Below are 57671 nucleotides of genomic sequence, written 5' to 3' on the forward strand. Positions count from 1 at the left end.
TTGGCAAGAATATTAAGAAATTCTCTGAACAGCTAATGGAGTTTAATTTAACGCATTTTATTGCATCTGATGCACATAACCTTACAGAGAGAACGTTTAGAATGACCGAGGCACTGAATGAGGCTGAGAAGCTATTTGGCTATGAATATGTGATGCAATTAAAAGAGAACGCTGAGCTACTTATTGAAGGTCAGTTTGTTTATGCGGAGCCACCAGAGAGAATTCGTACACGTAAGAAATGGTTAGGGATATTCTAGTGTGCGATAAGCATAATGATACTTTGGCAATGTCTCCTTGCCGATATCGATGGGGATACTCGATCATGCTGTGGGTGAGAGCCTTAGACACAAACGTTGTCAGTGGTTTGATGTGAGGGTGGGTTAGATGCCCATTTTTATTTAATATGTTAGGATGCATAACATTCACAGCAATCACGGTTGGTGGCTGCTGCTATCGTTACATGCATGTCTGAAAGAGCAACCTTTCAAAGGAATCTTAAGCACCTGTAACGGCTACACGACACAACTAAGAAAGCCTTAAGTGAGTCCTCTTTGCTTTGGAAAAGAATATTGACTTAAGGCTTTATGATGTATAAGACAACTCTTTTAATGATAATGGCTTTAGTGGGATACAATCTAATTTTGGAAAGAAAGGTGAAAGGAATGACATATCGAAAACGGGTGGCATTTCTCATGTTCGTCGACTCGATCATCGTCATAACGGCGATTTTTATTAGTAACTTTATTTTGGCACCGACGGGAAATCCATTTACGTCGTTCTTGTTTGTGAGCTCGATCACGTTGTTAGTCGGTCATCATCTATTTGCCTATTACTTCAAGCTATATAAGAAGGTTTGGCAATACGCTAGTGTTTCAGAGCTGCTAGGTATTGCGAAGGCTGTGACGATTACAATTGCTCTAACAGGTGTCGTGCAGCTCGTCTTCTTTCAAGCGATCTCCTTACGTACACTCGCCATTACATGGATGATGCATATCCTCCTTATCGGTGGCTCGCGCTTCTCGTGGCGCTTATTTCGAGATCAATATATTAAGCCGAACATTGATAAGAAGAAGACGCTTATCATTGGTGCGGGTGCAGGTGGAACGATGGTCGCAAGGCAGCTCCAGCAAAGCCAAGAGTCAGATCTACGTCCGGTAGCGTTCATTGATGATGATTTAGCGAAACAAAATCTAGAAATTCTCGACTTGCCTGTCGTCGGCGGAATTTCTGAAATCGAGCGTGTTGTCAATCGTGAGCGAATTGAACAAATTATTATCGCCATTCCCTCTCTTTCACGAGAAAAGATTAACAATATCTTCAATGAGTGCTCGAAGACAAAGGCGAAGACGCAAATTCTTCCGCGCATTGAGGATATTATGTCCGGTAAGGTATCTGTTAGTCAGTTCAGAGACGTCGAGGTTGAGGATTTACTCGGTCGTGAGCCTGTCGATTTAGATATCGACGGAATTGAGAAATATATTAAGGGCAATACCATTCTCGTGACTGGTGCCGGTGGTTCGATTGGTTCAGAGGTTTGTCGCCAAATTGCCAAATTCTCACCAAAAGAGCTAGTGCTACTCGGACACGGTGAAAATAGCATCTATGCCATTGAAATGGAACTGAAGAGAAATGTTCCTCATCTGAATGTTTCAACAGAAATCGCCGACATTCAAGACCGTGAGAAAATCTTCTCGATCATGAAGACGAGAAAGCCCAGAGTTGTCTTCCATGCCGCTGCTCATAAGCATGTTCCATTAATGGAACGAAACCCAGAGGAAGCGGTGAAGAACAACGTCATCGGGACTCGCAATGTTGCAGAAGCCGCAAGTGTAGCGAAGGTTAACACATTCGTGATGATTTCTACAGACAAAGCGGTCAATCCAACGAGCGTGATGGGCGCAACGAAACGAATTGCCGAAATGATCATTCAGCATATGGATATGGTCAGTAACACACGCTTTGTTGCGGTCCGATTCGGAAATGTATTAGGAAGCCGTGGAAGTGTCATCCCACTCTTCAAGGAGCAAATCCAAGCAGGTGGGCCTGTCACCGTTACTGATCCGAAAATGGTGCGTTATTTCATGACGATCCCAGAAGCGTCTCGTCTCGTCTTACAGGCAGGCGCATTAGCAGAGGGTGGAGAGGTGTTTGTCCTTGATATGGGTGAGCCAGTCAAAATCGTCGACCTCGCCCGAAACTTAATTAAGCTATCAGGCTACACGGAGGATGAGATTCCAATCGTCTTCACAGGTATGAGACCTGGGGAGAAGATGTTTGAGGAGCTATTAAGTGACGATGAGGTTCATAGTGAGCAGGTGTATCCGAAGATTTATCGCGGAAAGACGCCACCTGTGAATATTAATGTGACGTTTGATTTGGTGGAACGATTCCAAGACGAAGAGCGCGAATGCTTACGGAAAGAGCTGTTGGATATTGCGAATTTCAGAGTGAGTGAGTTAAAGGAATTAGTCTAGGACATTATGAGGATTTAAGTCAGCTTAACGTGTTGTTACAATCAATCCGTAGCTGACTTATTTTATTGAAATCAGAGATTGGTTGATCAGTAGTTATTTGATAATAGAATGAAATAAGTACTAATTAACTAAGAAGTAGGAGCGTGTTGTTTTCCCATGTATATGAAATGTAAGAGGCTAGTAGATATCGTCTTGTCACTGATCGGAATGATTCTCCTTTCACCGATCTTTCTTATTCTCATTATCGCAATCAAAGCCGAATCAAAAGGGCCAGTTCTCTTTAAACAAAAGCGTGTAGGCATACACAAAGTATACTTTCACATTTTGAAATTCCGCACGATGAGAATAGATACGCCAAAGGATACCCCAACCCATATGCTGGACAATCCAGATCAATACATTACGAAGGTCGGGAAATTCCTGCGAAAAACGTCGCTAGACGAGCTTCCGCAAATTTGGAACATCTTTGTCGGGCATATGAGCATTATTGGCCCACGTCCTGCTCTTTGGAATCAATATGACCTCATTGCAGAACGAGACAAGTACGGTGCTAATGATGTACCTCCTGGATTAACAGGCTGGGCACAAATTAACGGTCGAGATGAGCTTCTGATTGATGTGAAAGCCCAGCTTGATGGGGAGTATGTAGGGAAAATTGGGATAAAAATGGATGTGAAATGCTTCTTCGGTACAATTGTGAGTGTCTTCAAAAGCGATGGAGTCGTCGAAGGTGGAACAGGCGCACGACCAAACAATGAAGCTCATAGGCAAAAGGAGAGAGCTTCAGAATGAAAAAGGTGCTAATCACAGGCTCCAGTAGTTATGTAGGCAAGAGCTTTCAGGAATGGATTGAACAGGGTGACTATGATTATTCCATAGACACTATTAGTGTAAGAGACGACTCATGGCAAGAGACGGACTTCTCACGATACGATACGGTTTTGCATTTAGCAGGAATCGCTCATGTTTCTTCTGATCCAAAGCAAGAGGAGCTATACTACCGAGTTAATCGAGACTTAACGATTGAAGTAGCGAAAAAAGCGAAAAACGATGGGGTCAAGCAATTTATATTCATGAGCAGTATTATTGTCTACGGTGACAGTAGCCGTGAAGCGAGAGTCATTGATGAACATACGATTCCAACACCGAGCAATTTCTACGGGAATAGTAAGCTACAAGCAGAAGAAGGGATCAAGCCACTTTCGAGTGAGGATTTCAAAGTCGTAATTATTCGACCGCCGATGATTTATGGAAAAGGATCGAAGGGCAACTATCCGAAGCTAGCGAAAGCAGCACGTCTGCTGCCGATCTTCCCGAATATTGATAACCAGCGCAGCATGCTTCATGTGGACAATCTTTCTGAGTTCATTCGCTTAATGATTGAGAATGAAGAGGAAGGGTTGTTTTTTCCGCAAAATGAGGAATATGTGAAAACGAGTGAAATGGTTCGGTTGATTGGGGACGTGCATGGGAAGAAAGTGCGATTAGTTTCTATATTTAACTTTATACTGAAGCTTTTTATTAATAGAGTAGGGATATTGAATAAGGTGTTTGGGAATTTGGTGTATAGTGAAGAATTGAGTCTTTATGATAAAAGTGACTATCAAATAAATCATTTAAGAAAATCAATAGAAGAAACAGAAGTAAATGGAGCATCCGAGATGAACATAGACGTATTGATTATGAGTGATAATTCTCTTGAGACTGTTGGTGGCGAACAGGAATCCACAAAAATCATTATTAACGGAGTAAAAGATTCATTCCATATAAGTGTGATACAACCAGGGCAAATAAGTAAGCCAGTTTATGGAGTAGACTATCATATTATTACGAAAAAAACGAGAATTAAACATTTGATCAAAAACCCAATAGCGTTTTTGCTCTATATAGCAAAAGTAAGAAATTATATTAATAAAAAAAGACCTGCTGTCATTCATACACAAGCACAGGTTAGTTTTTTCATTGTAGCTCTCTTAAAAAAGCTAAAGTTAATTCCTAAAAGGATTCGAATTGTGCATACGGAACGAGGGTTATTTACAAAATATAATAATTTTTTTAAGCGAATATTTTATTCTTTTATAAAAGAACTTGATGTTTTAGTAACAACTACGACATTTAATATGAAGCATTGGAAAGAAGCCATTCAAAATAAAGGTATACAGGTTGAATTTAAAGTGATAGAGAATACAGCCGGAGAATTATTTGAAATATATGATCCTAAATTAGTAAAAGAAAGTAATGACACGATAGTAATTGGATTTGCTGGACGTTATTGCGATTGGAAGAATTGGCCATTAGCAGTAGAAATTTCGAAAGAATTAAATGAAAAATTAGGAGAAAAGCTACAAGTTAAGATGGCTGTAGGTTGCTTAGATGAGGCATCAAGGTTAGATACTGAAAAAATGTTTGAAGCGATGAAAGAAATGATTGGAGAAAGGTTTGAAGGGAAGATCAATATTGACCTAAAAGAAATGGACAAGTTCTACTACGATATTGATTTCTTTGTTTTAACCTCGAACTATAACACAGAGTCGTTCGGACGAACATTAGTTGAAGCGATGAGTAGAGGAACGGTTGTTTTGACTACTGATTCGGGTGGTTCAGTAGAGGTTGTGGGTGATGATGATTATGTTTGTAAGGGTGTAAATGATTTTGTTGAAAGAATTTATACGATCTTTTTAGATCAAAATTTAATGAAAGATCAAAAGATTAGCAATTTAAAGTATGTAAATGAAAAATATTCTTTAAATAATAACGTTAATAAACATAATACACTTTACTCAAATTTAGCTGAGTAATTTAGAATAAAATGAAGTTTGGAGCGAGCGGAATATGAAAGTAGTATTTGCGCATGACCATATATTTAAAAAAGATAGTGAAGGGAATTTATTTACTACTGGCAGTTTTAATAATGTCGTCTGGAAAAGATATATTCAGCATTTTGATAGTATTGTTGTTACTGCAAGGTTGGATAATAGAGTTATAGATACTCAAAAAAAATATAATAATTTCGATTTACAATCAGCATCGTTTGTTGAAATACCAACCTTAAGTGGACCAATAGCTCAATTTAGAAATAGAATTAGTGCAAAAGATAAATTAAGCAAGGCTATAAAAGAATCAGATGCAGTAATAGCAAGGCTGCCAAGTGAAATAGGAAACCTAGCTATCACTATTGCTAAAGAAATGAATAAACCGTATGCTGTTGAAATTGTTGCTTGTGTCTGGGACGCACTATGGAATTATGGTAAATTGCAAGCAAAAATTTATGCTCCAATTGCTATGTATAAAATGAAAAAAAATGTAAAGAACGCTCCTAGAGCGATATATGTTACTAATACATTTTTACAGAGTAGATACCCGTGCAATGGTTTAACTGAAAATATATCTAATGTTGAAATTAAGGAAATAAAAGAAGAAAACTTGTCAGCTCGTATAAAAAAAATAGATCAAAATAACAAGAAAATTAAAATAGGCATGATCGGCAATTTGAACAATAGGATCAAGGGTTGGGATATAGCCCTAAAAGCTTTAAGTTTGATAAAACAAAATGGTTTAGATTTTGAATTTAAAATATTAGGTGATGGTGAAACAGAGCAATGGAGAAGGTTTGCTGAGGAATTGAACATTGAGGAGGACATCCATTTTTGTGGTGTACTTCCAGGAGGTGAGCCTGTCTTAAGTTGGTTAGATGAAATTGATATATATATTCAGCCAAGTTTTCAAGAAGGGTTACCAAGAGCTGTAATTGAAGCTATGAGCAGAGCTTGCCCCGTTGTAGGCTCAAGTGCTGGAGGTATTAGAGAGTTAATTGATAATTCTTGTATTCATAAGGCTGGGGATTATACAGGACTATCTAAGAAGATATTAAGTATTATTGGTGATCCAAATCAATTAAAAGCGATTGCTCTAAGAAACTTTGAAGAAGCAAAATACTATAAGAAAGATACTCTTGACTATAGACGAAATATCTTTTGGAAAGAATTTATTAAATCTATATAAGGTAATGAAATATGATTAATATGGAAGTGGATAGATGTTATTTTATATACTGTTAGTAATAGTAGTAAGTATTTGTACAGAACTTTCTGTTAAAGTACGAAGCAGGTTTCTTACAGTGACTTATGCTTTGTTAGCTATTTTTATACCCTCTTTTTTCTTTGCAGTTAGATATGGAATAGGAACAGATTATTACAGTTATATTAGAAACTATGAACTGATAAGAAGTGGTAATGAAACTCGCATGGAATGGGGATATGAATATCTAAATAAAATAGTAGCAAGTTTAGGTGGAGACATAGAAATAGTATTTTTTATAATAGGTTTACTTATGATGCTATTCATATACCTCACTTTAAAAAATTACTGTCATGTGATAAGTCCGGGAATTGGAATGTTTGTTTTTATGCTACTATATTACCAAATGTCATTTAATACTGTGAGGCAAGCGGTCACAATGGCAATTGTTTTGTATAGCATTAGGTTTATTAAGGATAGAAAATTAATCAAGTTTACCTTGTTAATCGTTTTAGCATCAGGGTTCCATAATTCTGCATTATTGTTTCTCCCCATATATTTTATATACGCTTTAATTGGGAAAAAAAATAGAACATTATCTAGAATTCTGATATATACTGTTACTGCTATTATTGTTTTAAGTTTAGATAGAATATTGATTCCGATACTTGGGGCAGTGCCAGAATTAGATTATTATATAAAATATTTAGAGGAAGAATCTACGACTGAAGGTATAGGTTTTTTAGTAAGGAGTCTTCCGTTCTTATTTATAGGTTTCTATGTGTATAAGTATATAGGAGAAAGAGATAGGAGTTTTATTTTATACTTTTCAATCTTTATTATAGGAATGCTATTGAATTTTTCAAGGTTTGTAGGTGCAGATTTTATTAGTAGAATATCTCTAAATTTTGAAGTAGCACAAGTTTTATTAATTCCTTATTTCTTTAGGTGCTTAAACAATAGAGGGGAATTCCTTCTGAGTTGGGCTTTGTTTTGTTATTTAATTTTCCATTGGTGGTATGTATTTTTCTATATTGGTAGTCATGGAACGTATCCATATGAATGGATATTTAATAAATAGTTTAAGAGGTGTGAAAAATGGGAGATACCCCTTTTTTTAGTGTTGTTATTCCCACATATAATCGTGAGAGCCTATTGAAAGAAGCGATTAAAAGTGTTTTAAATCAGACTTTTCAAAATTTTGAGGTGTTAGTAGTTGACGATGGATCAACTGATAAAACATTAGAAATTATCGATGATTTTCATGATGATAGAATAAAAAAATTAAGGAATAATAGAGTAAAAGGAGGGGGAGGAGCGAGGAATACAGGTATTTATAAGGCAACTGGTAAATGGGTTGCTTTTCTAGATGATGATGACGTATGGCTTGAAGAAAAACTAGAACTTCAATATAAACAAATCATGTGTTTAAGTGAAAAATATGTCATTGTTTATACTGGATATGAAAAATATGATTTTGATAATAATAAAGTCGAAAGAAAAATATTGCCGCAAAAAAAAGGTGATATATATTATGATTTATTATATAAAAATTACATTGGTACCTTTAGTACAGTAGCTATAAAAAGAGAGCCACTATTAAGCATAGGGGGATTAGATGAATCGTTAGAAGCAAGGCAGGATTTAGACCTATATGTTAGATTGGCAGATAAATACTCTGTTGATTATATTAATAAATCATTAGTTAGATATAGATACTCTAATACAGATAGAATTACACTAAATACTAAAAAAAGATTACAAGGGAACAAAAAGTTCCATGAGAAGTACATTGAACCAGATAATAATATCTCTTTTAAACTAAAGCTTTGTTCTAATGGAAGAATATTTGCCTTTGCGGTATTAGAGAAGCAATGGAGGTTGGCCATAAGACAATTGCTTCCTGCTATGTTGCTATTATTTGTGGATTTTCGTTATTTCTTGTCTATAAATAAGATTATTTTAACCACAAACAAAAAAGTAAAACGTTAAATTAAAACTAAGTCAGGTGAAAGGAATTTAAAATGGATAAATATGTGTTAATAACAGGTGGAGAGCTTTTTAACAAAGGTGCGCAATCGATGACTTTTGTGACAGTTAATGAAATTAGCAAAAGGTTTCCTGATGCTAAGATTGTCTTATTATCTAGTAAAGACTATCTCAGAGAAAAGGATGAAAAAGAAAAATATAAATTTGAAATTTTACCTATAAATTCGGGGTTAGCGTTTCAGTTAATGGGTGGCGTTTACAAGCAATTATGGAATGTAAATTCTATAGTACGTAAAAAAGACGACTATAGTGAGTACATACCTAAACTAAAAATGATATTAAAAAATTCAATTGCTATGGTTGATATTAGTGGGTATGCTTTATCCTCACAATTTGGTAACGGTAGTTCAATTGGATATTTATCAAGAATTTTACTTGCGAAGAAATACAATATAGATGTATATCTTATGCCACAATCTTTTGGTCCTTTTAAATATAAAGGAATTGAACGATTTTTTATTAATCATTTGATGAATAAAACAATGAATTATCCAAAGGTGATATATGCCAGAGAATCTGAGGGGTATGACTTGTTAAAAAATGATTTAAACTTATCAAAGGTTAAGAAAACTTATGATTTAGTACTAATGAATAAAGGTATTAACTTAAATAATATTTATAGAGAAGTACCTGTAGTATCTAATTATGATGGTATTGATGGAGTTGCAATTGTTCCTAATATGAAAAATTTTAGACATGGTAATAAATTGAAAGTTTTATCAATGTATGATGCTATTATAAAAAAATTAACCGATGCGGGGAAAAAAATTTATTTAGTAAGACATTCGTATGAGGATATTGAAGCTTGTGAAATGATTAAGGAGAGATGTAAAGGTAACGACCAAGTCATACTGCTAACGGATGATATGAGTTGTTTAGAGTTTGATAGTCTTGTAAAGCGTTTTGAATTTATTATTGGGTCAAGGTTTCATTCGATTGTGCATGCTTACAAAAATGCTATACCTTGTATAGCATTAGGTTGGGCCACAAAATATCATGAATTATTAAAAATATTTAAACAAGATAGGTTTATATTTGATGTAAGAAATGACCTTAATGAACATGTAATTGTAGAAGCTGTGGAAGTACTTTTAAAACAGCATAACAATGAAGTAACAATTATCAATCAATCATTAAAATCAGTACAAAGGGAAGATATTTACAATTCTCTTGAAGGTTCTAAACTTGAGAAATAAATGATAATAAGTACAGTAAAAAAATATTTTTAAGAAGTGATAATCGTTGAATAACTCATTAAAAAGTAAAGCTGTAAAAGGTATAAAATGGACAAGCATAAATACTGTTTTTAACTCGTTTAGTTATCCGGTATATCAGGTTATACTTGCATTGTTATTAATCCCACATGAATTTGCTTATATAGCAATTATAAGTCTATTTGTTACTCTCTCTGTAATGATAAATAACTTAGGTGTTGGAGAAGCTGTTATACAAAAAGATAATGTGACTTCTAACCAATTGTCATCCCTATTCTATTTTAGCGTCATTGCTTCTTTGATCCTTGCTAGTCTAATGTATTTGTTGACCCCTTTTATTGAAAGTTATTACTCTCTTGATAATTTAGAAACAATTTTAAAATTTGTAATTATAACTATTGTTTTGAATGGCTCTACAAGTTTATTTAGAGTATGTCTGCAAAAAAACCTTTTATTTAAAGAGTATTCATTAATACAAATTTCGAAGTTAGCAACAGATATGGTGGTTACTGTAATATTTATATTGTTAGGTCATGGTGTTTTTGGATATGTGTATGGTACGGTTATATCTACTGCTCTAAATGCTATTTTATTAACAATTTTTGCTTTAAAGAGAACAGAAATGAAAATTTTACTACATTTTAGTCTTAAAGATGTAATGCCATTTTTAAACTTTGGAATTTCTATTTCTTTGAAAAAGATTTTAACTGAAGTTAGTCATCGTATTGATGAAGTATTAATTGGTGGTATGTTAACTCCAGAAATTCTAGGTGTTTACTTCTTTGGGAAGAATCTAATTATGCATTTGCGTATATTGATTACTAATACATTTGGACAAGTGCTGTTTCCAGTATTCTCGAAAATTAAATCGGATATAGTAAAGATGAAAGAAGTATATAATAAAGTTTCATATTTTGTTGCAATGATTGCATTTCCAATTTTTGTAGGAGTCGCTTTAACAGCCCATCTATTTATACCAATTATTTTTGGAGATGAATGGATTGGAAGTGTTAGTGTAATAAGAGTTTTGTCATTAGCCATGATCTTCCTTGTATTAACAGCGAATATAGCTACCTCATTGCTGTATTCAGTTAATAAACCAGGATTAGTGCTTATTCTCGATATAATAACCACTGTAATATATATTGTTAGCCTAGTACTATGGGGTGAGAATGGACTTTTAGTGATATTATCACTATATTCACTATATATAATTATGAAGACAATTTTGTTACAATATTTTGTAAGTAAAGAATTGAGTTATAGTATTTTCCATTACGTATTTCAAATGAATAAACTAGTAGTATCGACTATTATTATGTCTATAGTTATCCTTGGAATACAAACGTTATTGACCTCAAATAGTCAATTACTACAATTAATAATTTCTGTAATATCTGGTGTGATAACCTATATTATAATTCAACTAATTATTGACAGGCGAAATAGCAAGTTGTTACTTAATATGCTTTTAAAGAAGGTATAAAGATGGTATTTAAATGTTAGTGTAAGGGTGTGTGAAGTGTGAATGTTCTTATCACAGGTGCAATCGGTTTTATAGGAATGCATGTTATAAAAAAAATTATAAAAGAGCAGTACAAAGTTATAGGTATTGACAACCTAAACGACTACTACGATGTCCAACTAAAAAAAGACCGTCTAAAAGAACTAAACACATATGGAAATTTCACATTTTACGAAGAAGACTTAGCTGATCGTGAAGCTCTAAATCATTGTTTCGAAAAAGAAAACATCGACATCGTCATCAACCTCGCCGCTCAAGCCGGCGTTCGCTACAGTCTTGAAAACCCACATGCTTACGTTGATTCGAATGTCGTAGGCTTTGTGAACATTCTAGAAGCATGCCGTCATCATAAGGTGAAGCATTTAATCTATGCTTCTTCTAGCTCTGTCTACGGGGCGAATGTGAAGATGCCGTTTTCGACTTCTGATGAGGTGAATCATCCTGTTAGCTTGTATGCGGCGACGAAGAAGTCGAATGAGCTAATGGCTCATACGTATAGCCATTTGTATAACATCCCGACGACTGGACTTCGCTTCTTCACGGTATATGGTCCATGGGGGCGTCCGGATATGGCGTATTTCTCATTTACGAAGAACATTGTCGAAGGTAAGACGATTAAAGTGTTTAACAATGGTGAGATGATGCGTGATTTCACGTATATTGATGATATCGTTGATGGGATTGTGCGCTTGCTTGATAAGCCACCAAAGGCTGATCCGAATTGGAATCGTGAGGAGCCGAATGCGAGCTCTAGCTATGCGCCGTATAAGGTGTACAACATTGGGAACAATCAGCCTGTGAAGCTTATGGACTTCATTGAGACGTTAGAGAAGCATCTTGGAATTGAGGCGAAGAAGGAATTTCTGCCAATGCAGCCTGGTGATGTGAAGGCGACGTATGCGGATATTGATGAGCTTCAGAATGATACAGGCTTCAAGCCATCTACGACTATTGACGAAGGTCTAAAGAAGTTTGTTGAATGGTACAAAGACTATTATAATGTGAAGTAACTAATAGCCCCTTTTCTATTATGAAGGGCACTGAAGAAGTTTGATTTATGAACTTTTTTGGTGCCCTCCTATTATGAAGAGGGGCATTATTACAGATAGGAGTGTGTGGTATGAAAGTTCGTAAAGCGATTATTCCAGCTGCGGGATTAGGTACTCGTTTTTTACCAGCAACGAAGGCACAGCCGAAGGAAATGCTCCCGATTGTCGATAAGCCGACAATCCAGTATATTGTAGAAGAAGCGATCGCATCAGGTATTGAGGACATTATTATCGTCAGTGGCCGAAGCAAGCGGGCGATTGAGGATCATTTTGATAAATCGTATGAGCTAGAAGAGACGTTGTTGAAGAAAGGGAAGATGGCTTTACTGGATGAAGTGACGTCGATTTCAAACATGGCGAATATCCATTACATTCGTCAAAAGGAAGCGTTAGGCCTTGGTCATGCGATTGCATGTGCGAAGTCATTTATCGGTGATGAGCCGTTTGCTGTGCTGCTAGGGGATGATATCGTTCAATCGGAGAAGCCGTGCCTGCAGCAGCTGATGGAGGTGTTTGATCGTTATCAATCGTCTGTCGTTGGGGTTCAGCCTGTTGCTAAGCAGGATGTATCGAAATACGGGATTATTGCTCCGAAGGGACAGGAGGTTGAGTCAGGTGTCATTCATACGCAATCGTTAGTCGAGAAGCCGAAGCCAGAGGAGGCGCCTTCTCAATATGCGATTATGGGTCGTTATGTACTACGACCTGAAATCTTTGATATTCTTGAAACGTTACCACCTGGTGCAGGTGGAGAGATTCAATTAACGGATGCGATTAATACGTTAACAGAAGAGCAAGCGGTTCTTGCTTATCACTTTGCTGGCGTGCGTTATGATGTAGGTGATAAGTTTGGCTTCTTGAAGGCGACGTTGGACTTTGCCTTACAGCGTGAGGATTTACGTGATGATGTGAGACGTTATTTAGCTGAGACGTTAGAGAATGAAGCGGTGAACAAGTAAATAGATGAAGGAAGTGGAAACGAAGATGAAAATTACGATTGCTGGTACTGGATACGTGGGTCTCTCAAATGCCGTGCTACTTGCTCAGCATAATGAGGTTGTGGCACTTGATATTGTCCAAGAAAAGGTTGATATGATTAACAACCGTCGTTCGCCGATTGTTGATCAGGAGATTGAGGATTTTCTTGCGACGAAGGAGTTAAACTTAACGGCGACGACGAACAATGAAGAAGCGATTCAAGGTGCGGACTTTGTCTTGATCTCAACGCCAACGAACTATGATCCGGATCAAAATTATTTCGATACGAGTACGGTCGAGACGGTCATTCAAAACGTGTTGGCGGTTAATCAGGATGCGGTGATGGTCATTAAATCAACGGTTCCTGTTGGTTATACAGAGTCTGTCAGAGAGAAGTTCCAGACAGAGAATATTATCTTCTCACCTGAATTTCTACGTGAGGGTAAGGCGCTTTATGACAACTTATATCCTTCTCGTATTGTCGTTGGTGAACGCTCTGAGCGTGCTGAGACGTTCGCGAATCTATTAGTTGAGGGTGCGATTAAAGAGGGTATTGATGTTCTTTTTACCGATTCAACCGAAGCAGAGGCGATTAAGCTCTTTGCCAATACATACTTAGCGATGCGTGTCGCGTTCTTTAATGAACTCGATTCGTATGCGGAAGTAAGAGGTCTGAATACTCAGCAAATCATTGATGGTGTCGGTCTTGATCCGAGAATTGGGACGCACTATAACAATCCTTCGTTCGGCTATGGCGGCTACTGCTTACCAAAGGATACGAAGCAGCTACTTGCGAACTATGAGGACGTACCGAATAACATTATGGCAGCCATTGTTGATGCGAACCGGACACGTAAGGATCATGTCGCTGAGATGATTCTAAATCGTAAGCCAAAGGTCGTCGGTATTTACCGTCTGACAATGAAGATGGATTCCGATAACTTCAGACAATCAGCGATCCAAGGCGTCATGAAGCGCATTAAGGCGAAGGGTGTCGACGTTGTCGTGTATGAGCCGTCGTTCCCTGAGGATGAATTTTATAATTCGAAGGTGTACAGTGACTTTGACGCATTTAAGGATGTTTGTGATGTGATCGTGGCGAATCGTCTGTCCGATGAGCTGAAGGAAGTAGAGGAAAAGGTGTATACGAGAGATTTGTATGCGCGGGATTGATTTTGTTCTTAAGCTGAGGGAATAGAGCACCCCTCAGCTTTTTGAATTTTATTATCAGAATTTTCTGCTATTAATGGAGTTTTATTTGAACTGACTCGTTTCAGAGTGATTGGATTCTCTCCTCACAGTAGACTTACCTAGATTAAGTCTACCAACCTAAGCGCTGACGAAGTGAAGTTATATGTGCCACATGATGACGTCCGTGCCAAGCATAGATTCCGATATTTTTGCTCAGCTTCACAGCGCCTGTCTCAGGGTGATGGAAAGTTCTATCTAGCTCCTCCGGTGTCAGTGATCGCAACAAATACCCCCATCGATGGTGCAGTGATTCGATCAGATTTAAGGAAACGTCGATTGTTAAGTCTGAATCAGGAAGCTCTGCCCATTTTCCTTCATCGTATAATGCAATTGTTGGATGGTTCTCAGTGAGGGCTAACTTAAACCGCATGTAGCTATTAAGGTGGCTGTCAGCAATATGGTGGACGACTTGGCGAACAGTCCATCCACCAGGCCTGTATATTGTATCTAATTGCTTGTCATCTAAATCTTTCACGGTTGCGTTTAATTCAATTGGAAGGTCTTCAATCTCCTGTATCCATTTTTCTAATACATCAGCTGTAGGATCACCTTCAAATTGAAACGTTCCAATAGGATAACGTAAGTCCATCTAAATCACTCCTTTTCTCATGAGTTTTTAATATGAATCTATTTTATCACGAAAGGTCTTAATTGATAGGGGGAGGAGATTGATAATTGACTGACGAGCCATTAATCAAAGATTCTATTTGACTGAAAGAAATTCTCTATGTTCGCCTAGCCCATTACCATCATTTGTTATACAATTTAATAGAACATACGTTTCTTATAGGGGTGATAAAATGATAGATCATGACCGATTATTTAAAGAAGTGCTAACGACCTTTTTTGAAGAGTTTATACTGCTGTTCTACCCCAAGTGTATGAAGCTGTTCGTTTTGACGATGTCCGCTTTCTCTCCGAGGAGCTCTACACAGATGTCACTGTTGGAGAGAAATACCGCGTTGACCTGTTAGTTGAGACGACGTTGAAGGAAGAGAAAGCTCTCACCTTAATTCACATGTAGAAACAATTCAATGAACGGATGTTTATTTATTTCAGCCGCTTGTACGAGAAATACCGCCGCCCGATTCTCCCGATTGCCCTTTTCACCTACGAGATGAACCGCACGGAACCAATATCCTTCAATTTCAATTCTTAAAACTAGAACTGCGAAAAGAGAACTGGCGTGATTATATTCGCGCAGAGAATCCCGTCGCAGCGGCTTTTTTAGCAAAGATGGGGTATACTAAAGAGGAGAGAATACAAGTAAAGAAGGAATTTCTACGCATGTTAGTTAGAATGGGAATCGACGAAGCGAAGCAAACACTCCTCACAGGATTTTTCGAAACATACTTACCACTAACCGAAGCCGAAGAAACTCAACTTATAAATGAGGTGAAACAAATGAACAAGAAGGAAGGAGATAAGATCATGGAAGTGATGGTGTCGTATGAGCGGTGAGGGTTAGAGAAAGGAATGGAGAGGGGAATAGAGAAAGGCAAACTAGAAATGGTACGGAATCTACTACGGGAGGGCGTGGATGTTAATATGGTCGTGCGTGTGTCGGAGTTGTCGGGGATGTTGTTGAGAGGCTAGTATCAGAGATTGAAAGGGAGTCGTGAAAATAGAATGAGTAGAGGAACGAGGGAGCGCATGGTTCAGAAAGGGAATCCTCATTCCGCTAAAGCGAGGAAATCATAGGAGACAACATAGAAATGTACTCGACGTTCCGTTAATAGGAGGGAAAGTGCATGAAATGTAGCGGAAAAGAAGAAATAAAGGAACGAGGGGAACGTAAAGGCTGGAAATCGGGTGGGATGGGAGAAATAGCGGAAAGAGGAACCGCATAGAAGGAAAGGTCAAACAAACAAGCTCGATTTGCACTTGCAGGAATGATCAACGAAAGAAAAAGATGGATGTGAACTACTTCACCGAGAAGTTCTTAATGTTAAAATTGGCGATAGAAGCGAAGAGATTAAGACTGAACATACTAGATTAAAATGATTGAGTATAGCTCGAACAACAACTCCAAAAAAGGATGATGTCAAATTGAAATCATATATCATAAAAATCGAACTAGACGGATCGGACCCTCTAATATGGCGTAGAGTGATTATGCCAGCAGGAGCAACATTTAAAAGGCTTCATGATGTTATTCAGAATGTGACTAATTTCCAGAGCGGCTATCCAAATTTGGATTATCATCTGTATGAATTCCATCTTCCAGAGCAGAACAAAATCGTCACAAATAATGAAGAGGCTTACCTTGAACATCAGCACTATAAAAAGAATAAAGCAATGTATGAGCAGCGGCTAAAAGAGATATCATCAGATATACTGAAATTTGAGAAGCGTCACCAGGAAAGGTTAAAAGTTGAAGTTCGTAAACCTACGGGATTAAAGATCGATGATTATGTTGAGAAGCATACTGAAATTAGATATAGCTATGACTTAGGTGATGATTGGCATTTTATCATTAAGCTTGAGGAAACGGTGGATGACTATTATTTTGGATTTCCGACACTCCTTGATGGTGCAGAAACCGCACCGCCTGAAGATGTCGGCGGGATTTATCGGTTTTATGAGTTTCAGGAGGCTTATCAAGACCCGAAGCATCCCGAACATGAGGATATGAGAGCATGGGCGGAAGGGATGGATTATAGAGAATTTGACCCTGACTGGATTAATGAGAGGTTGAAAGCGATTAGTTATAAAAAGACCGAGTGGGACAAGGTTAACCACGAAAGGTATATCGTGATTGAAGATAAGTATAGGAAGAGATGAATGTATGATTTCGTGCAGTATCCTAAAATGATAGTTGAAAAGGGGAAAGTTCAATGAAGTATTCAGAAATAGAGTACATAAGCTACTGAAAGCCAAGGACTTAAGCTTGGAAGAACAAATAAAGGCTATCATCTTAAACTTTATCAGAACGATTCATCTTAATAATCAAAACTTTATTGATACTTCCTATAAATCAGAGTTTTTCGGCGAACTGCCGATGACTTTCCTAAAACATGAAGGTCAAGTGAAGGGACTGATTACTGTAAAAGTGAATGGAGAAGTAAGGAAGTTTGTATTCAATGATCAGGGTTACGAAGAGATAGAATTATTGCTACAGCTCATTGAAGAAAAATAGTAACAATCACGTTGGCCTATTAGATTGCTCTCTCATTTGTGCCATACACACTTCATTATCTGAATGTCCGTTCGATTAACCGATCTGAAAACCGCACGATACAATACGACGTCCGCTGCATTTGTTTTTCAAGTGTCGCATAGGAAATCGGTAAGGTCAGCTCTTTGTAGTTATGGAATGTAACCATAGATTCGTTGACTTTGTTTGGGTGGCGATGAATCGATTTAATGTGATAGTAGAAGATCCATGCACATTCGTATAGCTTCGGTGAGTGGGTCGGAAAGGCATAAATGTGATCGAGTGGATGAATGGGGATCGGGATTTTGTGTTGAATGCCTGTCTTGTGAATGACAGCTGCTCGTCGCCCCTCATAATCAGCTCCTCCTTCTAGGCATGCCTCTTTAATTAATGAAAGCATCGATTGTTTCACATGGAGGATGTCATTTCGCTCCCAAACGATTGTGTCACATTCGATGTGATGGGCAGGTAGTAGGGCAATCGTGTCTTGTGTGATTTCGTAATCGTTTACAATGGATGGGGTCATTGGAATGGCTCCTTTTTGAGTGGGTTGGTTTGTAGTGGTGTTTGAAAGTGGGGTTTTATAAGGAAGTAGAGTCGTGCAGATTGTTCGGATTAGCGCATCCTTTTTGGATGGTGAATGAAGTGCTAATCCGATCGATGGATATTCATCGTAGGGTATACTCGATTGTATGCATCGTTTGTTAGCTCATGTGGGTGTGAGAGGTCTAGGCCCTTGGCAAGTTTTGCTTGCATGAAGCTGGTCATACTTGTTTTGCCTCGTTCAATATTCGAGAGATGATTGCGACTTATATTGGCATACTCTGCTAACTCTTCAAGGGTGAAGCCACGTTCTGTTCGTAGTAGGCGAACGCGTTGACCAATATGGCGTTCGAGCTTCTCCTTAAATGGATCCTTTCCCATATGGTTGTCTTCCTTTTTTTCACCATTATGCAGTCGCTAGAAGGGAGTCACCATACATTATAGTGGATGTTGTGCCTAATACGAATACAGTTATTACTATCGATATTTCCATATGTCGTTTAATAAAAGGATTGGGGAATTTAAGCTTCCTGTTGACAATTGTGGGAAGTGGTTTTAAAATAGGAAACAAGTAAGCGTTATCATATAAAAAATGAGGTACGAACCTCATTTTTATATGTGACTATATTAACGAAGAAATGGTGACATATGTATGAAGGTGACAGCAAAAACAATTGCAGAAGAATTGAATCTTTCACTTGCGACGGTGGATCGTGTTTTTCATAACAGAGGTGGAGTAAGTCCTAAAACAGTTAGAAAGGTTTTAGATAAAGCGAAGGAGCTTAATTACACTCCTAATAAGTCAGCAAGGTTTCTTTCCAAGAAAAGAAATCTACGAATTGCATTTGTCTTTCCAAAATATCCTGAATACTTTTGGAGGGAAATTGAGGCTGGTATTAATAGTACTCTTGAAGATATTCAAGACTATGGATTTAATATAGAACTATTTAAAGTACCTTATAAGTTAAAAGATCAGCTGGAAGTAGTAGAACAGATTATACGTTCAAAATCGTATCAAGGTTTAGTGATTTGTCCAACTGATGATGCTCCACTTACAGATTGCTTACGAGCAGCAGTTGGAAAAGGCTTTCCTGTCTATACGTTCAACAATGATTCACCATTAAGTCAAAGGTTATCTTATGTTGGAGCAGATTACTATGATGCGGGTCGATTGGCTGGTGAATTATTACATCGATTCACAAATGAATCGAAGAGAATGGCAGTGGTCATTGATGAGGCGGATACGTTTCAAATGAAAGAGAAGAAGCGAGGGTTTGAAGAATTTATTATCAACCTAAATCATGTAACCTCGGTAAACATTCTTAAGATTGATAATCGACAGTTAGAACAATCGATTCACTCATTTAAGAATTTGTTTCAAGAAATTGATGCAGTCTATGTAGCCTGTGGTGCACTAGCGGAAGTTTCAGAGCAAATAGCTGACTTGCAGCTTTCGCAGAAGCTGGTATTAATCGGACATGATATGAGTGATGCAATTTATCATTATTTGCAAGAAGATGTGATTACGGCAACGATTTGTCAAAATCCACAATATCAAGGTAGCATAGCTGTTAAAACAGCCTTTAATCATTTGATGATGGAGAAGCCTATCGAAAAAAAAGAAAACATAGTGAAATTAGAAATCGTCACAAAAGGGAATTCTAAATATTATATTTATTAATCCCTTTTGTATAAACTAAATGAGGCACGTGCCTCATTTAGTTTATACAAAATAGCAGGGTTTTCAATCAAAAATGAGGTACGGACCTCATCATTAGATTTAATTTTTAAGGGGGGGTGATGTGATTTTTAACATTAAGATGTTTAACGTTAAAAAGTGCATTCAATTTTAGGTTAAAGGACGGGTTCTTAATAAAAAGTTAGAATGGAGCGTGGTTTAAATGAGAAGAAACGTAGTGATCGTAATGAGCATGTTTATGATGATGTTCATGTCGGCTTGTGGAGGAACTAATAATCAAGAAACGGATGGTCAATCTTCAAACGATCAATCAGAAGTTTTAATTTGGCATTATTACACCGGTTCGGCTGATATTCTCGAAGAATTAATAGAGGAATACAACGAATTACAAGAAGATGTCATCATTAGAGGAGAGTATGTTCCTTTTAATGAGATGAGTAGGCAGCTGTCTGTTGGTACAGCAGGTGATACTCTTCCAGATATGATCATTGCTGATACAGTCAATAACGCTGCGCTTGCCTCAATGGGAATCTTAGAGGATCTAACAGATCGATTGGAAGCTTGGGGTCAAGAGGAGAATTTTCTAGCTGGACCAATGAATTCAGCCATTTATGAGGAGCAATATTATGGATTACCTATTACAACGAATGCCCTTGGGTTGTTCTACAATAAGACATTGTTTGAAGAAGCAGGGATAAGCGACCCTCCTACAACATGGGATGAGCTAGAAGAAATGGCTGACCAGCTGACGACTTCAAATGTAAAGGGGTTTGGGCTTTCTGCAGTTAGGTCAGAAGAATCTACGTTTCAATTCTATCCATTTCTACATTCGGCAGGAGGAGATTATCGAAACCTAGATTCACCTGAGGCAAATAAAGCTCTATCATTCATTAAGAATTTATTAGATCAAGGCTATATGAGTCAAGATGTATTGACGGCGACTCAAGATGATCTGACTAGAATGTTTATTGCAGAGAATTTAGCGATGATGGTGAATGGCCCATGGATGATTGATCGAGTAAATGAAAGCGGTATCGAATATGGGATTACGTATATTCCTATGGATGAGGTCTATGCTTCAGTTACCGGAGGAGATAATATTGCGATCACATCGAATGGTGACGTCGACTCAGCTTGGGGTTTTGCGACGTGGCTATTAGAACGTGAACAAAATGAACGATTTGCAATGGGTACGGGATACTATCCAACACGTGCAGATGTATTAGAAGAAGCAGATTATTGGCAAAATGAAGACCTTGTAAAAGAGTTTGTTCCAATTATGGAAGTAGCAGAACCACGTGGGCCTTCAGCTGATTGGCCGAATGTCTCTGAAGCGATTCAACTTGCGATTCAGGAGGCATTAACTGGTTCGAAATCAGTGGAAGAAGCTCTTTCTGATGCCGCAGTCAAAATTGCAGAAATAGAAGAATAAGTGACATTTTTACTAATAAACGAATGGATATAGGAAGAATAGGAGTGGAGATAGATGAGTGTATTTCGTATAGATGGAAATAGATTGATTCGTGAATTTGATAGTGAACAATTGTGGATTGAGCCATGGGGAGATCATAGCTTACGGGTTCGTTCAACCTATTTAGCGACTATGAGTGAAGAGGATTGGGCGTTATTGCCTCAATCTGATTCTGATGTTGAAATCAATATTGAAAAGGAACAGGCTTATATTAAAAATGGGAAAATCCAAGCGAAAATAACCAATTCAGGAAAGGTGATATTTTACAATCAAGAAAATAAAGTGCTTTTGCAAGAATTTGTTCGTAACCGTAAGAACATTAAAGAATTCTGTAGTGCACTAAAAATTGATGCTCGAGAATTTAAGTCAAATTTGGGAGGAGGCTTTCAATTAACGCAACGCTTTGAATCCAACCCAAATGAAAAGCTGTATGGTATGGGACAGTATCAACAGCCAATTTTGGATTTGAAAAATTGTACGTTAGAATTAGCGCAACGAAATTCTCAGGCGAGTATTCCTTTTGCGCTTTCAAGTGAAGGCTACGGCTTTCTTTGGAATAACCCTGCAATTGGCCAAGTGACCTTTGGAAAGAATATAACAGAATGGGTAGCAAAGTCGACTGAGCAGCTTGATTATTGGATTACAGCTGGTGATACACCTGCTGAAATAGAGGAATCTTATGCAGGTGTGACGGGTACTGTACCGATGATGCCTGATTATGGAATGGGTTTCTGGCAATGTAAACTCCGTTATCAGACGCAAGAAGAGCTGTTAGAGGTTGCGCGTGAGTATAAGAGAAGAGAGCTACCGATTGATGTGATCGTTATTGATTATTTCCATTGGCCGAAGCAAGGAGATTTCCGCTTTGACCCGGAATATTGGCCAAACCCAGAGGCAATGATTGAGGAATTAGATGAAATGGGTATTAAACTTATGGTTTCGATATGGCCAACTGTCGATAAGAAAAGCGAGAATTACGAGGAGATGCTTCAAAAAGGCTATTTAACGAGAACAGAGAAAGGTATTCGAATTACCCATGATTTCCTTGGTAACACTCTATATTTCGATTCGACACACCCTGGAGCTAGGAAGTATGTGTGGGAGAAGGCGAAAAAGAACTATTATGATAAAGGAGTTGAAATCTTCTGGTTGGATGAAGCGGAGCCAGAATATAATGTCTATGATTTTGAAAACTATCGCTATCATATAGGGCCCAATGCTCAAGTAGGGAATATTTATCCGATGATGTTCTCTAAAGCATTTTACGATGGAATGAAGGAGGCTGGACAGGAAAAGATAGTAAACTTAGTTCGTTGTGCGTGGGCTGGTAGTCAAAGATACGGGGCTCTAGTTTGGTCTGGTGATATTGATTCGAGCTTTGAATCTCTAAAAAGTCAATTTACGATTGGTTTAAATATGGGCTTAGCTGGCATTCCTTGGTGGACGACAGATATCGGTGGATTCCATGGCGGAGATCCGAATGATCCTGATTTTAGAGAATGCATGATTCGTTGGTTCCAGTATGGAGCGTTTTGTCCGGTGTTCCGATTACATGGAGATCGTGAACCTCATTCTGAGCCATTGGGAACAAGTGGTGGTGGCTTATGTCCGAGTGGTGCTGATAACGAGGTTTGGAGTTATGGGGAGAAGGCCTATAGCATTTTCAAAAGATATATGCTGATGCGAGAGCGATTACGTCCATATATTACAACGTTAATGCAGGAAGCACACGAGAAAGGAACACCGCTTATGAGACCATTGTTCTATGATTTTCCAAGTGATTCTGAGTCATGGAACGTGGAAGATGCGTACATGTTTGGGCCCGAGTTATTAATAGCTCCTGTTATGAATCATGGAGAGAGAACTCGTCGAGTATACTTGCCTGAAGGTGCTGAGTGGACAGACGCTCACTCTGGTGTGAAGCATGAGGGTGGACAATTCATTGAATGTGAGGCTCCAATTGAAAATATACCTGTATTTATCAAAGATGATGCCGACATTGCTCTTTTTTAGTAGCGTCTAGGTTGAAATGAGAGGAGGCACCTTACGATGAAAAAAATGAAGTCGTTGGAGGGATATTTATTTGTCTTTCCTGCTGTCTTATTCATGTTGATTTTGATTGGTTATCCGCTTCTATATAACATGATACTAAGCTTTCAAAATATAGATTTGAGTAATCTATCAAATGGCGATAGAAGCTTCGTTGGATTCGATAATTACCGAAGTTTAGCTGATAATGAGGCATTTGGAATTTCGGTTTCAAATACATTGATCTATACGTTTGGAAGTGTGTTTGTACAAGTATTTGTTGGGTTTTTCCTAGCGATGTTTTTTAGTATGAAATTCAAGCTTGCGGGTATTCTACGAGGATTAATGATGATTAGTTGGTTAATTCCTATGACTGTTACTGCATTATTGTTTAAATTCATGATGGGCTCAAGTGAAGGCATTATGAATCAAATGTTGTTGAGCATTAACTTAATTGATCATCCGATTGGTTGGTTATCGGATCCGCAAGTAGCTTTATGGAGTGTGATCATTGCTAACATTTGGGTAGGGATTCCGTTTAATATGCTGTTGCTTTCGACGGGGCTCAGTAGTTTACCGCAAGATGTGTATGAAAGTGCCAGTCTTGATGGTGCGAATTGGTTCCATAAGCTGTATTATATTACTCTGCCCTTATTACGACCAGTGATTATGGTGGTATTAATGCTTGGTTTTATTTATACGTTTAAAGTTTTTGATATTGTCTATGTCATGACAGGAGGCGGCCCGGTTAATTCAACGGAAGTTCTTTCGACTCTTGCATTCCGCTATTCTTTTACTGACTTTGACTTTAGCCTTGGAGCAGCGACTGCAAACATCCTTTTCCTAATCCTGTTTGCGATAAGCTTGGTTTACTTACGAATGATTAGGAAAGACGAGGTGATCTAAGAATGAGTAGACGAAAAAATTGGACGTTAAGCATTATTGGCATCATAATTGTGACGGTTTTCTTATTTCCTGTTTACTGGATGGTGATAACAGCTTTTAAAACACAAACGGAAATCTCGCAATCGCCTCCAACATTTTTCCCGAATGATATTCAGTTTGATAGTTTTATTCAGCTACTTCAAGGAGAAGTAGGACAATATTTCCTAAATAGTGTAATCATTTCTGGTTCAGCTACGATGTTAGTATTAGTATTGGCTGTTCCTTCTGCTTACGGCTTAGCTAGATTTAACATTAAAGGGGTAAAATCGATTTTGCTGATCTATCTAGTGACACAAATGTTACCAGCGACGGTTGTATTAACACCTCTTTTTATCGTATTTAATAACTTTAATTTATTAAATACGTATATCGCACCCGTACTTGCAACAGCGACTTTAGGCGTTCCGTTTTCCGTTCTACTATTAAGGACGTTCTTTGTTGGTATCCCGAAAGAATTGGAAGAAGCAGCGAAGATTGATGGATGTAGCCGGCTACGAGCATTTCTTCAAGTGATTATTCCCGTATCTCTACCGAGTATTCTCGTATGTGGGGCTATCTCTTTTTTCTTTGCTTGGGGTGATTTAATCTTTAGTATTACGTTTAACCGTAATCAAGATTTATGGCCATTAACTGCGGGGGTGTTTAATGCGGTTGGACGCTATGGGATTGAATGGAATAGTTTAATGGCTTTCGCTACTATTTCAGTCCTACCAGTCATTGTGATCTTCGTCCTGCTTCAGAAGCAGTTAGTGGAAGGCTTAGTAAGCGGTTCAGTTAAGTAAATAGCTTTAAAAAGTGAAATCACACACCAGATTATTGTATTTTTTTAGTGCCCTTTAAGCAATGGTGTGGCAGCCGTAAACTCTTAGTTCAACTTGAGAGAAAGAATAATTCATGTAACCTACTAAACTAGCGTATTACTTCTACGAGTTTGGTAGGTTTTTCTGTGCGGTGCTCATGAGAAGATTAACAGTAATAGATTGAAAATTCATAGCATCACTCAGCATATGAAGGTAAAATCAAACTGTTCGATAGATTGAACCCCTCTTTCCGCTATAGCGGAAAAAGAGTAACTTAAACAATTGTAAGCGCTCGCATAAACTTGAACTAGAAAGGAGCAAGGGAAGCAAATGAACCTACTGAATAAAAGAGAGGTGGAAATTCTTCATTTGTTACGAAATAGTAACGGGTATCAAACAGGTGAAAGTATAGCCTTACTATTAGAAGTTTCGTCAAGAACGATTCGTAATGATATTAAACAGTTAAATGTAACGTTAGAGGAACATGGTGCCATTGTTGTTTCACGTAAACGATTGGGTTATGAGCTTGAAATTAATAAGGACGATCTTTTTGAACCGTTTTATGAGAAATATGTATCAAAAGGATTACATGTAGCTGGAAACAGCTCAACATCAACTGGAAGCAACGTAGAAGAAGAAATTATTAGAAAATTGCTAATGAATTGTCTCAATGATACGAGCATCACTCAAGAAGAGTTAGCGGAGTCTCTATTTATTAGTCTTTCTGCTCTCAAAAGTTATTTGCCATCTATTAAAGAAATAGTAGGGAAATTTAATTTGGAGATTATTTCAGATCGACATGACGGGATGAAAATTACAGGAGAAGAAGATAAGATCAGGTTCTGCCTTTCTGAGTATTTGTTCAATGCAAAAAGTACAGATGTCTATAATGACTTGTTTCCAGAGAATGAAATTGCTTTGTTAAAGGAAATAACGTTACATGCCTTATTAAAACACCATTTGAAATTAACGGATGTCGCCTTAGTCAATTTCATTATTCATATTGACATTACGATTAAACGACTCTTAAACAAGCGAATATTGAACTATAACCTTAAGGCAATTGAACGATTAAAGGATACAAAAGAATTGATCGTCGTTCAAGAAATCATTGATGAAATTCAATCAAAGTTAAACATCAGTCTTCAAACAGAGGTGTTTTATATTACACAGCACCTTTTAGCTAGTAGCAGGTTATCTGGCAGTTCTATGAATACAAAAGAGTACAGACGAATAGAGGATATGCTTCAAGATGTCATCGTTGAAATTAAAAGAAAGACGTCCATTGACTTAAGTGAGGATACGAAACTAAAGGAAGGGCTTATACTCCATCTCAGTGTTGCATTAAAAAGAATCGAATATAAGATGAACATCCGAAATGAAGTTCTAAATAGTATTAAAAATAACTACCCACTTGCCTTTCAGCTTGCAGCCATTGCAAGTAACAAAATAAATAAAATGACTAATTTGCGAATTGATGAAAATGAAATCGGCTATATAGCGATTCATTTTGGAGTGGCTTTAGAGAAAAAAGGATTGAATCAGCAAGGAATGAAGAAAGTAATGATTGTATGTGGTTCAGGTATCGCAACAGCGTCGTTAATTAGAGAGAAGATATTAAATTATTATGGTCATCAAGTGAGTGTGATCGAAACCATTAGTTTAGCCGAGTTTAAGGAAGAGATGTTGAATCAGGTCGATATGGTTGTTTCAACCGTACCTATTCCTCATCTCAAATCAGACAAACTTATTATGATTAATCCTATCATCAGCAACAAGGATTTATTAATCATCCAGAATAGGATGAGGAATGAGGCCTCTCACATTGATTGGATAACGTATCGAAATATCTTTAAAGAAGATTTATTTATAAAAAATCTCTCATTACGATCGAGAGACGACGTCCTTGATTATGTTACTACATTAATGGAAGAAAAAAATTATATTGATAGGCAAACGAAAGAGTCGATCTATGAAAGAGAAAATATGGCTTCTACAGAGCTTGGCAACCTTTTAGCAATTCCTCATCCTCTAGATAATAATATGGCGAATACAGCTATTGCGGTTTGTATTTTAAATAAACCGATAACGTGGGATAAAGAAAAAGTCCAAGTAATCATTGTACTGAGTGTTTCTAAAAAGGAGCAAAGAAGATGGGAAGTCCTCTTCAAACAACTCTATCGATTTTTAATAGAAGACTTAGGAATTGCAAAACTAATATCAGAGTATCATTATCATGACTTTTTAAGAAAGCTAGCAAAGTATAAGGAGTAAATCGTATGAATGAAACTTATTTCACTGAAAAAAATGTTCAATTTAATGTTGATGCTCTTGATTGGAAAGATGCTATTCATAAGGGTGTCGCGTTATTGAAAAGAAACGGGTTCGTGAATGAAAAGTATGCAGATGAGGTCATTAACAATGTGAAGGAGTATGGTCCTTATATTGTTATTTCACCAGGGATTGCTATTCCGCATACTAGGCCAGAGAACGGTGCTTTAGGAGTGGGGGTTAGTCTTATTACGTTAAAAGAACCGATTTATTTCAAAACCTTAGAAACGCCAGTTAAAGTGCTCATTAGCTTCTCCGCAACAGATAACGAAACACATTTGGAGATCATTAAAGTCATCGTGAAAATTGTGGAGAATGGTCTCATCGATCATATCTCATCCATTAATTCGATAGAAGGGTTAAATCATTTAATTGGAGGAGGGACGCAATGAAAAAAGTAGCGATTATTACAAGTGGCGGTGATGGAGCGGGAATTAACTCAACCATTGAAATGATTTCAAGGAGCAGGTCTATCGATTTATATGGGTTCAATGGTGGATATGACGGAATTCTCCATGATGCACCTGTCCACTTAACTCGAGAATATTGCGAGAATCGTTCTTTAGATGGGGTTCATCTAATTAGAACATCTAGAAGTAAGCTCCCTTATACAAAAGAGGGTAGAGATCAGTTACATCGCAAGCTACATGCAGATGGGTATGAATGTTTAATTGTGTGTGGAGGGAATGGCTCCCAGCAAGCAGCACACTTACTAAATTCAGAAGGCACAAATACGATATTTATCCCAATGACCGTTGACAATGACGTTAATGGAAGCGATTACAGTGTTGGATTTGACACCGCATTAAATCGAGTACTAGATGTGTTGTTTGGATTACATGATACGGCATCAAACATGCCAGGAAGGATATTCTTAGTAGAAGTTCTAGGAGGTCATTCCGGACATCTTGCGCTAGAGAGTGCAGTAGCAGGTGCATGTGATTTAGCAATCATACCGGAATTCTCGACAGATAGGCATGTGATTAGTGCGCTTGTTGAAGAGAGAATGGAACATAAACAATCCTTTATGATCATGTGCTCTGAGTCTGCCTATGAAAGTAAGGATTACCAATCTGGAAATCAAGGAGTGTCTTTTCAAATTGCCGATGCTATTGAAGAAAGGACAGGGATTAGAGTGAGAAAGTCGATCATGGGCTTTTATATACGTGCTGGAAAGCCATCTTTCAAAGATGCGCTAGTTGCGTCCCGAATAGGTGCAGTTGCGACAGAATGTATTCTAGACGAACGGCTTGGTGTCATGATTGGTGTCAAAGGAGATAAGGTGCGGCCATTAAACTTACAAGATGTTATCACACAAAATAAAACGTTAGATCATCGGCTATTAGATCTTGCGAAGAAAAACAAAATTGTTATTCATTAAAGGAGGTGAAATCTATGTTAAACATATTAGTCGTCTGTGGAGCTGGGTTAGGAAGTAGCTTTGCTTGCCAAATGAGTGTGGAATCGGTTCTTCAAGAGCTAGGAGTAAGTGCATCAGTAGACCATTCAGACATATCGTCAGCTGGTGGTTCAAGAGCTGATATTATTATTTCTGGTAAGAATTTCGAATCGCAGTTTAGTAGGTATGATTTACCGATGGATCTTATTTTTCTTGACCGATTGGTTGATAAAAATGAGATTAAAGAAAAATTAGTTCCCGTCTTAGAAGCTAAAGGAGAGTTATAACTAAGGGAGGGTAATCGATGTTTATTATTGATTTTATTGTCGAAAGTATTTTGACCCAGGCTTCGATCACGATTGCTTTGATCGCATTTATTGGGTTAATGCTACAGAGAAAAGCCTTTGGTGAGGTGATGTCAGGTAGCTTTAAGACCATGCTTGGATTTTTAGTACTATCTGCAGGTGCTTCCATTATTGTTGGTTCACTCGTTTATTTTGGGGAAATATTCTCTGAAGGGTTTGGTATGCAAGGTATAGTCCCATCCATTGAGGCTATAAACGGTCAAGCGATGAATGATTTAGGACTTGGAAACCAAATTGCTCTAACCTTTTTAGCAATTTTTGTATTCAACATTATCTTTGCTCGCTTGACGAGATGGAAATATATATTTTTAACAGGCCAAGCGATATTGTGGATGGCGACGATGACTACTGTATTTGGTAGTGTTGCTGGTTTAACGGGGATATCTCTCATTATTGTTGGTGGGATCGTTGGTGGATTCTTTGCGGTAGCGATGCCTGCTATCGCTCAACCGATTGTCAGGAAAATTACGAAATCAGATGATATTGCGTTAGGGCACTTTTGTACGATTGGATACATTTTTGCGGCGGGAGTATCAAAAGTGGTTGGTAAAGGTTCTAAGTCTACTGAGGATATTAAGTTTCCTAAAGGACTTGGCTTTCTATCAGATACGTATCTATCCGTTGCGGTTGTCATGATCCCGTTATATGTTATTACTGCTATTTTTGCAGGAGCAACATTTGGTTCGGAGTTCTCTGGAGATATTAATTATCTCGTCTATGCTTTCTTACAAGCCGTCCAATTTGTTGTTGGTGTTTATGTACTATTGTCTGGAGTTAGGTTGCTGTTAGCAGAAATTGTCCCAGCGTTTAGAGGGATTGCTTTAAAGGTAGTTCCAGATGCAAAACCAGCTTTAGATTGCCCTGTATTATTCCCATATGCACCTAATGCTGTAACAGCCGGCTTTATCACGACGACGATAGGAACGGTTATTGCCATGTTTGTTCTTCCTTGGTTTGGGTTGGCAATGATTTTACCAGGAATGTTAACAAACTTCTTCGCTGGGGGAACGGCTGGTATATTCATGAATGCGGTAGGTGGACGAAGAGGAGTTCTAATTGGTGGGATTGCTCATGGGTTCTTTATTACTTTACTTCCGGCACTTCTAGTTCCACATTTTAATAGCTTTGGCTTTGTTAATTCAACGGCAACCGATGTAGATACTGTAAGTGCAGCATTATTTTATCAATGGTTACTGAGCCCAATCTTGAATTTGTTTAGTTAGGGAGGGGGAGTAGAATGTTTTTCTTCAAGTCTAAAAAAAAGGCTGTAAAAGATTCAGAAGATACTTCAGTGACGGTCAATAAAAACCAACTCAATAATGAGATAGACGTACTTGTGTTACAACTTCCCAAAGCGGAGGGGAGCGAACGAATTGATTTATTAAATAGGATCGGTAGCCTGTATTTTGAATTAGACAATTTCGATCAATCGATTATGCACTATGAAATGAGTATTTCAGAGAATCAAACATTAGGAAAGGCTTATACGGACCTAATTAAACTCTATAATCTAAAAAGAAAAGAGGCATCCTCTAAAAAGGATCATGATTCGGTTCAATTCTATTTGAATAAATCTGATGAACTAATGAAGTTAACGAAAAATTCGATTCGAGAAAGAATGTAGAAAGGGGTACATGATGCTACAGAACTTAAAACAATTGTTTGAAGATAACGAGGGGAAAAGAGCGATTGGGGCATTTAATGTTCATTGTTTGGAAATGTTACCTGCGATGTTAGAAGGTGCAAAAGACTTGGAGGCCCCTATTATACTGCAAACATCGTTAGGAACAGCAGAATATATTGGCTTTGATTTGCTTGTATCTAGTATAGAAACATTAGTAGAACGATTAGATGTTGATGTATGCCTGCATATGGATCATTGTAAAGATATAGAAGCTCTCAAGAAAGCGATTGATTCTGGTTATACGTCTGTTATGTATGATGGTTCAAGTTTACCTTTAGATGAAAACATAAAGAACACTAAGTTTGTCGTCGAGTATGCACATGCGAATGATGCTTCCGTTGAAGGAGAGGTTGGAACGATCGGTGGTGCTGAGGAAGGAGTGGTCGTCTCGGAAGAAGATGCTATCTATACCGACCCTGCCGATGCTTACAAATTTGTAAGAGAAACAGGAGTTGATGCTATTGCAGTTGCGATTGGTACGACTCATGGCCAATATAAATCAAAAGCCAAAATTAACTTCGAATTGCTTGAGAAACTATCTTCAAATTTGAAAGGTGTTGGATTAGTCCTTCATGGAGGAACTGGTGTATCAGATGAAGATATGAGAAGGTGTGTAGCAAACGGAATGAAAAAAGTAAATGTTGGAACAGAACTGAATAAATCCTATATTGAGGAAGTTAATAAAACCTTTTCTACAGCAACTCCATTAACTTCCCTGAGAAAACTTCTATTACCTGCCAATAATAGAATAAAGGATATCGTGATGGAAAAGACTGAACTGTTCCAACTGAAATAAAACCTATTTGTATACATTATTATAAAGAGATTAGAGAGAATAGTAAACGATTTTGTTTAAAGTTGTACGAAATGAGCTATTGTCCGTTCATAAGAGAAAGCTAGTAATAGAGGCAGGTCTACTTAGATTTTATGAGTAGGCCTGCGATTCGTTTTGTCGAAGTCGTTGTGAAGTTCAGCAGAGCTAAGGCGATCTAATAATAAGATCATCATATGACGCCATTTACGAGCGTTGTATTAGCAGGATGAGTTGAAATAGAGGCAGGAGGAACCGCTCAGAGCGGAAATCAGGCAGGATGGAGTGAATAAAGGAATGAGGAAACCATATGCGTATAGAAGGAAACGTCAAACTGAAATCATACATTATAAAAATCGAACTAGACGGACCAAATGAATGTGGAAGACGTTTCTAATTAATTTGTTTATAATGGAAGCATCTTATTCAAAAGTAATCGAATCCAAGTTTAAAAAGGATGATTTCATTGTATAAAGCGATATTAATAGATGATGAGAAGCTTTCTCTAGAACGATTGAAGAAGTTAATACAGGATGTAAGTGATACAGTTGATGTGATAGGGGAGTATGTGAGTCCATTAGTTGCATTGGAGGATATTCAATATCAAACTCCTGATATCATTTTTCTTGATATCCATATGTCCGAAATGAATGGATTAGAATTTGCTAGTCGTATTCAAGAGAAGTATTCAAATATTCATATTGTATTTGTAACAGGGTATGATAGCTATGCAATAGAAGCTTTTGAATTATTTGTTTTGGACTACTTGCTAAAACCGATTCATCCAGAACGGCTGAAAAAAACATTGGAGCGGTTAGGATTACCCCATAAACGCTATGACTGGAACAGTCGAAAAAGCGAAATCTATATTTCCTGTTTTCAAGAAATCACATTTTATAAGGATAAAGATGAAGAAATCACCATTAAATGGCGTACGAAAAAAACGCTAGAGCTGTTTGCGTATTTGCTTCATCATCGAAATAAGTTTGTTGCAAAGGATACGTTGATTGAGTTACTGTGGTCCGATTTTCCGGTAAAGCAAAGCTATCAGCAACTTTATACAGCCATTTACCATTGTCGTAACGCATTAATAAAAGCGAATGTCGGCGATATCATGATTAAAAGTGTAAATAAAATGAATGCTGGCTACATATTAGAAACAGGTGAATCGATTACATTAGAAACGGATGAATGGGACTTCTGGATAAATCGTTTTTCCTCTCTTACTCATACTGATTTACCACAATATAAAAAAATGTTTGATCAATATAAAGGGGATTACTATGGATCTTATTACTTTCACTGGGCATCGGATGAAATCGAAAGTAGAAGACAGCAATGGTTACAACTTGCGAGATTACTAGCTGATTATTATTTGCAACAACAACGCGTCCAGGAAGCTATTGAGATTTATTATACTGTACAACAAAGATGTCCCTACATAGAAGATAGTTATGTTGAGCTAATGAAGCTGCATGCCATGTTGCAACAACATATAGCGGTAGAAAACCAATACCATAAGCTAAAAGCAACATTGAGAAGAGAATTTGAAATTGAGCCAAACGAAGAAATAAGGAAATGGTATGACCAATGGAAGTTAAACAAAGTTCGAATTAGATGAGTCAATCCTTCTTTATGATTGATTACCTAATAAATGATTAGAATTATAGCTTGTTTTCGGTAAACAAAATGAATGGGAGTGTGTTATTTTGTCGTGTATTTGGAAGAAGAGATTTATCCTTTCTTCCGAATACGGATTTAGTATCACCATCTCTACCCATCTGATAACTATATTAACCCCGTATGTTTTATCATAATCAATTAGACAAAATCTCCATTTATCTAGAATCTCCTTTTGCTATTTTATATCTACTTAATTTCTAATTTTTTTAAATATGATAATTAATTTCCTGGAAAGAAGAAAAGACATTCATTTTAAAAAATCATATTTTTCCTTTATCGGTCTATTTGTTTATGTATAGTTTATGTATAGTTTTAGAATGTATAATACAAGTGATTATTATGATTTTTTTCCTATTATTGTAATAGGTGAATTATGAAGAAAGGTGGGAATCTATTACATACTGAATGACTCATATAGGAACTATTAACGGGTATATCTGAAATGAAAGTATGTTAGACACAGGAAGGGGATGTGTAGACATCTTCCAGCCAAACATTACGAATAGTATTGTAACAAGTTGATTGACGAAGGAGAGAATATGTTTCTGAAAAATTCACAAGATGCAGATTTCTTTTCTACTTAATTATGTTCATATTTTTATCTGAATAAATATAAAAAAGGAGTTGATATATGATGAAGGTTTATAAAACGGAAAGCATCTGGAAGCGTTGTTCTGCCATTATGCTTTCTTTGACTCTTATTTTAGGTAGTTTTGCGACAGCAGGAGTCCCTACTACGGTAATGGCAACCGAAGAGTCTCATAACACATATAGAGGTCCAGGTGGGGTAAATGGCGCTTCTTTATGGCTAAAAGCAAGTGATGAAGCAGAAGTCGCTGACGGTAAGGTTGACACTTGGACAGATTTAACGACTGGAAAAGTGTTTTCAACGGATGAAACTTATAACGGTGTAACATATGATGATCGTATTGCTAACTTTAATCCTGCTGTGATATTTAACGGTGGAAAGATGGATGGCGACGAAGATAGTTTTATGAATGTAAAGGAAAGCTTCGCTGTTGCCAAGCACAATAATGGCGGTGCGCTATTTGCAACAAAACCGAATGCTGCTAACCTCCAAGGGTTCTTTAGAAGCAGTACGGTTCAATTTATTAACCATGGAGGAGTTGGAGGTGTAGGGGGTGCACGAACATTATCAACTCCTAACGAAAAATATGAAGATTTCTTAAGGTTACTTTCCGTATCGTCTCCAATGGCAAGGGCTTGGGAAAACGGAGTAGCAGGCCCTGGAAATAGTGGTTTCACTGATAACGGAAGTGCTTTTGAGTTGAAATTAGGTGTTGCCAACAATAATTCTCAATGGTTAAACGGGCACATTGCTGAACTGATTGTATTTGATGATGCTAGAGAGCTTACGGTTGATGAACATAAGAGAATCAATAGTTATTTGTCGCTAAAATATGGTATTACTCTTAAAGACGATAATGGGAACCCTACTGATTACATTGCGAGTGATGGTACTACTACAATGTGGACAGCGTCTGATAATGACGACTATGGTTATCGGATTACAGGAATAGGTCGTGATGATGACAGTGCACTAAAACAGAAGCAGTCAAAATCAGTTGATTTGGATGCCAATGTAACAATTGCATTAGGTGATTCGATAGCTACAACCAACGTAACTAATTCCAGTGAAATAACAGTCGATAAAACGTTCTTTACATTTAGCGATGATGACGGTAGCAAGGAATATCAGCAAAGTACAATTGAGGAACCAGAAACAGGACATCACCTGAAGAAAATGAAGCGTGTGTACAAAGTCGAAGCGAGCAACGAATGGTTTAGCAATGACAGCACATTAGTGACATTTAAGTTGGACGTTGATGAGGATCCTAATGCACCAGTCTACAATTACTATTTGCTTACAAGTGAAGACGGTGTGAACTTTAATCATCCTACTGTTGAAAATCAATTAAATAGTGAATATGAAATTACTGTTGAAAGCAGTAGTTTGGAATATTTCACATTTGCAAAAGTATACAAAGAAGATTTAAAAGAACTATTGGATGACCTCCCTGACCTTGACGAGAATGATTACACAACGAATAGTTGGCAAGACTATGAAGATGCATTAGACCAGGCAGAGGATGTGTTAGCAAAGGGAACATCTTCACAGCAAGCAGTAGACGAAGCGTTAGAAGCCTTGCAAAAAGCAATCGAAGACTTAACCTTGAGAATTGACATTACGGAGCCTGACGAAGAAACGGTTTTTATAGCACGTCCTGAAATTAAAGGTACAGTAGCATTAGGTTCAGAAGTTACTGCGGAAATACAAGATCGAGATGGTAATATTGTGAATAATCCAGAAGTAACAATAGAAACGGATGGTACGTGGAGATTTACACCGGATATTGATCTTGATGACGGTGAATACGTTATAGTAGTAACAGCAGAAAAAGGTGGGAAATCAAATAGTACATCGAAGGAATTAACGATTGATGCTGCGTTGCCTACGGTTAATATCAATGATCCAGGCACAGATCCGGTCGATGATGCAACGCCAACGTTCACAGGAACGGCAACACCAGGCTCAGAGGTCACAATTGAGCTAGAAGACGAAGAAGGCAACAAAGTAACGGGAACGGTCACAGCGGATGAAGACGGCAACTGGACGTACACGCCAGCCGAACCGCTAGAAAACGGCCCATACGCGATTACGGTCACAGCGGAGAAAGATGGAAAAACATCCGAGCCAGTAACAGGCAGCATCGAAATCGCAGTGATTCCAGAGCCAGAAGTGACGTTAGAGGAACTAGGCACTGATCCAATTGATGATGCAACGCCAACGTTCACAGGAACGGTAACACCAGGCTCAGAGGTCACAATTGAGCTGGAAGACGAAGAAGGCAACAAAGTAACGGGAACGGTCACAGCGGATGAAGACGGCAACTGGACGTACACGCCAGCCGAACCGCTAGAAAACGGCCCATACGCGATTACGGTCACAGCGGAGAAAGATGGAAAAACATCTGAACCAGCAACAGGCAGCATCGAAATCGCAGTCATTCCAGAGCCAGAAGTGACGTTAGAGGAGCTTGAAGAAGGTCCAATCGATGATGCAACACCAACGTTCACAGGAACGGCAACACCAGGCTCAGAGGTCACAATTGAGCTGGAAGATAGTGAAGGCAACAAAGTAACGGGAACGGTCACAGCGGATGAAGACGGCAACTGGACATACACACCAGCCGAACCGCTAGAAAACGGCCGATACGATATTACGGTCACAGCGGAGAAAGATGGAAAAACATCCGAGCCAGCGACAGGCAGCATCGAAATTGCAGTGGTTCCTGAGCCAGAAGTAACGGTTGATGAACCAAACGAACCGATTGACACAACAACACCGACGATTACGGGAACAGCAACAGCAGGATCAACGGTAACAATCGAGTTAACAGACAGCCAAGGCAATAAGGTGACAGGAACTGTTACGGCCGATGAAGAAGGAAATTGGTCATTTGCACCAGCAGAACCTTTAGAGAATGGCACATATGCCATTACGGTCACTGCTGAGCTTAACGGTAAAATTTCTCCAATTATGGCTGGTGAGCTTACGATTGACACAGTTGATAAATCACCACTAAAAGCGGAAATCGACTTAAGTGAAAATCTGGATGAAGAAAACTACTCAACAGACAGCTGGGAAGCATATCAAACCGCATTAACATTTGCGAACTCTGTTTTTAATAATCCAGAAGCAACACAACAAGAAATAGACGATGCTCAAGAAGCCTTAAAAGAAGCACGTGATAACTTAACGGTAGACAAGTCTGCATTACAAGCTAAAACAGATGAGTCTGAAGGTTTAGTAGGATCACATTACAGTCAAGATAGCTGGGCTGACTATCAAGAGGCTTTGGAAAAGGCAGAAGTCGTTTTAGCTGATCCAGAGGCAACTCAAACGGAAGTGGATAACGAATTAGCGAAGCTAATCGAAGCTTATAACCGTTTGACGGTTGACAAAGCGGCACTTCAAGAGCGTGTGAATGAGTCAGAATCGTTAACATCTACTGATTACAGTCAAGACAGCTGGAAAGCTTATGAAGAAGCGTTAGAAAAAGCTGAAGAAATTTTGTCTAATCCAAATGCAACACAGGACGAAGTGAATGGTGCTTACGCTACATTAGTAGAAGCATATCTTGGTTTAACGGTGTATAAACAACCGCTAGAACAAGAAGTAGCATTTGCTGAGCGATTAGTAGCTACTCACTATAGTGAGGAAAGCTGGAACGCCTATCAAAAAGCATTAGAAAAGGCAGAAGCCGTTTTAGCTAATCCAGAAGCAACTCAAGCTGAAGTGGATGCAGTACTTGATTCATTAGTGGAGGCTTACACGAACTTAACTGTTACGAAGGAAGCTTTAGTAGAACGAGTGAAAGATGCCGATAAGCTTAAGGGAAGTGAGTACAGTGGCTCAAGCTGGAAAGCGTACGAAGCAGCATTAAAGGCAGCAAAAGAAGTACTTGATAATCCAAATGCGACTCAAGAAGAAGTGAACGCTGCGTATGCGAAGTTACTTGAAGCGTACAATGGTTTAACGGTTGATAAGGAACCATTACAGAAGCTAGTAGACGAAGCGGACGAGCTAAACGCTTCAGATTACAGTGCAGCAAGCTGGGCTAATTATCAAAAAGCATTGAAACAAGCAGAAGCGGTTCTAAATGACCCAAATGCAACGCAATCTGATATTGCAAAAGCACTACAAGCTGTAACAACAGCAAAAGAAGCGTTAACTGTTGATAAGCAACGATTAGAGGATGAGTACGATGCTTCTAAACGTTTAAATGAAAAGGATTATGAACAGCCTAGCTGGAGAGCTTATCAAGAAGCACTAAACTATGCTAAAACAGTTCTTGATGATCCAAATGCGACTCAGTCTGAAGTGGATGCCGAATTAAAAGCACTAATAGATGCACGAGAAGCATTAAAAGAAATATCTAAAGATGGAGTTAGTGAAGAAAGTGGATTGCCAGATACGGCAACGAACGTATTTAATTGGATGATCGTAGGAGCTGCATTACTCCTGATCGGAATCATCACTCTTCTTATACAAAAAAGAAGAAAACAAATTATGTCCTAACTAACACACTGACGCCAAAGGCTCATAAGTAGCTTTTGGCGTCAGTTATTTTATGTTCTTCTAATAGGAACCCATCGTTCGATATTGGTAACGTCTCCTTGTATATATTCAGGAATATCTCCTAATTCATAACTGGAGGTAGGGAACCATACTGTCAGACACGCTCCAAAGTTTATCGTCAGTTACTTGAAAGGCCGCCCATGCTTTTCCAAAATAGCCGGAATACCACAATTAGACAAATGACGGTTACTTCACCCGGTTGGCACGCTTGGGATTCAATCAGTCCTACGGTCAATAACACGGTGCAAAAAGGTATGGAAGACGTCAGTAACCTCGCAACTAAAACCACAATGCCACCAGTCCTTTCCACCTCGATTCCTTATAATATACAAGCCTTATATCGACAGAAGGAGGATAGCAATCATATTCAGTTGAGTGAGGTTGAGTCTGGGCGGATAAGGGATAATTCGGTAATACATCCACCAGTTCTCAACATTCCGGTATTAACTATATTGTGGTATGTTTATGGGGAGAATAGATTCCATCAAGAAATTTTATAGAGGAGAGAGCCATGTTAACCATAAGACAACGTGAGATTTTAAACGAACTAATCATTAACAATAATTATATATCAATGAAAACATTCACTGATCATTATAATTTGTCGTTAAGAAGTATTCGTCAAGACTTAATTATATTAGAAGAATGGTTACTTCAATTGAATATCGAGTTAGATCGTGATAGAAAGCATGGGGCAAGGTTGGTTCTTTCCGATAAAGAGCAGGCAAGCATCATGGCTCACTTAGAGACAGAACCTATTTTTCTAAAAGCACAAGACCGTAAAATGCATATGATCCTTATGATCTTGAATGGTGATATAGAATTAACCACTTTCGAGAAAAAATTTGATGTTAGTCATAATACTCTTCAGAAAGATATAAGTGAATTAAAGCGCTTTGTTTCAGACTATCATTTATCAATACATAGAGAACAAAAGAAAATCGAATTTATTGGTGAGGAAGTTTATATTCGTCACCTGTTTATTGATACGCTATTAGAATTATTTGATGAAGCGAAAATGATGGATTTGTTTATTACTACTAATTCAAATGAAATGGAGATTGAATTAATATTTAATCGTTATTTCGCTTATATTGAACCAAAAGAAATCATCCATTTATTAGGAATGATTGAAAGAAAATTAGATGTGGAATATACAGATAGCAGCCTTTATTATCTTTTTATTGTTACACTCGCACAATCGTCCAGAATCTTTCATGGGAAGTTTCTACCGAGTCTATGGTTAGAGTCAAAAGAAAATTTATTAGATGCTCCTGAGTATAAAGCGATTGAAGAAGTTATTAAGCATAGTAGTAGTATGAATAAAGTTCCGTATATAAACAAAACTGTTGAAGTAGCATTTACGACCATGTACTTTATAAGTTCTAAAAAGGGGTATGAAGATATTAAAGGAGACTATCAGCTTTATAAATTAGCAGAACGTCTAGTCCTTACATTTGAAGAAAAAGTGAATGTAAGGCTCTCTAAAAGACATAAAATTATTGAAGGCTTAGCACTTCATTTAAAACCTGCAATTCATCGAATGAAATACGGACTCAAAATCGAAAATTATTTATTAGAAGAATTAAAAAAAGATTATCAAGAATACTTTCAAGTGGTCAATGATATCCTGACAGCTGAGTTTAGTGAGATTTTTTATGCTATTGATGAGGATGAGATTGGCTTCATTTTGATTCATCTATGTAGCGGATTGGATAATCGTTTACCTACACCTAAAAAAAGGGTAGCCATTGTATGTAGTTCTGGTATGGGAACGTCATCTTTATTGGAAAGTTCAATAAGAAAAAAATTTCCACAGGCTACGGTTCATGGGGTTTATTCTTTGAATGATGTTAAAACGCTGACCAAAGCTAATACGGATTTAATCCTTTCAACGGTTTCATTAAGGAACACGGAGATCCCTTGGTTGAAAGTGAGTCCCTTTTTAAACCGATTAGAAACATCAAAAATTGAAAAATTATTAGGTATTTCTAGAATAGAAGAAGATGAAGTTGATGTTATAAATAAAGTGAAGAATGTTTATGATCTAGTTAAGCAACATAGCAAGATTGAAAATGAGTCCGAATTATTTCGTGCTCTTTATCGTTATTTTAAAGGAGCCTATTCAAATTCGGGGAGTATCACGTCACTTTCGGATTTGTCCTGTATTTTGTTGAAGCAAGAAAGGGCATCATGGGAAGGTGTCATTAAGGAATTAAATGATAGGCTTGTTAATTTGAAAAGAACAACGCCAACCTATGCTGATGAATTAATTAAATATGTTACAAATAAAGATCATCATTTTTTAATTGCTGATGGAATTGTTTTTCCACATTTAATGAGTGATCATGTACTCGATAGTGGATTTAGTATGATGACATGTGATCCACCAATAGCATTTGGTCCGAATAGAGATAAAGTGTGGTGGGTCATTTTATTAGCTGCAACAAATCCCAATGACCACCTTCCAGCTGTAGAATTATTAATTGAAGTGGTTAATAACCCAAATCTCATTAACCAGTTACAACAAGCTAATCGAGAAGAAGAAGTCTGGCGATGGATACAAGAAAGGGAGGGACAAGAGATATGAAGCGCGTTTTAGTTGTGTGTTCAGGGGGATTAGGTACAAGCCTTATTCTAAAAATCGAATTGGAAAAGCTCTTTAATGAATGGGATGTTCTAGTCTATATAGAACAGTCAGATGTCAGTGCTGTCGGCTTTTCTGAAGCAGAAATAATTATTGGTGCTAAGCAAATCATTGAGTCGATTGCTCCACTGCCTAATGTTGAAATGATTCCACTTGCACACATAGCGGATACGACTCATATTCGCCAATCCTTGTTAGAAAACAAAGTCATAACCAGCTGGGTGGAAAACAAATGAATGTGACAGAATTAATTAATAGAGGTCTATTTGGGGAACCAGCTTTTTTGCTTGGGATGGTTGCATTTATTGGGCTGATATTAATTAGAGCTGATTTTCATGCAGTCATAAGTGGTACGGTGAAAACGATGGTCGGCTATATCTTACTTCAAGTGGGAGCAACTGCAGCAGGAGCTTCGCTATCTAATCTCACATTAATGATTCAAGAAGGGTTTCGGGTAATTGGAATCATTCCACATAACGAAGCCATCACAGCGCTCGTCCAAGTCAACTACGGTCAAGAGGTTGCAATCATGATGTTAATAGGTATGACAGGACACCTACTAATTGCAAGATTTACGCCTATAAAGTATATATTTCTTTCTGGTCATCATATTTTATTCATGTCCTCCGTTATAGCAAGTGTCTTAGTTGCATCCGTTTTAAATACAACATTGAATTATTTAATTGGGGGTCTCATACTCGCCTTGACATTATCTCTTGCGCCTGCGATCTCCCAACCGTTTGTTAAACAGGTGGTAGGTCATCAAAATTTTGCAATTGCACATTTTAATAGTGTCGGTTATGTACTGGCAGGGTTCATTGCGCGCTTTTTTAAGCCTCCCAAAGGCCCCTTACAACTTCCGGCATCACTAAGAAAAATAGAACCTTTAATGCATGATCACATTTTAATGATTAGTTTTTTTTCTTTTAACCTTTTTTTCGTTTCAAGTCTATTTGTCGGACCTGAAGCTGTTTCTAATTTATTTTCAGGGAGAAATTTTTTCGTTTTTTCTATTATACAGGCCATGTGGTTTTCAGCAGGGATGTATGTCATTTTAACGGGTGTTCGGATGATGTTAGCAGAAATCGTACCAGCTTTTAAAGGAATTGCAGAACGTTGGATTCCGAATGCAACGATTGCGCTAGATGCTCCTGTACTATTCACCTATGCACCATATGCCGCAATATTTGGATTTATTATTAGCTTCACTGCTGGTTTGGTATCCATGTTTGTTATGTCAGCTATGCAATTTACGGTAATCATCCCTGGTGTGATTCCTCATTTTTTTGCAGGGGGAGCTGCAGGAGTCATTGCATACAAAATTGGTGGAGGGAGAGGACTAGTAGTTTCCTCAATATTTCACGGAATCCTGATCACGGTTCTCCCGTTATTTCTATTGGGCTTTATGTCGGAACTAGGTTTTATGCGAACGACTTTCGGTGATTCAGACCTTAATATTATAGGTATTTTGTTAGGTTGGCTGCTCCAATAATGGAGCACTTTTTTTTGCCGTTTTAAGTGGCAGGAAATTGGTGTAGTTGTTGAAAGCGCATTCATTTATGATGTAATTAATCTTAATTAAAGGGGGATTTAAATTGAAGAAATTCGCATTAGTACTATTTATTATGATTCTAGGAGTGTTTGTAGTTGCTTGTGGTGATAGCAATAATGAGGAATCATCAAGTAATCAAAGTGAGAATGATGGGAACAATGAAGAAACTGATCGAGTTCTAGAAGGTTCTATTACAGCATATGTAGGTTTCCAAGAAGACCACGCAGTTGCTGCTATTAAAGAATTCGAAGAAGAGACGGGAATTGCCGTTGATATGATTCGTATGTCTGCAGGTGAAATACTCGCTCGTATTCGAGCAGAAAGAAGCAACCCGCAGGCTGATATTTGGTATGGGGGACCAGCAGATACTTTCGTAGCTGCTCAGCAAGAAGATCTACTTCATCCATATGTATCTGAAGTTGCTGTAGAAGGAATTCCAGAAGAATTCCGTGATGAAGATGGTTATTGGACAGGTGTTTACTTAGGTCCAGTCGGATTTGCAACAAACCAAAAATTTTTAGATGAACATGGATTAGAAGCGCCAACAAGCTGGGATGATTTACTTAATCCAGCATTTGAAAATGAAATCGTTATGGCACACCCTGCTTCATCTGGAACTGCTTATACTATTCTGTATACAGTTCTTGAAGTGCTGGGTGAGGAAAATGAAGAGGATGGTTGGGATTATCTACAACAATTACATCCACTTGTTCAGCAGTACACTACGAGTGGATCTGCACCTGGGCGTATGGTTGGAATGGGTGAAGCCGCTGTAGGTATCCTATTTGCTCATGATATTATCAAATATCAAAAAGAAGGTTACAGTGATTTAGTAATGACAACTCCGGAAGATGGTACTGGTTTTGAAATCGGTTCTGTTGCGATCATTGATGGTGCTCCAAATCAAGAACTTGCAGAGGTATTCATAGATTGGGCTTCAGGACCATCTGCTCAAGAAGTTGGACAAACAACAGATAATTTCCAAAACTTAACTCACAAAGAAGCTCAACAACCTGAACAAGCGATTGATCTTGATAATCTCAATTTAATTGAATCAAATCCTTTACGTGCAGGCGAGTTACGTCAAGGAATTATTGATAAGTGGGACAATGAGGTAAACAAGTAAATTCATTATTGGAGGGTGGGCACATTGTGCCTTCCCTTCTTATCAAAGGAGATTGATTAGAATGCTTAGAGATTATTACCAACATAATATTCGACCATTATTCTCGCAACCATTGCTCTTATTATTGGTCGTTTTAATTATGCTCTCGCTCATAACATTTATTGCCTTCCCACTTTTTAAAATTTTTATTACTAGTTTTATAAGTGAAGGTCGCTTTTCTTTAGTAGGCTATGAACGTGTATTATCGGGAGGAGAACTTTTTCAATCTTTAGTCAACTCTTTAGTATTAGCACTTATTGTGGCAACGCTTTCAACTGTTATTGCTTATTTCTTTGCGTATACATTTGCTTATATTGCAGTACCATTTAAAAAAATGTTTAATGGAATTGCTATCTTACCACTTATTTCTCCTCCATTTGTTATTGCTTTATCTGCCATTTTATTGTTTGGTCGAGGTGGCTTTATTTCTGAAATGATCTTCGGGATGGAACGCGCCAATATTTATGGACTTCATGGATTGATTTTAGTTCAAACGTTAAGCTTCTTTCCGGTAGGATTTCTTGTTCTGTCAGGTTTATTACGATCAATTAGTCCTGCACTGGAAGAAGCAAGTGATAATTTAGGTGCGAGTCGATGGAAAACATTCACAAAGGTTACACTCCCATTATCCATTCCAGGTATCGGGAATGCGTATCTTTTAGTCTTTATTCAATCAATGGCTGACTTCGGAAACCCGATGACAATTGGTGGTAATTACAATACGGTCGCACGTGAAATTTATTTACAGGCAGTCGGTAGTTATAATATGCAAGCAGGTGCTGCTCTTGCAATGTTACTACTTACAATTACTCTTATTGTATTCTCTATTCAAAAATTCTGGGTCGGTAAAAAAAGCTATGTCACGGTTACAGGAAAACCGACTTCTGGTCGAAAAATGGTTGAAAAAGGTAAGCTTCGTACATTTATGATTAGCACTTGTTATTTCTTATCTGGAACAGTATTGCTCTTCTACATACTTGTTCCAATTGGATCATTCATCAAACTTTGGGGTATTGACAACAGCTTTACACTCGACCATTATAGGTTTGTTTTCTCGATCGGTCAAAAAGCAATTGTAGATACTTTCCAATTGTCTTTAATTGCAACACCTATTGGCGGTCTGATTGCAATGATTATTGCATTTTTAATCATTCGTAAACGGTTCGCAGGTAAGAAGGCAATGGAATCGATTAGTATGCTAGCTATAGCCATTCCAGGTACAGTTATCGGTATATCATATATTCTTTCATTTAACACCGCTCCTTTGGCTATAACAGGAACAGCATTTATTATAATTGCAGCGTTCATCATTCGTTCGATGCCGATCGGAATTCGTTCAGGTATAACGGCGCTTCAGCAAATTGACCCTTCAATTGAAGAGGCTTCAATGAACCTTGGAGCAAGTGGACGAAAAACATTTTTCTCAATTGTTTTACCTTTGATTCAACCAGCCTTTTTCAGTGCGTTAATCTATACGTTCGTGAAAAGTATGACTGCAATGAGTGCTGTAATTTTTCTTGTTTCTGCAAAGTATAACTTAATTACTGCTTCTATTTTATCTCAAGTAGAATCAGGTCGAATTGGGGTTGCAAGTGCATATAGTACATTATTGATCATTATCATGGTGATCTCACTATTAATACTGAATGCGATAGTCAAATTCTACTCTATTGATCGAAAAGCTAAAAAACGCAGTAAGAATAAAAAGCATGTACCAATGCCTGAGGCGACTATTTCAAATTAAAAAGAATGATCAGGAGGTTTGAATAACAATGAATGCTAAAGAGGTATCAATTAAAAATATTACGAAGGAATTTACCGATGATCAAGGTAATAAAGTGAAAGCTGTTCATAATGTGAGTCTTACTATTGAAAAAGGTGAATTTGCCACACTATTAGGTCCTTCTGGTTGTGGTAAAACAACCACCTTACGAATGATTGCTGGCTTTGAAGATATTTCTGACGGGGACATTTATTTTGGAGACCAAAACGTCAAAAACATTCCAGCAAACAAAAGAGATTGCACAATGGTATTCCAATCTTATGCGCTTTTTCCCCATATGACCGTATATGAAAACATTGTATATGGACTAAAAATCAAGAAATTAAGAGATAATGATATAGATAAGCGAGTAGAACCCGTCATCGAGATTATGAATTTGAATGTTCATCGCGATAAGATGCCTAATCAATTATCAGGTGGTCAGCAGCAACGAGTAGCTCTAGCCCGGGCGCTTGTGATGGAACCAAGCGTATTGCTTTTTGATGAGCCTTTATCCAACCTAGATGCAAAATTGAGAATTACAATGCGTGATGAAATTCGTCGTATTCAAAAACAGGTCGGTATTACGGCAATCTATGTTACACACGATCAATCAGAAGCCATGAGTTTAAGTGATAAAATTATCGTTATGAATGAAGGGAAAATCGAACAAATTGGCACAGCAACTGAGATTTACCAGCGACCACAATCTAAATTCATTTCTGATTTTATCGGATCAGCTAATTTTCTTTCTAGTAAAGTGTTAGAAATTGTAAAATCTGATCAACTAAGAGTTAGTTATAACAACAGTGAACTTCTTATTGATCAAAAAAATGCTCAAGATTTTAATGTTGGCCAGCAAGTAGAAGTAGTTATACGTCCCGAATCGATTCAAATTAGTCATGAAGGAGATTTTGAAGCAAAGGTTGTCAAAAGCATCTTTATGGGTCAAACTCAAGAGTATGAACTAGAGTTTAATGATACGCTTCTTTTTGCAGTAGTATCGAATCCGAGTGGAGGAAAGACATATAATGAGGGTGAGCAGGTAGGACTTACTTTTGCAAGATCTTCTTTACATGTCGTTCCAAGTGCTTAACAACTTAGAGGTGAACAGTTATGAGCAGGAAGGCACCTTTCCTTTTGCTGTGCGTTTTAATATTAATAGGTGCTCTTTTAGGGTGCCAAACTAAAAATGAAGTAGGAAAATTAAACGTCTATGCAGGGATGTACCCTGACCATGCTATTAAGGCTATGGAACAATTCCAACGGGAAACGGGCATACAAGTGAATTTTATCCGAATGAGTAACGGAGATATTCTGGATCATCTGCAGAATGAAGCAGATGATCCAGTTGCAAGTGTTTGGTATGGTGGGCCTGCTGATGTATTCGCTCAAGCCCAAAAAGAGGGGCTGCTTCATCCCTACATTTCCCCTAATGCATCTTTTATCCCTGATATATATAAAAATGAAAATGGATATTGGACTGGTATTTATGTTGGTGTGTTATCAATCGTTGCCAACCGTCAATGGCATATCGAAAGAGGTATAGATCTCCCTTCTACATGGACTGATTTATTACGGTCAGAGTATCAAAATTGGATCACTCTTCCAGATCCAAGAAGTTCAGGAACAGGTTATCTCACTCTATCTTTATTCACTCAACTTTATGGCGAGAATGAAGGGTTTGATTTCTTACAATTGCTTGATCAAAACGTTTCTGAATACACATACTCGGGAAGTGCAAATGGTCGTAGCGTTGCGATGGGAGATCAGGCTGTATCCATCATGTTTGCTCAGGATGCCATTAAATTGTATAGAGAAGGATTTCGTGATGTCAGTGTGATCTTTCCGAAAGAAGAAACGACATATGAGGTCGGAGCAGTTGCTATCATAGCGAATTCTCCTCATCTTGAAGAAGCAAAGACATTTGTTGACTGGGCCTTAACAAAACAGGCTCAGGAAATCGGAAAACAAGTTGGTAATTATCAATTGCTAACTCACAAACTAGCCCAATCACCTGAAGAAGCAATTGACCCGGCAAGTATCCCTGTTATTGACTATGATATCTCCCAGTCTGGTTCAAATCGTAAAAGACTACTGAATCGATGGGAAATTGAGATCCTTATGAATCAGCGTTAAATCGTGTTAACAAGAGGTATCTTTATGTTGAAACGATGCTAGATTAAACGACTTTGAGACTCGCTGTTCGACATCAGGTATCAGGTTTGTTCTTTATTCGCCAAGCTTTTACAAAAATAGAAGAAATCCTACTTTATTAATGCTTGTCAGAACGATAAACTGACAGTATGATAGTAAACATGTGAGAGAATCATTTACTTAGATTGAGAGAATAAGGAGTATTCTACAAATGTCTGAGCAATTAACTGAACGAGATCTTAAAGAATTGTTAGTGTCGATAAGAGAGAAAGCAAACCGTATGACAAATGATGACTTAAAGGCGAAGGACGTCGTACAAGAGATTGCGACATATATTGAAAAATATCAAATCAAAACGCCTGTAAGTGAATAAGAAAAGGAAGCCGCTGAAAGAGGGAATACTCTATCGGTGGTTTTTTTATGCTATAGGAAAAAGGTACAAAGTAGAGACTGTAACGTTCACGACGAAAAATCAATCGTTTACGACAATTATGGCTAAAAATTGAAAATGATGGTAATGCATTCGTAGGTTAACTGAAAATGCTCATGAGCGACTAATAAATGAAGGAGAATGATAGATGCTAAAAAAATATGGTGCACTTGTCTTAACCGCCATTATGATTGTTTCAATATTACCTATAAGCGTAAGATAACAATGGTAAATGAACGTGAATGTCTCGTTGCGTCACGAAAAGTGAAGGGTCTACAAGAGAAAATCGCTCGTATTCGTTCAACTGTAAGAACGTGAAGTGCCATTCCTATCATTGATGATTGGTAGTGTTGAAGTTTGAATCATTATGGAATGAAATGTCTCATCACCGCAAAAAAATTGTACGAACGATGTCGGTTTTTATAGAACAAAGGACCAATGCTTTTTGACTTAAATTGTTGTCTATTCATCGGAGCTTTTGTCGAATCTCTTAACCACGGTGATTTGATATTGTAATATGGAGTTAGTCTAAAAGTAGGGGGAGTTATGGGCACTAAGACGTCACACGTTAGGATAGAGGTTGAAAAGCTACGCGCCATAATGATTCGCACGGGGTTAACAAAAGGGTTGGATCATCCGGAGACTCTTATGTATAGTCAAAAATTAGACAAGTATTTAAATTGTTTACTAGAAGATACTAGAAAAATAAAAAAAAAGAAATAGAATAATCAGTTTGTATATTCCACACCTGCTCTCATTATGATGTTTGTTGGTGTGGTTTTTTGTTTGAGGAGAAGAAAGGTTGGGTTGTTAATAACTAATTTAATGAAAGCGCTTGACAAATTGAATGATATTTATTAATCTGTAAATAACGAAATGCTATAACGTTTTAGCAAAATATAAGTATGGATTATTGGAGAGAATGTATGGCTACTATTCGAGAAATTGCTGAGAAGGCAGGAGTGTCTTCGGGGACCGTTTCATTTATATTAAATGGAAAAGCAGAGAAAATGCGAATCTCCGATGCGACACAAAAGAAGGTTTTAGAAATAGCTCGTGAGTTAGGCTACCTTCCGAGTATTTCAGCAAGAAGACTAAGAAACAATGATAAAAGTAAGATACCTGTTCTCACTATTTTATGGACACTTGATGCAAGAGCTTCATTGATGAGTCGCTTCCTACAAGGTATTCAGTCAAAATCTATTTATAAAGATGGGATGTTTGAATTATTAATTCAGCCATATGAAAACGGTAAATTGGATGAGGTAGAAAGTTTAAGAACAGGAACAAGATTTAATGGGGCGATCGTGGCGAACGCATCTGATGAGGATTTGAATTTTTTAGAAACAAATGATCTAAAGGTTCCTGTAGTTCTCTATCAGAGGTATTCAGATAAATACAATACTGTCAATGTGGATAGCTTTGAGACAGGAGTGGAAGTCGCTAAATATTTTGAAAGTAAAGGTCATGAGCGAGTGGCTATCGTAACTCCGAAGATTTCGTCACAAGCTGTTAGGCATAGGCAAGAGGGATTTTTAGATCGTGTCGAGAAAAGTAACATGGAGAACCTGTTCGTTCTAGAAGGTAATTTTACTGAAAAAGGTGGTTATGAGGTCATTCATAAGCTAGTAAGCAGTGGGAAGAAGATGCCCTCAGCAATATTCTTTTTAAGTGATCCGATGGCTATGGGTGCTTTAGCAGCTTGTCATGCTAATGGCATACGTGTTCCAGAGGATTTGGAAATGATAGGACATGATAATGATGTACAGACAGCTTTTACGACACCGCCGTTAACAACTGTGCATTTGCCTGTTGAAGAGATGGCCGCAGCTTGTGTGAATCAATTATTGAGTATGATGAATCATCAAATCTTGAAGCCAGAGGAAATAAGGTTTAAGACAGAAATCATGAAAAGAAGCAGTTGTTAGAAATAGTCAGTATCATTACTGGCTAACTATTTTACTTTTTGCTATAACGTTTTAGCAAATAGGGAGGTGATGGTAAATGTAGTCAATCACTTAGAAATAAGCTTTGAAATATGGAGAGAAATTATACAAGTAGGTGAAGCGAATGAAGAAATTATATGGTGTTACGACAGCTATGGTTACCCCGTTCGATAAGAACGGTACAGTAGATTTAAAAGCAGTTGAAGAGTTGACGGAGTTTTTGATTTCTAAAGGAGTTCATTGTCTATATCCACTTGGAACGACTGGTGAAATGCTTAAATTATCTGTTTCAGAGCGAAAGGCTATTGCGGAAACGGTCGTTAAGACGGCGAATAAGAGAATAACCGTTTATATTCATGTTGGGGATATTGTATTTGATAATGTAATAGAGTTAGCGAAGCACGCACATACTATTGGGGCGGATGGAATTGGAGCTGTTACACCTGTCTATTTCGGTGTAAATGAACGAGAAATGGAACATTATTATGTCAAGCTTTCAAAGAGCTTGCCAGTGGATTTCCCGGTGTATTTGTATAGCATTCCTCAATGTGCAAGTAATGAATTGTCAGTCGATGTAGTTGAAAAAATAGTTGAGAAATGTGAAAACGTTGTCGGACTTAAGTACAGCTTTCCGGATTTCACTCTAACAAGTAAATATTTAAATGTGAATAATGGAGATTTCGATGTCGTATTTGGACCGGATCACTTGTTTTTACCTGCTCTAACATTAGGTTGTACGGGAACGGTGTCAGGAGTATCTTCTGTCTATCCAGAACCGTTCGTTGCTCTCTATGATGCATATCAAGAAGGAAATATTGAAAAAGCGAGAGAGATACAGCGTATTGCGACAAAATATTGTGATGCATTAAAAAATGGTAGTAACATGTCTTATTTTAAAGAAGCATTAAAAATGCGTGGGTTGAATGGCGGTTATATGAAAGCACCTCATTTGGATATAACAGAAGATGAAATTGCCGATTTGAAAAAGAAATTAGAAGAAATTAAAGAGGACGTACACGTAATAGTAGAGCAGTAAAAAAAGAGGTAGGGGGAATTTATGATGAAACAAGGAATCCTAAGTATCTTAATGGTGAGCTTACTGTTGGTTGTAGTGGCGTGTGGAAATGATGGTTCAACTTCGACGACTGGTGATGATGGAGGGTCAGAGCAAGAGCAATATACGATTCGTATTGCTGGCGGAGCAGTAGGACCGGAGCATTCACTGACAAGGACGTTTCACTTCTTAAAAGAACAGCTAGAGGAGAACTCTGATGGTCGCTTCCAAGTTGATTTAAGCGTTGCGGGTGAGCTGGGGGAAGATCGGGAAATTATTGAGGCTATGCAAATGGGAGAGGTACATTTGGCATCTCCTTCACCTGCTGCATTAGGTGGTTTTAATAAAGGGGTCGCAATTCTTGATATGCCATTTTTGTTTACGAGTCGTGATATTGCATATGAAGTTCTAGATGGAGAGCCAGGGAAAATGATATTAGAAGGTTTAGATGGTGCGGGATTAAAAGGATTAGGATACTTTGAAAACGGTTTCCGTAATGTAACAAATGATACAAAACCAATTGAATCGATAGAGGATTTTCAAGGGCTTTCGATTCGTACAATGCAAAATCAAACGCATATTAGAGCGTGGGAGCTACTAGGGGCTAATCCAACTCCGATGGCATTTGGTGAATTGTATACGGCGTTACAGCAAGGAACAGTAGATGGGCAAGAAAATCCATTTGGGTTAATCGTAGCGAATAAATTCTTTGAAGTTCAGGATTACTTAACAGTAACCAATCATGTATACGCTCCCAATGTTATTATTACCAATTCAGCTTTCTATGAAGAGCTACCTTCAGACTTGCAGCAAGTATTCGATGAGGCAGTAAGTGAAGCTATTGAACACAATCGGGAGCTTGCTCAGCAAGAGGAGATTGATGCAAGGGCTGAACTAGAAGAGCAGGGCATGGAAGTGTATGAGTTTTCGCAGGAGGATCTTCAGCAGATGCAAGATATTACATTAGAAGTGTATGACGAATTTAAAGACGATATAGGGGAAGAGGTTGTTGATTTATTCTTAGAAGCTTCACTTGAATAATGTAGTTTGCTTGAAGGAAGGTATTCAAGTCCTTCCTTCAAGTGTTAATAAGACACTATCCTCTAGGAGGAATGGAAATGAGCATTTTGAAGAAAATAAATGAACATCTTGAGGAATGGATCTTGGTTTCGTTACTTGCTGTGTCATTAACATCTATTACGATGCAAATTACGATGAGATTTATCTTTGATAATTCGCTTGCTTGGTCAGAAGAGCTTGCACGATATTGCTTCATATGGTTGATCTACATTGGGATTGCTTATGGTGTGAAGCGCTCGAGACATATTTGTTTAGATGTGGTGTATGATATTGTCCCTGATACATTGAAAAAAGTAATGCTACTTATATCGAATGTATTAGTAGGATTATTTGCTCTTTATGTCATTTACTATAGTGTGTTTCTGATAGAGCAACTAACGAACTTTAGTCAAACGAGTGCAGCGATGAGAATTAATATGATTTACGTGTATCTCTCAGTGCCAATAGGAATGACAATCACATTATTGAGGTTAATTCAGAACTTAGTACATGTCATTCGAAACTGGGATTCGATCTTGACAGAAGAATTAAAAGAAATGTAGTGATAGGGGTGAGGATATGGTTGCTGCGATATTATTCGGTTCATTTCTTCTTTTTATGTTACTCAAAGTGCCGATCGGTTTTGCCTTAGGACTAGCGTGTCTTGTTACTATCTTTTATAGTGGTGCAGTCTCTCCTATTTATTTAGTACAAGGATTAGTGACATCTGCGGACTCGTTCCCTTTAATGGCGATACCGTTTTATATTTTAGCTGGTGAAGTAATGGGTAAAGGCGGTATTTCTAAAAGGCTATTTGGTTTTGCCAAGATTTTCGTCGGTAATATTACTGGTGGTTTAGCGATTGCTACAGTTGTAACGTGCATTTTCTTTGCTGCTATTTCTGGCTCAGGTCCAGCGACCGTTGCTGCTATTGGAGGGATGGTTATTCCTTTAATGGTTCAGCAAGGCTATGATAAGAAATTTGCTACGGCTATTATTGTTGCTGCTGGAACAATTGGCGTAATCATTCCCCCAAGTATTCCGATGGTTATCTACGGAGTCTCGGCGTCTGCATCGATTGGAAGTTTGTTCTTATCTGGTATTATTCCAGGTTTGTTAGTGGGGCTTATATTAATCTTGTATAGCTATTTTTATGCGAAGGTTAACAATTACCCAAAGGATAACTTGAAGCTATCTGCTAGTGAGATCGCAAAAGAATTTCTAAGTGCTTCATGGGCATTAATGATGCCCGTCATCATTTTAGGAGGAATCTATGGGGGTGTGTTTACCCCAACAGAGGCAGCTGTTGTAGCAACCGTATATGGGCTCATTATAGGGTTATTTGTCTATAAGGAATTAGCCTTTAAGGATTTATTCCGTGTGTTCAGTAACGCTGCACTCACGACGGCAGTTATTTTAATTATAACGGGTACAGCTACGTTCTTTGGAAGACTTCTATCAATTGAACGAATACCAGATATGGTTGCGACGACATTAACGAGTATGACCGATAATCGAATTCTCCTGTTGTTATTAATTAATGTTTTCTTAATATTAGTTGGGACATTTATGGATGTGATCGCATCAATTATTATTTTAACACCGATTCTGTTGCCAGTAGCATTGGAGATCGGGGTCGATCCCATCCACTTTGGAATTATTCTTGTCGTTAATCTGGCAATTGCTTTAATTACACCACCTATAGGAGGTTCCTTATTTGTTGGAATAGGAATATCGAGGTTATCTGTCTGGGAAATAAGTAAAGCCATCGTTCCAATGTTCCTATTAATGATATTAGCTCTATTTATTGTGACGTATTTACCACAAATTAATGTGTTTTTACCTTAGAGAAGTGAGGGATTAGAGATGGAAGCAAGAAAGAAAGTATTAGTAACGGCAACGAACTATTCAACGTTATGCAAAGAGGCTAAATTTTTACTAGAACAGAACCAAATAGATGTTATTGAAAATCCAAATGATCGGCCGATGACTTTCGAAGAGTTGAGAGAGGTCATATCAGATATTGATGGAGTCGTAGCGGGAGTAGATAGTTGGAATGAAGCGGTATTTCAATTGGCACCTCATCTGAAGGTGATATCGAGGTTTGGGGTTGGGGTAGACAATATCGATTTAGAGAAGGCGAAGGAATATGGCATTCACGTAACGAACGCTCCTCGATTAAATTCGAATGCTGTGGCAGAATTAACGATTAATCTTATCTTAAATAGCTTACGAAATACGGTTCTTTTGCATCATACGACTCAGCACGGGAGTTGGGATCGTTTTGTAGGTGTTGAGCTCAAAGGGAAAAAGGTCGGGCTCTTAGGATTTGGTAATATCGCTCAAAATGTAGCGAAGAAACTGCAAGGATTTGATGTGGGAATTTATGCATACGATAAATATCCTAATGACGCTATTGCAGACAAATACAATGTTGCGTTTATGTCTTATGAGGATATTTTAAGGAAGTGTGATGTGGTCAGTATGCATCTTCCACATATGAATGAGACTCATCATTTTATGAATAAGGAGCGGTTTCAGCAAATGAAAGAAGGGGCCTACTTTATTAATACATCGCGTGGAGGACTTGTTGATGAACACGCCTTGTACGAAGCACTACATTCTGGACACTTGCAAGCTGCTGCTATTGATGTGTATGAAGAAGAGCCGACTAAGTCTACAAATCCGTTGTTTCAGCTTAAGAATATTATAACGACACCACATACTGCCGCTGAGACTTATGAAACGTATCATTTAGTAGGACTTTTAACAGCGCAAGCTATCATTGATGTATTTCAAAATAAGAGGCCTGCTAATCTAATGAATGGGTGAACGAATATTAAATTAGGTAATGGGGGATTTGCTATGAGTTTAAATGAAAAAAGATGGGTTGGAGATTTCCCGAAGATTGGGATTCGACCTGTTATAGATGGTCGGCAAGGGGGGATTCGTGAATCTTTAGAGGATGTCACTATGGGGATGGCTCAGTCAGTATCGACATTTCTTCAAGAACAGTTACATTATCCTAATGGAACTCCTGTCGAATGTGTAATTGCAGATACAACAATTGGTGGAGTGCTAGAAGCGGCGCAAACCTCGGAGAAGTTTAGGAGGGAAGGGGTTGGTATTACGATTACTGTTACGCCTTCATGGTGCTACCCAACAGAAACCATCGATCAAGATATTCATACCATTAAGGCCATTTGGGGATTCAATGGGACGGAAAGGCCAGGGGCCGTCTATTTAGCAGCTGCTACGGCTGCACATAATCAGAAAGGGTTACCTGTTTTCAATATTTATGGTCGTGATGTTCAAGAAATGAATGATACGTCAATTCCATTGGATGTACAAGAGAAGCTTATTCAATTTACGAAATCGGCACTAGCTGTAAGCATCATTCGTGGCAAATCTTACTTATCTATTGGAACAGTGTCTATGGGAATTGCGGGTTGCATTGCTGATGAGAGCTTCTTCCAACAGTATTTAGGTATGAGAAATGAGTATGTTGATATGAGTGAATGTATGAGACGGTTAGAGTTGAACATTTATGATGAAGAAGAATATGAACATGCGTTGAAATGGGTAAAGGAAAATCTGCAAGTAGGGAGAAATGTAAATCCACCCGAGCTACAGCGTTCGGATAAGCAGCAAGAAGGTGATTGGGAAACGGTAGTAAAGATGACACTCATTATAAGAGATCTAATGGTTGGAAATGAAAAGCTCGCACAAAAAGGATTTCTTGAAGAAGCGAAGGGGCATAATGCTATTGCTGCTGGCTTTCAAGGTCAACGAGCATGGACTGATTTCATGCCTAATGGTGATGTCAGTGAGGCAATACTTTCTTCGTCATTTGATTGGAACGGCGTACGAGAGCCGTATATGGTGGCGACAGAAAATGATACGCTGAATGGGGCGACGATGTTACTTGGTCATCTCATAACAAACGCTGCGCAAATATTTGCTGATGTCCGTACTTACTGGAGTCCAGAAGCTGTACAACGGGTTACAAGTCATAAACTAACAGGTAGAGCGGCTAATGGAATGATTCATCTTATTAACTCTGGACCAGCAGCTTTGGATGGTACAGGTCAACAAGAAGTGGATGGTAGACCTGCTATGAAGTCGTTTTGGGATATTAGTGAAGAAGAGATTGAGAAATGTTTACGTGCAACGGAATGGTGCCAAGCCGTTGATTTTTTCAGGGGTGGGGGCTTTTCAACAGATTTCACAACAAGGGGAGACATGCCCGTTACGATGGCAAGAATCAATATCATACAAGGTTTAGGTCCTGTTCTGCAATTAGCTGAAGGGTATACCGTTGAACTGCCTGAAGATGTTCATCATGTCTTAGATGAAAGAACCGATCCAACATGGCCGACGACTTGGTTTGTTCCTAGATTAACAGGAAATGGGGCTTTCACAGATGTTTACTCTGTTATGAATAATTGGGGGTCTAATCACGGGGCTGTGAGTTATGGGCATATCGGTGGTGAGTTGTTGACAGCTGCCTCTATGCTACGGATTCCAGTATCCATGCATAATGTGAGTCATGATCGTATTTTCCGACCGAGTGCATGGAGTGCCTTTGGTACGGAGGACTTAACAAGTGCTGATTTCCGAGCATGTCAGAATTTTGGACCGTTGTATAAATAAAGGATTTTGTTTGTAGAAGATGTTATAGAAGTAATAATAGTGTTGAAATGTCAGAAAGAGTGTGAAGTAGGATGTTAAAAAAGTAAGGTTTCTTTTTAACATCCTACTTTTTTAAGATAATCATTTAATTAAGTTAGCTTTAAGTGGGTTCGCGGGTGTTGTTGGCTTCATACGTTACACTTAAAAAAAATCCCACATTAAAAAAAGCTCAAACCCTTGTAAAGACTGCGTGCGTCGCGATTAAGAAAAGCCTTTGCGTAGCTTTTCTTCTGCTAAGTGAACGTCATTCCGCTAATACTCATAAGGAAGAGAGAAATGAAGCGAAAAAGACCAAATAGCGGAATGAGGTTCCGGAAGGACTATCAAAATAGCATTTATGAAGGAAATAGCGGAATGAGGTTCCGTCGACAAGTTTCTTATTTACAAAAACCAAACCCCCAATTAATACGCCCTTAACATTATCCGTTTAAAGTATAATTAACAATTTAATAGAAAAGATAGGTTTAAAAACTGAGAGAATAACCTGTGGCTTTTCATATGATTCCTTGATTTAAGGGGATACGTATGAGGAGTCACAGGTTTTTCGTGTGAATAGAGACAGTTTATGTC

The 57671-nt window shown here is 37.9% G+C and carries 47 protein-coding genes and 1 pseudogene (1 of these 48 running past the window's edge); 45 read left to right on the top strand and 3 right to left on the bottom strand.

The genetic code is table 11. The features are described from left to right. The 12 genes from MW695_RS01605 to MW695_RS01665 all read left to right on the top strand — a co-directional run. Window positions 1–257, top strand: partial view of a tyrosine-protein phosphatase gene (locus MW695_RS01605; RefSeq protein WP_247102267.1) — the end only. 514 nt of this gene lie to the left of the window's left edge; the window shows 257 of its 771 coding nt (coding positions 515–771); the start codon falls outside the window, past its left edge; the stop codon is at window positions 255–257. Between the two features lie 405 nt (window positions 258–662). Next, window positions 663–2474 carry a polysaccharide biosynthesis protein gene (locus tag MW695_RS01610; protein WP_247102278.1) on the top strand — a complete coding sequence of 604 codons (1812 nt, stop codon included), beginning with the start codon at window positions 663–665 and terminating at the stop codon, window positions 2472–2474. A gap of 156 nt (window positions 2475–2630) precedes the next feature. Continuing rightward, a complete protein-coding gene (locus tag MW695_RS01615) occupies window positions 2631–3266 on the top strand; it encodes a sugar transferase (protein ID WP_247102281.1) in 636 nt (211 codons plus the stop codon). Continuing rightward, a complete protein-coding gene (locus MW695_RS22850) occupies window positions 3263–5272 on the top strand; it encodes an NAD-dependent epimerase/dehydratase family protein (protein ID WP_306421056.1) in 2010 nt (669 codons plus the stop codon). Before MW695_RS01615 ends, MW695_RS22850 begins: the two co-directional genes overlap by 4 nt. 34 nt (window positions 5273–5306) lie before the next feature. After that, complete coding sequence (locus MW695_RS01630) at window positions 5307–6476, top strand: glycosyltransferase (protein WP_247102284.1); 1170 nt, start codon at window positions 5307–5309, stop codon at window positions 6474–6476. 115 nt (window positions 6477–6591) lie between these two features. Beyond that, on the top strand, window positions 6592–7572 hold the full coding sequence (locus tag MW695_RS01635) for an EpsG family protein (protein ID WP_247102286.1): 981 nt from the start codon (window positions 6592–6594) through the stop codon (window positions 7570–7572). A gap of 17 nt (window positions 7573–7589) precedes the next feature. Beyond that, window positions 7590–8483 (top strand): glycosyltransferase family 2 protein, encoded by an 894-nt coding sequence (locus MW695_RS01640; protein ID WP_247102295.1) that lies wholly within the window; start codon window positions 7590–7592, stop codon window positions 8481–8483. A 32-nt stretch (window positions 8484–8515) separates the two neighbouring features. Further along, window positions 8516–9736: a polysaccharide pyruvyl transferase family protein gene (locus tag MW695_RS01645; RefSeq protein ID WP_247102311.1), complete on the top strand. Its 1221-nt coding sequence runs from the start codon at window positions 8516–8518 to the stop codon at window positions 9734–9736. Between the two features lie 46 nt (window positions 9737–9782). After that, on the top strand, window positions 9783–11240 hold the full coding sequence (locus MW695_RS01650; RefSeq protein WP_247102314.1) for a lipopolysaccharide biosynthesis protein: 1458 nt from the start codon (window positions 9783–9785) through the stop codon (window positions 11238–11240). Between the two features lie 38 nt (window positions 11241–11278). Continuing rightward, on the top strand, window positions 11279–12289 hold the full coding sequence (locus MW695_RS01655; protein WP_308446058.1) for an NAD-dependent epimerase: 1011 nt from the start codon (window positions 11279–11281) through the stop codon (window positions 12287–12289). A 110-nt stretch (window positions 12290–12399) separates the two neighbouring features. Beyond that, on the top strand, window positions 12400–13287 hold the full coding sequence (gene galU, locus MW695_RS01660) for a UTP--glucose-1-phosphate uridylyltransferase GalU (RefSeq protein ID WP_247102317.1): 888 nt from the start codon (window positions 12400–12402) through the stop codon (window positions 13285–13287). A 25-nt stretch (window positions 13288–13312) separates the two neighbouring features. After that, window positions 13313–14479, top strand: coding sequence for a nucleotide sugar dehydrogenase (locus tag MW695_RS01665; protein WP_247102323.1), 1167 nt, complete (start codon window positions 13313–13315; stop codon window positions 14477–14479). Window positions 14480–14627: 148 nt separating this feature from the next. Here the strand turns inward: MW695_RS01665 and MW695_RS01670 are convergent, their stop codons facing one another. Continuing rightward, window positions 14628–15146: a YfiT family bacillithiol transferase gene (locus MW695_RS01670; protein WP_247102324.1), complete on the bottom strand. Its 519-nt coding sequence runs from the start codon at window positions 15144–15146 to the stop codon at window positions 14628–14630. A gap of 211 nt (window positions 15147–15357) precedes the next feature. Here MW695_RS01670 and MW695_RS01675 point away from each other — a divergent pair. The 3 genes and pseudogenes from MW695_RS01675 (at window position 15358) to MW695_RS01685 (ending at window position 17696) form a co-directional block, all read left to right on the top strand. After that, window positions 15358–16153: pseudogene (locus MW695_RS01675) on the top strand (Rpn family recombination-promoting nuclease/putative transposase). 453 nt (window positions 16154–16606) lie between these two features. Further along, entirely contained in the window at window positions 16607–17341 is a 735-nt protein-coding gene (locus MW695_RS01680) for a plasmid pRiA4b ORF-3 family protein (RefSeq protein WP_247102326.1), read from the top strand. A gap of 106 nt (window positions 17342–17447) precedes the next feature. Then, on the top strand, window positions 17448–17696 hold the full coding sequence (locus MW695_RS01685; protein ID WP_247102329.1) for a hypothetical protein: 249 nt from the start codon (window positions 17448–17450) through the stop codon (window positions 17694–17696). A gap of 55 nt (window positions 17697–17751) precedes the next feature. Here MW695_RS01685 and MW695_RS01690 read toward each other — a convergent pair whose 3' ends face one another. Together MW695_RS01690 and MW695_RS01695 are read right to left on the bottom strand one after the other, a co-directional pair. After that, window positions 17752–18240 (bottom strand): competence protein ComK, encoded by a 489-nt coding sequence (locus tag MW695_RS01690; RefSeq protein WP_247102331.1) that lies wholly within the window; start codon window positions 18238–18240, stop codon window positions 17752–17754. A gap of 122 nt (window positions 18241–18362) precedes the next feature. Beyond that, window positions 18363–18638 carry a helix-turn-helix domain-containing protein gene (locus MW695_RS01695; protein ID WP_247102332.1) on the bottom strand — a complete coding sequence of 92 codons (276 nt, stop codon included), beginning with the start codon at window positions 18636–18638 and terminating at the stop codon, window positions 18363–18365. A 271-nt stretch (window positions 18639–18909) separates the two neighbouring features. Between MW695_RS01695 and MW695_RS01700 the strand changes: the two genes are divergently transcribed. From MW695_RS01700 to MW695_RS01845, 30 genes are all read left to right on the top strand, one after another. Continuing rightward, complete coding sequence (locus tag MW695_RS01700) at window positions 18910–19938, top strand: LacI family DNA-binding transcriptional regulator (protein ID WP_247102334.1); 1029 nt, start codon at window positions 18910–18912, stop codon at window positions 19936–19938. A gap of 220 nt (window positions 19939–20158) precedes the next feature. Further along, on the top strand, window positions 20159–21388 hold the full coding sequence (locus MW695_RS01705; RefSeq protein WP_247102336.1) for an ABC transporter substrate-binding protein: 1230 nt from the start codon (window positions 20159–20161) through the stop codon (window positions 21386–21388). A gap of 54 nt (window positions 21389–21442) precedes the next feature. Beyond that, entirely contained in the window at window positions 21443–23440 is a 1998-nt protein-coding gene (locus tag MW695_RS01710; RefSeq protein WP_247102339.1) for a glycoside hydrolase family 31 protein, read from the top strand. A 36-nt stretch (window positions 23441–23476) separates the two neighbouring features. Continuing rightward, window positions 23477–24361: a carbohydrate ABC transporter permease gene (locus tag MW695_RS01715; RefSeq protein WP_247102342.1), complete on the top strand. Its 885-nt coding sequence runs from the start codon at window positions 23477–23479 to the stop codon at window positions 24359–24361. A gap of 2 nt (window positions 24362–24363) precedes the next feature. Continuing rightward, window positions 24364–25182 (top strand): carbohydrate ABC transporter permease, encoded by an 819-nt coding sequence (locus MW695_RS01720; RefSeq protein ID WP_247102345.1) that lies wholly within the window; start codon window positions 24364–24366, stop codon window positions 25180–25182. Window positions 25183–25530: 348 nt separating this feature from the next. Then, entirely contained in the window at window positions 25531–27474 is a 1944-nt protein-coding gene (locus MW695_RS01725; protein ID WP_247102348.1) for a BglG family transcription antiterminator, read from the top strand. A 5-nt stretch (window positions 27475–27479) separates the two neighbouring features. After that, window positions 27480–27923 (top strand): PTS sugar transporter subunit IIA, encoded by a 444-nt coding sequence (locus MW695_RS01730; protein WP_247102356.1) that lies wholly within the window; start codon window positions 27480–27482, stop codon window positions 27921–27923. Then, window positions 27920–28912, top strand: a complete 993-nt coding sequence (locus MW695_RS01735) for a 6-phosphofructokinase (RefSeq protein ID WP_247102359.1) — start codon at window positions 27920–27922, stop codon at window positions 28910–28912. The genes MW695_RS01730 and MW695_RS01735 overlap by 4 nt, the downstream gene beginning before the upstream one ends. A gap of 14 nt (window positions 28913–28926) precedes the next feature. Beyond that, window positions 28927–29217, top strand: coding sequence for a PTS sugar transporter subunit IIB (locus tag MW695_RS01740; RefSeq protein ID WP_247102361.1), 291 nt, complete (start codon window positions 28927–28929; stop codon window positions 29215–29217). Window positions 29218–29234: 17 nt separating this feature from the next. Further along, a complete protein-coding gene (locus tag MW695_RS01745; RefSeq protein ID WP_247102362.1) occupies window positions 29235–30518 on the top strand; it encodes a PTS sugar transporter subunit IIC in 1284 nt (427 codons plus the stop codon). A 14-nt stretch (window positions 30519–30532) separates the two neighbouring features. Continuing rightward, complete coding sequence (locus tag MW695_RS01750) at window positions 30533–30919, top strand: hypothetical protein (RefSeq protein WP_247102364.1); 387 nt, start codon at window positions 30533–30535, stop codon at window positions 30917–30919. Between the two features lie 13 nt (window positions 30920–30932). Beyond that, window positions 30933–31775, top strand: a complete 843-nt coding sequence (locus MW695_RS01755) for a class II fructose-bisphosphate aldolase (protein WP_247102366.1) — start codon at window positions 30933–30935, stop codon at window positions 31773–31775. A 481-nt stretch (window positions 31776–32256) separates the two neighbouring features. Continuing rightward, entirely contained in the window at window positions 32257–33411 is a 1155-nt protein-coding gene (locus MW695_RS01760) for a response regulator (protein ID WP_247102370.1), read from the top strand. Between the two features lie 696 nt (window positions 33412–34107). Further along, on the top strand, window positions 34108–38577 hold the full coding sequence (locus tag MW695_RS01765; RefSeq protein ID WP_247102372.1) for an Ig-like domain-containing protein: 4470 nt from the start codon (window positions 34108–34110) through the stop codon (window positions 38575–38577). A gap of 571 nt (window positions 38578–39148) precedes the next feature. After that, a complete protein-coding gene (locus tag MW695_RS01770) occupies window positions 39149–41227 on the top strand; it encodes a BglG family transcription antiterminator (RefSeq protein WP_247102374.1) in 2079 nt (692 codons plus the stop codon). Next, window positions 41224–41520, top strand: a complete 297-nt coding sequence (locus tag MW695_RS01775) for a PTS sugar transporter subunit IIB (RefSeq protein ID WP_247102376.1) — start codon at window positions 41224–41226, stop codon at window positions 41518–41520. The genes MW695_RS01770 and MW695_RS01775 overlap by 4 nt, the downstream gene beginning before the upstream one ends. Continuing rightward, window positions 41517–42776, top strand: a complete 1260-nt coding sequence (locus tag MW695_RS01780; protein ID WP_247102378.1) for a PTS ascorbate transporter subunit IIC — start codon at window positions 41517–41519, stop codon at window positions 42774–42776. Before MW695_RS01775 ends, MW695_RS01780 begins: the two co-directional genes overlap by 4 nt. Before the next feature lie 103 nt (window positions 42777–42879). Next, window positions 42880–43962: an ABC transporter substrate-binding protein gene (locus MW695_RS01785; protein WP_247102380.1), complete on the top strand. Its 1083-nt coding sequence runs from the start codon at window positions 42880–42882 to the stop codon at window positions 43960–43962. A 61-nt stretch (window positions 43963–44023) separates the two neighbouring features. Next, complete coding sequence (locus MW695_RS01790; RefSeq protein ID WP_247102382.1) at window positions 44024–45745, top strand: ABC transporter permease; 1722 nt, start codon at window positions 44024–44026, stop codon at window positions 45743–45745. Between the two features lie 28 nt (window positions 45746–45773). Beyond that, window positions 45774–46859, top strand: coding sequence for an ABC transporter ATP-binding protein (locus MW695_RS01795; protein ID WP_247102385.1), 1086 nt, complete (start codon window positions 45774–45776; stop codon window positions 46857–46859). Window positions 46860–46879: 20 nt separating this feature from the next. Next, a complete protein-coding gene (locus MW695_RS01800) occupies window positions 46880–47902 on the top strand; it encodes an ABC transporter substrate-binding protein (protein WP_247102388.1) in 1023 nt (340 codons plus the stop codon). A 229-nt stretch (window positions 47903–48131) separates the two neighbouring features. After that, window positions 48132–48293: a hypothetical protein gene (locus MW695_RS01805; RefSeq protein ID WP_247102392.1), complete on the top strand. Its 162-nt coding sequence runs from the start codon at window positions 48132–48134 to the stop codon at window positions 48291–48293. Between the two features lie 603 nt (window positions 48294–48896). After that, window positions 48897–49073: an aspartyl-phosphate phosphatase Spo0E family protein gene (locus MW695_RS01810; protein ID WP_247102394.1), complete on the top strand. Its 177-nt coding sequence runs from the start codon at window positions 48897–48899 to the stop codon at window positions 49071–49073. 203 nt (window positions 49074–49276) lie between these two features. Then, complete coding sequence (locus tag MW695_RS01815) at window positions 49277–50278, top strand: LacI family DNA-binding transcriptional regulator (protein WP_247102403.1); 1002 nt, start codon at window positions 49277–49279, stop codon at window positions 50276–50278. 142 nt (window positions 50279–50420) lie between these two features. Beyond that, the gene (locus MW695_RS01820; protein WP_247102405.1) at window positions 50421–51332 is read left to right on the top strand and encodes a dihydrodipicolinate synthase family protein; all 912 of its coding nucleotides are present in this window, start codon (window positions 50421–50423) and stop codon (window positions 51330–51332) included. A 24-nt stretch (window positions 51333–51356) separates the two neighbouring features. Next, window positions 51357–52391, top strand: coding sequence for a TRAP transporter substrate-binding protein (locus MW695_RS01825; protein WP_247102408.1), 1035 nt, complete (start codon window positions 51357–51359; stop codon window positions 52389–52391). Between the two features lie 77 nt (window positions 52392–52468). Next, window positions 52469–52972 carry a TRAP transporter small permease gene (locus MW695_RS01830; RefSeq protein WP_247102409.1) on the top strand — a complete coding sequence of 168 codons (504 nt, stop codon included), beginning with the start codon at window positions 52469–52471 and terminating at the stop codon, window positions 52970–52972. Between the two features lie 16 nt (window positions 52973–52988). Beyond that, window positions 52989–54257 (top strand): TRAP transporter large permease, encoded by a 1269-nt coding sequence (locus MW695_RS01835; RefSeq protein ID WP_247102411.1) that lies wholly within the window; start codon window positions 52989–52991, stop codon window positions 54255–54257. Between the two features lie 18 nt (window positions 54258–54275). Beyond that, window positions 54276–55241, top strand: coding sequence for a phosphoglycerate dehydrogenase (locus MW695_RS01840; RefSeq protein WP_247102413.1), 966 nt, complete (start codon window positions 54276–54278; stop codon window positions 55239–55241). Window positions 55242–55274: 33 nt separating this feature from the next. Then, window positions 55275–57062, top strand: a complete 1788-nt coding sequence (locus tag MW695_RS01845) for an L-fucose isomerase (RefSeq protein WP_247102415.1) — start codon at window positions 55275–55277, stop codon at window positions 57060–57062. Window positions 57063–57671 lie beyond the last annotated feature (609 nt).

The sequence above is a fragment of the Halalkalibacter sp. APA_J-10(15) genome (assembly GCF_023017105.1).
Lineage (GTDB): Bacteria > Bacillota > Bacilli > Bacillales > Bacillaceae_D > Halalkalibacter.

What these genes read in the sequence shown, in the direction of transcription:
- MW695_RS01775 (WP_247102376.1), top strand. Translation starts at nt 41,224, where the DNA reads ATGAAGCGCGTTTTAGTTGTGTGTTCAGGGGGATTAGGTACAAGCCTT.
- MW695_RS01670 (WP_247102324.1), bottom strand. Translation starts at nt 15,146, where the DNA reads ATGGACTTACGTTATCCTATTGGAACGTTTCAATTTGAAGGTGATCCT.
- MW695_RS01755 (WP_247102366.1), top strand. Translation starts at nt 30,933, where the DNA reads ATGCTACAGAACTTAAAACAATTGTTTGAAGATAACGAGGGGAAAAGA.
- MW695_RS01825 (WP_247102408.1), top strand. Translation starts at nt 51,357, where the DNA reads ATGAAACAAGGAATCCTAAGTATCTTAATGGTGAGCTTACTGTTGGTT.
- MW695_RS01800 (WP_247102388.1), top strand. Translation starts at nt 46,880, where the DNA reads ATGAGCAGGAAGGCACCTTTCCTTTTGCTGTGCGTTTTAATATTAATA.
- MW695_RS01720 (WP_247102345.1), top strand. Translation starts at nt 24,364, where the DNA reads ATGAGTAGACGAAAAAATTGGACGTTAAGCATTATTGGCATCATAATT.
- MW695_RS01840 (WP_247102413.1), top strand. Translation starts at nt 54,276, where the DNA reads ATGGAAGCAAGAAAGAAAGTATTAGTAACGGCAACGAACTATTCAACG.
- MW695_RS01710 (WP_247102339.1), top strand. Translation starts at nt 21,443, where the DNA reads ATGAGTGTATTTCGTATAGATGGAAATAGATTGATTCGTGAATTTGAT.
- MW695_RS01700 (WP_247102334.1), top strand. Translation starts at nt 18,910, where the DNA reads ATGAAGGTGACAGCAAAAACAATTGCAGAAGAATTGAATCTTTCACTT.
- MW695_RS01795 (WP_247102385.1), top strand. Translation starts at nt 45,774, where the DNA reads ATGAATGCTAAAGAGGTATCAATTAAAAATATTACGAAGGAATTTACC.
- MW695_RS01640 (WP_247102295.1), top strand. Translation starts at nt 7,590, where the DNA reads ATGGGAGATACCCCTTTTTTTAGTGTTGTTATTCCCACATATAATCGT.
- MW695_RS01765 (WP_247102372.1), top strand. Translation starts at nt 34,108, where the DNA reads ATGAAGGTTTATAAAACGGAAAGCATCTGGAAGCGTTGTTCTGCCATT.
- MW695_RS01610 (WP_247102278.1), top strand. Translation starts at nt 663, where the DNA reads ATGACATATCGAAAACGGGTGGCATTTCTCATGTTCGTCGACTCGATC.
- MW695_RS01790 (WP_247102382.1), top strand. Translation starts at nt 44,024, where the DNA reads ATGCTTAGAGATTATTACCAACATAATATTCGACCATTATTCTCGCAA.
- MW695_RS01690 (WP_247102331.1), bottom strand. Translation starts at nt 18,240, where the DNA reads ATGACCCCATCCATTGTAAACGATTACGAAATCACACAAGACACGATT.
- MW695_RS01735 (WP_247102359.1), top strand. Translation starts at nt 27,920, where the DNA reads ATGAAAAAAGTAGCGATTATTACAAGTGGCGGTGATGGAGCGGGAATT.
- MW695_RS01750 (WP_247102364.1), top strand. Translation starts at nt 30,533, where the DNA reads ATGTTTTTCTTCAAGTCTAAAAAAAAGGCTGTAAAAGATTCAGAAGAT.
- MW695_RS01820 (WP_247102405.1), top strand. Translation starts at nt 50,421, where the DNA reads ATGAAGAAATTATATGGTGTTACGACAGCTATGGTTACCCCGTTCGAT.
- MW695_RS01745 (WP_247102362.1), top strand. Translation starts at nt 29,235, where the DNA reads ATGTTTATTATTGATTTTATTGTCGAAAGTATTTTGACCCAGGCTTCG.
- MW695_RS01695 (WP_247102332.1), bottom strand. Translation starts at nt 18,638, where the DNA reads ATGGGAAAGGATCCATTTAAGGAGAAGCTCGAACGCCATATTGGTCAA.
- MW695_RS01725 (WP_247102348.1), top strand. Translation starts at nt 25,531, where the DNA reads ATGAACCTACTGAATAAAAGAGAGGTGGAAATTCTTCATTTGTTACGA.
- MW695_RS01645 (WP_247102311.1), top strand. Translation starts at nt 8,516, where the DNA reads ATGGATAAATATGTGTTAATAACAGGTGGAGAGCTTTTTAACAAAGGT.
- MW695_RS01815 (WP_247102403.1), top strand. Translation starts at nt 49,277, where the DNA reads ATGGCTACTATTCGAGAAATTGCTGAGAAGGCAGGAGTGTCTTCGGGG.
- MW695_RS01770 (WP_247102374.1), top strand. Translation starts at nt 39,149, where the DNA reads ATGTTAACCATAAGACAACGTGAGATTTTAAACGAACTAATCATTAAC.
- MW695_RS01835 (WP_247102411.1), top strand. Translation starts at nt 52,989, where the DNA reads ATGGTTGCTGCGATATTATTCGGTTCATTTCTTCTTTTTATGTTACTC.
- MW695_RS22850 (WP_306421056.1), top strand. Translation starts at nt 3,263, where the DNA reads ATGAAAAAGGTGCTAATCACAGGCTCCAGTAGTTATGTAGGCAAGAGC.
- MW695_RS01730 (WP_247102356.1), top strand. Translation starts at nt 27,480, where the DNA reads ATGAATGAAACTTATTTCACTGAAAAAAATGTTCAATTTAATGTTGAT.
- MW695_RS01780 (WP_247102378.1), top strand. Translation starts at nt 41,517, where the DNA reads ATGAATGTGACAGAATTAATTAATAGAGGTCTATTTGGGGAACCAGCT.
- MW695_RS01805 (WP_247102392.1), top strand. Translation starts at nt 48,132, where the DNA reads ATGTCTGAGCAATTAACTGAACGAGATCTTAAAGAATTGTTAGTGTCG.
- galU (WP_247102317.1), top strand. Translation starts at nt 12,400, where the DNA reads ATGAAAGTTCGTAAAGCGATTATTCCAGCTGCGGGATTAGGTACTCGT.
- MW695_RS01705 (WP_247102336.1), top strand. Translation starts at nt 20,159, where the DNA reads ATGAGAAGAAACGTAGTGATCGTAATGAGCATGTTTATGATGATGTTC.
- MW695_RS01845 (WP_247102415.1), top strand. Translation starts at nt 55,275, where the DNA reads ATGAGTTTAAATGAAAAAAGATGGGTTGGAGATTTCCCGAAGATTGGG.
- MW695_RS01615 (WP_247102281.1), top strand. Translation starts at nt 2,631, where the DNA reads ATGTATATGAAATGTAAGAGGCTAGTAGATATCGTCTTGTCACTGATC.
- MW695_RS01810 (WP_247102394.1), top strand. Translation starts at nt 48,897, where the DNA reads ATGGGCACTAAGACGTCACACGTTAGGATAGAGGTTGAAAAGCTACGC.
- MW695_RS01740 (WP_247102361.1), top strand. Translation starts at nt 28,927, where the DNA reads ATGTTAAACATATTAGTCGTCTGTGGAGCTGGGTTAGGAAGTAGCTTT.
- MW695_RS01630 (WP_247102284.1), top strand. Translation starts at nt 5,307, where the DNA reads ATGAAAGTAGTATTTGCGCATGACCATATATTTAAAAAAGATAGTGAA.
- MW695_RS01715 (WP_247102342.1), top strand. Translation starts at nt 23,477, where the DNA reads ATGAAAAAAATGAAGTCGTTGGAGGGATATTTATTTGTCTTTCCTGCT.
- MW695_RS01665 (WP_247102323.1), top strand. Translation starts at nt 13,313, where the DNA reads ATGAAAATTACGATTGCTGGTACTGGATACGTGGGTCTCTCAAATGCC.
- MW695_RS01830 (WP_247102409.1), top strand. Translation starts at nt 52,469, where the DNA reads ATGAGCATTTTGAAGAAAATAAATGAACATCTTGAGGAATGGATCTTG.